Below are 56,469 nucleotides of genomic sequence, written 5' to 3' on the forward strand. Positions count from 1 at the left end.
CGACACTAGAGCAGCTTGCGCAGCTTGAGCAGGTCGAACGGGTTGGCCTTGATGCGCATCTGACCGGCGGCGACCGCGCGGGTGACGTCGAGGTCGCCGCGGACCAGGGCGAGGAAGTCGTCACTCTTGAGGCTGAGCGCGATCTTCGCCTTGGGGTCGTCGCCGTCGGCGATGTCGATCAGCTGACCGTTGTGCAGGCGGCCGTGGAACGCCGCGTCGAGATCGGTCAGCCGGCACGCCACGGTGCGCTCGAGGTCGAGCCGGCTCTGCGCATCGGCATTGCCCGCCAGCCTCGCGGCCAGTTCGTGCATCGCGTCCCGGCACTCGTCGACGGTGGCCAAACCGCTCTCCCCTCGCGCCACGTGATCTCCCGGCACGGTACCGCACAAGGCCGACATCGGCGCCCGGTAGCGTGGACCCGGAGCCGATCGGGCGTGTTCGACGCCCGCGAGCGGGCCCGGACCGTTGGGGAGAGGACGCAGACGATGCAGGACGCGTGGCGGGCATACCTGGAGCTGGCCCTGGGCGCGACGGAGACGTCGCGGAAGAAGGCCGAGAAGGTCGCCCGCAAGCTCGTCGGCAAGGGCGGCGCGACGGCGGCACAGCTCACCGCGATCGCCGAGGAGATGGTCACCACCAGCGCCGCCAACCGCGAGGCGCTCGTGAAGCTGATCCGGTTCGAGGTCGACAAGGCGCTCGGCCGGGTGGGGCTGGCCACCGCCGACGAGGTCGCCGAGCTCAACACCCGGGTGCGTGACCTCGAGGTCGAGCTGCGCACCGAGAAGGCCCGCGCAGACGCCGCCGAGGCGGTCGCCGTGCCGCCGGCCAAGAGCGCACCCGCCAAGAAGGCCGCGACGAAGGCCGCGCCCGCCGAGAAGGCCGCGCCGGCCAAGAAGGCCGCGACGAAGGCCACGGCCGCGACCACGGCGACGCCGGACCCGACCACGGCCACGCCGGCCAAGAAGACCGTCGCCAAGAAGACCGCCGTCAAGAAGACCGCGCCACCGTCCGCCGCGTCGATCGCCGACGACCTCGACAGCCCCGCCCCGGTCGCCAAGAAGACCGCCCCGCGTAAGACGGCCAAGAAGGCGCCCGCGAAGAAGGCGGGTGGCACGTCGTGACGGCACCCGTCCCGAACCCCGGCATGTTCGCCCGCCCGGCGCCCCCATCCGCGCCGCCCGTCGAGCTGACGCCGCCCGCCGACGGCCTCTCGGGTCACCCGGCCGTCGACGCGGCGATCCGCTCGATGACCAACGCGGCCGAGCTGTCCCCGGCCGACCAGATCGCCGAGTACGAGGCGGCCTACCGCACCCTGCGGGAGACGCTCGCCACCATCGACCAGGCCTGAGCCACCGCGGCACATGGCTCGTCGAAACCGACTCGACACCGAGCTGGTCCGCCGCGGGCTGGCCCGGTCCCGGGAGCAGGCCGCCGAGCTGGTGGACGCCGGCCGGGTCAAGGTCCGTGGCGTGATCGCCCGCAAGGCCGCCGCCATGGTGGACCCGGCCGACCCGGTGCTGGTCACCGGCGACGACCCGACCTGGGTCTCCCGGGGTGCGCACAAGCTGCTCGGCGCCCTCGCCGGCTTTGGCCCGCGAGGGCTGACCGTCACCGGCCGGCGCTGCCTCGACGCGGGCGCGTCCACCGGCGGCTTCACGGAGGTGCTGCTGCGTTCCGGCGCGGCCGAGGTGGTCGCGGTCGACGTCGGCTACGGCCAGCTCGCCTGGTCACTGCGGAACGACCCCCGGGTACGCGTCTTCGAGCGCACCAACGTCCGTACCCTCGAACCCGACCTGATCGGTGGCCCGGTCGCCCTGACCGTCGCGGACCTGTCGTTCATCTCGTTGCGGCTCGTGCTGCCGGCCCTGGCCGCCTGCACCGAACCCGATGGCGACCTCGCGCTGATGGTGAAACCGCAGTTCGAGGTCGGCAAGGAGCGGGTAGGACAGGGCGGTGTGGTCCGTGAGCCGGAGTTGCGTGTCGAGGCGGTGCTCGACGTCGCCGCGGCCGGCGCGGACCTGGGTCTCGGGGTGGCCGGCGTCGTCGCCAGCCCGCTGCCGGGCCCGAGCGGCAATGTGGAATTCTTCGTGTGGTTCCGGCGCGACGCACCGCCTGTCGATCCCGACGCGGTGCGCGCGACCGTCGCCGCCGGCCCGGCGGCAGTCCGCGAGGAGGCGGTCTAGGCATGAGCCGCGTGGCGTTGCTCGTCACCCATACGGGGCGGCGGCGCAGCACCGAGCACGCCCGTACCGTCGCGACCGACCTGATCCGGGCCGGTTTCGAGGTGCGGGTGGTCGCCGACGAGGCCGATGACCTCGAGGTGCCCGGCGTGGTGCCGCGCAGCGACCTGGACGCCGCCGACGGCGCCGAGATCGTGTTCGCGCTCGGCGGTGACGGGACGTTCCTGCGCGCCGCGGAGCTTGCCCGGCCGGCGAAGGCGCCGCTGCTCGGCATCAACCTCGGCAAGGTCGGCTTCCTGGCGGAGGCCGAGATCGACGACCTGGACCAGGCGGTCCGGGACGTGGTCAACCGCGACTACACGGTGGACGAGCGGTTGACCCTGGACGTGCGGGCGGAGCTGACGCCGGGCGGCCAGGTGGTCGAGTCGTGGGCGCTCAACGAGGTGAGTGTCGAGAAGGGACAGCGCGCCGGGATGCTGGAGCTGCTCGTCGACGTCGACGGGCGGCCGCTGTCGCGCTACGGCTGCGACGGCGTGGTCTGCGCGACCCCGACCGGCTCCACGGCGTACGCGTTCTCCGCGGGTGGTCCCGTGGTCTGGCCCGAGGTCGAGGCGCTGCTGCTGGTCCCGATCAGCGCGCACGCGCTGTTCAGCAAGCCGTTGGTGACCGCGCCGACGTCGACGTTCGCCATCACGGTCGACCCGTTCACCACGTTCGCGGTGCTCTGCGCCGACGGCCGCCGCGTCTACGAGCTGCCGCCCGGCGCCCAGGTGACGGTGCAGCGCGGCTCGCTGCCGGTGCGGATCGTCCGGCTGCGCCCCCGTCCGTTCACCGACCGCCTGGTGGCCAAGTTCGGCCTGCCGGTCGACGGCTGGCGCGGCGGCCGGATCTAGGGCCTAGGCGAGCGCGTCGGGCGGGATCGACGGCCAGGTCGCCGAGGAGTTGCGCAGGAAGTAGTCCTCGCCCGGGTCCCAGGTGTGGCCGGTCGCCCGGCGGTGGTAGACGTAGCCGAGCGGATGGGTGCGGTAGATCGTGCCGCCCGCGCGGACCAGCCGCTGGATCAGGCCGAGGTCCACCGACCGGGGCACCGGGCGCCAGCCGCCGACCGCCTCGATGTCGCCCTTGGCGAGCAGCATCGTGCCGCCGGAGACCATCTCGCCGAACGCCTCGGGCGTGCCGGACCGGCGCCGCAGGACCGTGCCGCGGTCCTCGAGGAAGACCAGCTCGCTGCCCTTGCCGACCAGCGTCGCGCCCGAGTAGTGCCGGGCCAGCACCAGGTCCCAGACATGCTCCGGGCCGTAGGTGTCGTCGTCGTCCACCTTGGTCACCAGGGCGCCGGACGCCCGCTCCGTCGCCAGCCCGAGGGCCGTGCCGAAGCTGACCTCGCCAGGCACCTCGACGATCCGGTGCGGCCGCCCGGCCAGTGCCGTCGCCAGGTCCGCGGGCGCGGGCACGCCGTGCAGGCAGACCACGATCTCCAGATTCGGGTACGTCTGCCCGGCGAGCATCGCCAGCACCGGCCCGAGCAACTCGGGGCGGCGGGTCGCCAGGATCGCGCTGACCGCCGGCGGTGAGCCGGCCGCGAGTCCCGTCGCGTGCGCGCGCAGCGCCGCCCGGCGCTGCCGGACGCTACGGGCCTCGACCGCCAGCGGGTCGGCCGCCGGCGGTGGCGCGTCGAGCACCTCCAGCAGGTCGGGTGCCAAGGCCGCCCGGGTGGCGGGCGCCAGCGCGGACGCGTCGACCAGCACGCCGGTCGCGCAGAGCGCGGCCACGGCGGCGGGCCCGGCGTGCCGGCCCACGGTCGCCGCGGCGGCATCCCGCAGCCGGGCCAGCGACGCCGCGTCGAAGGTGGGGGAGTCGAGCACGAGCCGGGGCGCGTCCGGGCCGTACGCGCACGGCCGCCGCCCGCGCGGGTTGATCCGGGTGGCGTCGAACCGGGCCGGCCCCGGCGTGGGCGGGGCGGTGGGCCACGGTGTCGTCGGTGCGAGGGCGGTCAGGGCGCTGCGGATCGCGTCGCCCAGCGGCACGGGGCGGGCGTAGCGCAGCGAGACGACCGCCGAGCCGCGCCGCAGGTGCGGGCGGGCGACCCGGTGGCGGACCAGGTGCGGGGCCGGGGCCACCGGGACCGACCAGGGGGTGTGCCGCCAGTACGCGACCACGACCCGGACCCGGCGGGCCGGCTCGGCCGCGAAGGGGCCGCTCGCCACGTCGCGGAGATGGTCGGTGGAGCCGGCGACGACGAGCGCGCTGTCGCCCACCCGGACGACCCGGGTGCCGACCGCACCGGCGAGCCGTTCGGGCGCGCTGGTGCGCAGGCCGGCGGGGATCAACCGGTGACCCGCTCCAGGGACGGCGCGGCCGGCGCCGGGGCGACGACGGGAGCCGGCGCCGAGCGGGCCGAGAGGCGCTTGCGCACGTTCCAGGCGGCCATCAGGCCCTCGTAGAGGTTGTAGGCGCCGGCGGCGACCAGCCGCTGCTTGACGCCCTCGTTGCCGCCGGGCACGGGTGCCCCGGCGGCCGGCTGATGACGGTGGTACTGCGCGCTCACACGGAGAAAATACGCGCGTCGGCGGCCGCGCGCGATGCGTTCCTCGTGACCGAGGACCTGGAGGCAGTGCCAGATCATCCGGCGGAACATCGCGGCGCGGACGGCGGCGTACCGGGTGGGATCGGCGTTCATGAACGCGAACACCCGGTCCCACTGGAGGAAGACGTCGAAGTGCCGGTCGTCGACCGTACGGGTGATCTGCCGGGGACGCTGGCGGTAGGCGTAGCAGTCGCGGTCGAGCAGCACGATCTTCTCGGCGGCGAGCAGGGCGGGCAGGACGAAGGCGACGTCCTCGTACCAGCCGGCCGGGAAATCGACCGGCAGGAACGACCGGCGGAAGATCTTGGTGCAGGCCAGCCAGAGGTGCTCGACCAGGCGCGGTGCCTCGGCCAGGGTGACCGGGCGGTCCGTCGGCGTGCCGGTCTCCACGCCCGGCAGGTGCGGCTCCACCGAGCCGTCGGCGTAGACCCGCCCGTACCCGAGGACCAGCACGTCGGGATCGAAGGCGCGGAGCCGGTCGACGGCGGCCGCGACGCTGCCGGCCGGCAGCCAGTCGTCGCCGTCGACGAACCAGACGAACTCGCCGGTCGCGGCGGCCACGCCGGCGTTGCGGGCGGCACCCAGGCCGGCGTTGCGGGGCAGCGTGACCACCCGGACGCGGTCGTCGCGGGCCGCGTAGCCGGCCAGGATCGCGGCGCACCCGTCGTCGGAGGCGTCGTCGACGGCCACCACCTCGATGTCACCCGGCTGCGCGAGCACGGAGTCGAGGCAGTCGGCCAGGTAGGCCTCGACCCGGTAGACGGGGACGACCACGCTGATCAGCGGCATGACCACAGAGCGTCCGGAACCCGCCGGGCAGGATCGTGAGCGCCGGACGAACGGCGGGTGACGAAACGGCTGCCAAACGGTTTACCGGCAAAGCGTGCTACCACTTTCGGCGACAACGGGGCGCGGCTGGTCAACTGTCGGACCCCGCTACTACTGTCGTGTCCTGTGCTGGATGAGTTGCGGATTACCGGCCTCGGGGTCATCGAGGACACGACGCTGCCGCTCGCCCGCGGCATGAACGTCATCACCGGCGAGACCGGTGCGGGCAAGACCATGGTGGTCACGGGCCTGGGCCTGCTGTTCGGCGGGCGGGCCGACGCCGGCCGGGTGCGGGCCGACCCGGGGCGCGCGATGGTCGAGGGCCGGCTGCGGCTCGCCGGTGCCGTCGCCACCACCGTCCACACCCGGGTCGCCGACGCCGGTGCCGAGCCCGACGACGACGGGTCCCTGCTGCTCAGCCGGACGGTCACCGCCGAGGGGCGGTCCCGGGCCCACGTCGGCGGCCGGTCCATGCCGGTCTCCACGCTCTCTGAGATCGGCGAGCAGGTGGTCGCCGTGCACGGCCAGTCCGACCAGCTCCGATTGCTGCGCCCGGCCGAGCAGCGCGCCGCGCTCGACCGGTTCGCCGGCGCCGAGCACGAGAAGCTGCTGGGCGAGATGCGCGAGACGTTCGGCCGGTGGCGGGCGGTCGCCGACGACCTCGCCGACCGGCGGCGCAACGCGCGTGAGCGCAACCAGGAGGCCGACCTGCTCCGGCTCGGTCTCGACGAGATCACCCGGGTCGATCCCCAGCCGGGCGAGGACGACGACCTCAAGGCCGAGGCCCAGCGCCTCGAGCACGCCGAGGGGCTGCGGGTCGCGGCGATCGCCGCCTACCAGGCCGTGGCCGGTGACGGCGCCGACGAGGCACCCCACGCCGTCGGGCTGCTCGGCTCGGCCAAGCGCTCGCTCGAGGGCCAGGCCGGCGTCGACGCCAAGCTGGGCGACCTCGCCGCGCGCCTCGACGAGGCCGCCACCCTGATCGGCGACGTGACCGCCGAGCTCTCCTCCTATCTCGACAGCCTCGACGCCGACCCGGCCCGGCTGGAGACGATCTACGGGCGCCGGGCCGACCTGCGCGCGCTCACCCGCAAATACGCCGACGACGTCGACGGTGTCATCGCCTGGGCCGACCGGGCCCGCGGCCGGCTCGGCGAGCTGGACACCTCCGACGACCTGCTCGACGAGCTCGACCGCGAGCGCCAGCGGCTCGAGGACGAGGTCAACGCGCTCGCCCTCCGGGTCACCGCGGCCCGCAAGGAGGCCGCCGGCCGGTTCTCCGAGCAGGTCAGCGTCGAGCTGGCCGGGCTCGCGATGCCGCACTCCCGGGTCGAGGTGGCGGTGGTCCCGGCCGCGGCCACGAGCGCCGAGGGCGCCGACGACGTCGAGCTACGGCTGCTCGCCCACCCCGGCGCACCCGCCCTGCCCCTGCAGAAGGGCGCCTCGGGCGGTGAGCTGTCCCGGGTGATGCTCGCGATCGAGGTGGTCTTCGCCGGCGCGGGCGGCCCGCCGACCCTGGTCTTCGACGAGGTCGACGCGGGCGTCGGCGGCCGGGCGGCGGTCGAGATCGGCCGACGGCTGGCCCGGCTGGCCCGCACCCACCAGGTGCTGGTGGTGACCCACCTGCCCCAGGTGGCCGCGTTCGCCGACCGGCACCTCGTGGTCGCCAAGGACACCGGGGGCGCGGTGACCACCAGCGGCGTCCGCGTCGTCGAGGACACCGAGCGTGCCCGGGAGCTGGCCCGCATGCTCGCGGGTTTGCCCGACTCGGATCTGGGTATCGCGCACGCGGAAGAGTTGCTCGCGGTAGCGGCCCGGGAACGACGCAACTAGACCCAGGTGTCGCACGCCGTGGGTGGGCGGAGACGACCGAAGTAGGGCAGGGTGTGACGGGGGCCACCGCCGCCGGTGGCGCCCGCATGGTTCGCTGAGAGGCGGCGCGCACCGGCCAGATATCCGCGTGCCACAGCAAGCACCCCTGCTCAGGCATGTCGCGACCGCAATTCGTTCGCCGGACATGCCAGGATGGTCACGATGCGTCTACCCACCTTGCGCCGGACCCGGAGCGCCGAACCGGGCACAATCACCGGCACCGCGCGCCTCGACCGCCGGACCAAGCGCCTGGTCGGCCGGTTGCGGCCGGGCGATGTCGCCGTCATCGATCACGTCGACCTCGACCGGGTGGCCGCCGACTCGCTCGTGGCGGTCGGCGTCACCGCGGTGCTCAACGCCAAGCCCTCGATCTCCGGCCGCTACCCCAACCTGGGGCCGGAGGTGCTGGTCAAGGCCGGCATCCCGCTCGTCGACGACCTGGGGGAGAGCGTCTTCCAGCAGCTCCGCGAGGGCGACCAGGTCCGGATCGACGGCAACACCGTGTTCGTCGGCGGCGAGCCGATCGCGCACGGCACCCGCCAGGACACCGAGACGGTCGTGAAGGCGATGGCGGACGCCCGCGAGGGCCTCTCCGTCCAGCTCGAGGCCTTCGCCGCCAACACCATGGAATACCTCAAGCAGGAGCGCGACCTCCTGCTCGACGGGGTCGGGGTCCCCGAGATCGAGACCAGCATCGCCGGGCGTCATTGCCTGATCGTGGTGCGGGGCTACGAATACAAGGACGACCTCGACGTGCTCCGGCCTTACATCCGGGAGTTCAAGCCGGTCCTGATCGGTGTCGACGGCGGTGCCGACGCGCTGGTCGAGGCGGGCTACACGCCCGACATGATCATCGGCGACATGGACTCCGTCACCGACGACGTGCTGCGCTGCGGCGCCGAGGTGATCGTGCACGCCTACCCCGACGGGCGCGCGCCGGGCCTGGCCCGGGTGCACCAGCTCGGGCTCTCCGCGCTGACCTTCCCGGCCGCCGCGACCAGCGAAGACGTCGCGATGCTGCTGGCCGACGAGAAGGGCGCCACGCTCATCGTGGCGGTCGGCACGCACAACAACCTCGTCGAGTTCCTCGACAAGGGCCGCGGCGGGATGGCGTCCACGTTCCTCACCCGTCTCAAGGTCGGTGGCAAGGTGGTCGACGCCAAGGGCGTCAGCCGCCTCTACCGGCAGAGCATCTCGGGCTCCTCGCTGCTGTTACTGGTGCTCAGCGCCGTTTCCGCCATGGCTTCCGCGGTCGCCGTCTCCACCGTGGGCAAGGCCTACCTCGGGGTGCTTTCCGAGTGGTGGAACAATTTGGTCTTCCAACTGGGACAGCTCTTCAGCTAACGGCGGGGCGTTCCCCACCGAAATCAGAAGGCAAACAGCGTGATCAATTTCCGGTACCACGTGGTGTCACTCACCGCGGTGTTCCTGGCCCTCGCCATCGGGCTGGTGGTCGGCACCGCGGCGCTCAACGGCCCGGTCGCCGACTCGCTCAACCAGCGTGTCTCCGAGCTGAAAAAGGACAACACCCAGCTACGGGACTCGGTCTCCAGCCTTCAGGAAGAGGTCAAGCGCGAGGAGGACTTCGCCGCCGAGATGGCGCAGGTGGTCCTCCCGGGCCGGCTGACGGGCCGCAAGGTGCTGATGGTGACCCTGCCGAGCGGCCGCGACCAGGCCGACCAGATCCGCACGATGCTGACCACGGCCGGGGCGACGATCACCGGCCGCATCGAGATGCAGGACTCGTTCTTCCTCCCGGCCAACTCCCAGGAGTTGCTCTACCTGGCCGCGTCGGCAGCGCAGCCGTCGATCCCGGTGACCGGGCTGCCGAGCAACAGCGACGGCGTGGAGACGGCGAGCGCCCTGCTGGCCAGCGGCGTCCTCGACCGCACCCAGGGCACCCCGCCCGCCGCCACCGACCTGACCGCGCTGCTGACCGCGTACGAGAAGGCGAAATACATCAGCTACCCGGACGCCGGCAAGGACAAGGTGACCGAGCCCGCCCAGGCCGTGGTGATCGTCAGCGGCCTGCCCTACGTCGACAAGGACTCGGCGCAGAAGGACCAGGCGGTCGTGACCATGGTCAGCCAGTTCGACAAGCAGGGCTCGGTGGTCGTGGCCGGCAACGGCGCGAGCGACGGCAACGTGGTCGCGGCGATCCGCGGCGACGGCGCGCTGGTCAAGTCGATCAGCACGATCGACAACGCCAACACCACCCAGGGCCAGGTCGTCACCGCGCTGGCCACGGCCGAGATGGTCAACGACAACAAGGCCGGGCAGTACGGCCTCGGCGCCGGAGCCGCCTCGATGATGCCGCAGCAGCCGCAGTGAGCCTCCGGTCCCTGGCCCTCTCCACGGCGGGCGCGCTGGCCGCCCGGGCCACGCTGCGGGCGCTGCGCGGCGTGTCGCACCTCGACCGCACCAACTTCCGCGGCCACACGGTCTCCCTGGCCGCCGGCCCGGCCCTCGCGATCGGCGCCGCCACCAGCGCGGCGGCCGGCGCGGGCAGCCTGCCCCGGGCCGGCGCGGCGCTGGTCGCCGGTCTCGGCTCCGGCGCGGTCGGCTTCTACGACGACGTGGTCGGCGGACGCCCCGAGCACAAGGCCAAGGGCTTCACGGGCCACCTCGGCGCACTCCGCGAGGGCCGGGTGACCAGCGGCCTGATCAAGATCGCCGGGGTCGGCGCGGCCGCCCTGGCCGCCAGCGCCCTGCTCGCCGCCGACGGTCCGCGCCGTGGCCGCCTCGGCACGGTCGTCGACGTCGCTCTCGGTGCTGGGGTGATCGCCGGCACCGCCAACCTGTTCAACCTGCTCGACCTGCGTCCCGGGCGGGCGATCAAGGCCGGCACGATCGTCGCGGCGCCGTTGGCGTCCGGTCCGGTCGGTGGTCTGGTCGCCGGTCCGGTCGGTGCCGCGGCCGGCATCCTCCCCGACGACCTCGGCGAGCGCGTCATGCTCGGCGACGCCGGCGCCAACGCCCTCGGCGCGCTGCTCGGGGTAGGCCTGGCCGCCCGCAGCGGCCGGGTCGGGCGGGCCGTGCTGCTCGCCGGCCTGGCCGGGCTCACCGCGGCCAGCGAACGGGTCAGCTTCACCCAGGTCATCCAGCGGACACCGGGGCTGCGCGAGATCGACGCCCTCGGACGGCGCCCCTGACGACGTGAGCGTGTCCACCCCTCCCGGCACCGCCGTCCCCCCTCCGGTGCCCGGCCCGCGTGTCGCGCGGGCCGCGGGCCTGATCGGCGGGCTGACCGTGCTGAGCCGGCTCGCCGGCTTCGGGCGCACCGCCGTGCTCGGCTGGCTGGTCGGCTCGACGCTGCTCGGCTCCGCGTACGTCACCGCGAACACCGTCCCCAACATCATCTTCGAGATCGTCGCCGGCGGTGCCCTGGCGGCGTTGGTCGTGCCCCTGCTGGCCGGCGCGGTGACGGCCGGCGACCGGCGCTCCGAGGCGACCACGGTCGCGGCCCTGCTGACCTGGACGCTGACGGCGCTCGTGCCGCTGGCGGTGGTCGTGGGCCTGCTGGCCGGCCCGATCATCGACGGCCTCGCCGGCGACCTCTCCGCTCCGGCCCGCGACGCCGGCGTGCTCATGCTGCGGGTCTTCGCGCCGCAGCTACCGCTCTACGGCATCGGCATCGTGCTCACCGGCGTGCTCCAGTCACACCGCCGGTTCGCCTGGCCGGTCATCGCGCCGCTGCTGTCCAGCGTGGTGGTCGCCGCGACCTACGGCCTGTTCGCCGCCGTCGAGGGCGTCCGGGCCGACGTGCCCGGGGTCGGCGTCGCGGGCCAGCTCATCCTCGCGGTCGGCACCACGCTCGGGGTCGTGGTGCTCTCGCTCTGCCTGGTCGTCCCGGTCCGCGGTCTGGGCCTGCGGCTGCGCCCGACGTGGCGGTTCCCGGCCGGGTCGGGCCGGTCCGCGCTGCACCTGGCGGGCGCCGGCGTGGTCACCGTCGGCCTCCAGCAGGTCGCCGTCCTGATCACGCTCCGGCTGGCCAACGACGGTCCACAGGGCACCGCGGTGGTGTTCACCGTGGCCCAGGCCGTCTACCTGCTGCCCTGGGCCATCCTGGCCGTGCCCGTCGCGACGGCCGTCTACCCGGCGCTGGCCGCCGCGCACAGCACCGGCGACCACCCGGGCTACCGGGACCGGCTCGCCCCGGCGGCGCGCGGCGTGCTGCTGCTGAGCTGCCTCGGTGCCGCCGCGCTGTTCGCGGTCGCCGAACCGGTCGCCGGCTTCTTCGCGCTGGCCGGCCTCGGCGGTGCGGTCGCCGGCTTCGCGCCGGGCCTGATCGGGTACGGCCTGTTCGCCATCCTGACCCGCGCCCTCTACGCCCGCGGCCTGCCCAGGCCCGCCGCGGCCGCCACCGCGGCCGGCTGGGCCGTCGTCTCTGTCGCCGCCGTGGCGCTCGCGGCGGGCTTCGCCACCGAACGCCGGTTGGTCGCCCTGACGCTGGCCAACTCGATCGGCATGCTGGTCCTCGGCGCCCTGCTGGTGCTGGTCGTGCACCGCCGGGCCGGCACCGCCGCGCTGGCCGGCTTCGGCCGGGCGCTGCTGGTCGGCCTGACCGCCGGTGCCGCCGCGGCCGCCGCCGGGTGGGCGGTGGCCGACACGCTCAGCGGCGGCAGCGTCGCGAGCAAGCCGAACGCGCTCTGGCACGGTGTCGTCGCGGGCATCGTGGTCGCGATGGTCTTCGTCGCCGTCGCGTACCCCCTGGACCGCCACGACGTGCGCCCCGCCGTGGCCGCGATCCGCCGTCGCCTGCGCCGCGCGACCGGTTGACGCGCCACCCGAATGGGCATGCACATGCGCATCACCGAGAATGAACCGCGGGCCGCGTACGAATGACCGAAGCGTGACAGCGATTCGGCCGGACCCGCTTTATCGGCACCGCCGGTGGCCGAGGTCCCGATAGCATCGCCGCACGACCCGGGACGGCTTGCCGCGCGGGACGCACGGGGGAGGGGAGTGGGGGCGTGACCGACGCCGAGCACGCGCACCGCTGGACGGGTGCCGTCTGCCTGGTGCTGGCCTCCAGCACCGGCGGGGTCGGTCAGCACGTGACCTCGCTCGTCCGCGGGCTGAGCGCCGCCGGCGCGACGGTCACCGTCGCCGGCCCGGCCGCCACCGAGGCCCAGTTCCAGTTCACGGCGGCCGGCGCTGCCCGGTTCGTGCCGGTCGAGATCCCGGCCAGCCCGACGCTCAACGACCGCCGGGCGATCGGCGCCCTGCGCGCCGCCTTGAGCGAGGACGTCGACGTGGTGCACGCCCACGGTCTGCGCGCCGGGCTGGTCGCCGTGCTGGCCAAGCCGCGCCAGCCCGTCGTCGTCACCTGGCACAACGCGGTGCTGGCCCGCCGGCTGCGCGGCTACGCGTCCCGGCTCGCCGAGCGCATGGTGGCCCGCAACGCCGACATCTGCCTGGGCGCCTCCGAGGACCTGGTCGCCCGCGCCCGGGCCCTGGGCGCCCGCGACGCCCGGCTCGCCCCGGTGGCCGCGCCCGAGTTGCCCGAGCCCCGGCGGGGCCGGGCCGCCGTCCGGGCCGAGTTCGGCCTGCACCGCGACCAGGCCGTGGTGCTCTCGGTCGGTCGCCTGCACCCGCAGAAGCGCTACGACGTGCTGGTCGAGGCGGCCGCGACCTGGCGCGACATCCGGCCCGTGCCGGCCGTGCTGGTCGCCGGCTCCGGGCCCGCCTACCTGCCGCTGGCGGCGCTGATCTCCACCGCGCACGCGCCGGTCACCCTGCTGGGGCACCGCGGCGACGTCGCCGACCTGCTCGAGGCCGCCGACGTGGCGGTCGTCACCAGCGACTGGGAGGCCCGGCAGCTGTTCGCGCAGGAGGCGCTGCGGGCAGGCGTCCCGCTGGTCGCCACCGCCGTCGGCGGCCTGCCCGACCTGGTCGGGGACGCGGCGGTGCTGGTCCCACCGGGTAACGTCGCGGCCGTGGCGGAAGCGGTCCGGGAGATGCTGGGCGACGAGGCGAAGCGCGCCGAATACCGGGCGCGCGGGTTGCAGCGCGCCAAGACCTGGCCGACCGAGGAGGCCACGGTCACCCAGCTCGACCGCATCTACGCGGAGCTCGCGCCGACATGATCCGCCGGCTCACCCCGTACCTCCTCGTGGTCCTGTCCCTGGCCGGCGGTCTGGCCGCGCTGTCGATGCGGCCGGCGACCGCGGAGACGAAGCGCTCCGCCGACTACGTGGTCGTGGTGGGCATCCCCGGGCTGCGCTGGGAGGACGTCACCCAGAACGGCACACCCCACCTGTGGCGGCTGGCCGAGCACGGCTCGATCGGCTCGCTCTCGGTGCGCTCGGCGCTCAAGCCGACCTGCCCCGTCGACGGGTGGCTGACGCTCGGCGCCGGCAACTTCGCGGGCTGGCGGCGGACGACCCCGGTCACCGGGCCCTGCCCGCCGCTGAGCGTCGACATCGAACGCCCCGACGGCATCGGCGCGTTCCTGCCCGACCTCGACCGCCAGGCCGTCCAATACAACCAACAGTCGCAGACCTGGGGCGCGGTGCCGGGCGCGCTGCCGCAGTCGGTGCGCTGCACGTCCGCGATCGGGCCGGGTGCGGCGGTGGCGGCCGCCCGACCGTACGGGCGGGTCGACAACTACGAGCCCGAGCTGCCCGCCAACCCCGAGCCGCTGCTCGGCCGCTGCACGCTCAGCATGGTCGACCTCGGCTCCGTCAGCGGCGACGACGAGGCCGTCCGCCGCACGGCTGCCGCCCGCGCCGACGCGGTGCTGGCCCGGGTGCTCGCCGCCCGCCCGAAGAACTCGCTGGTGCTGGTCGCGGGGCTCGCCGACACCGATCAGGCGAGCCGGCTGCACGTGGCGATCGCCGACGGGCCCGGCTGGGACGGCGGCTGGCTGACCTCGCCCGGCACCGGGCGGGACGGCTACGTCCAGCTCGTCGACCTCGCGCCGACGGCGCTCACCGCGCTCAACCGGCCCCGCCCGGAGCGGCTGTTCGTCGGCCAGCCGGCGACGTCGGTGCCGGGCAGGCCGGAGAAGCTGCCCGAGGCGGTGGTCTTCCCGGCCGACGCCGACCGGGAGGCCGGCGCGCAGCAGAACGTGGCGACCTGGTTCTTCGGCATCCTCGCCCTGGTGCAACTGGGGCTCGCGATCACGGTGGTGCCGCTGTTGCGCGGGGCACGCCGGCACGTCGGCGACGACAAGGCGGTCCGCAGGCCGATCAGCGGCGTCGTGGAGGTCCTGCTGGTCGCGTCGGCCCTGGCGATCCCCGCCGCGCTCGTCGCCGATCTGGTGCCCTGGTGGCGGGGCGGCCACCCCGGCTGGCTGTTCGCCGCCGTCCTCGTCTTCGTGCTGGCCGCCTCGACGGCCGTGGTCCGGCTCGCGCCCGCCTGGCGGCAGACCCTCGGGCCGCTGGCCATGGTGGTCGGCGCGGCGGCCGTCGTCGTCGGCCTCGACCTGTGCACCGGCGCGCGGCTGCAGCTCAACGGCGTGGCCGGCTACTCGGTCCTGGAAGGCAACCGGTACTCGGGCGTCGGCACCGTCGGCCTGGGCGTTTTCATCGCCGGCGTCCTGTTCGGCGCCGGCGCGCTGGCCCAGCGGTTCGCCCGCTCGTGGCGCCCGTTCGTCGTGGTCGTCGCCGGCGGCATCGGCGTCTTCCTCGTCGGCAGCCCCTACCTGGGCGCCGACCCGATCGGCGCGGTGGCGCTGACCGCGGGTGTGTGCATCGCCACGGCGCTGAGCACCGGGGGGTGGCTCACCCTCGGCCGGCTGGCGGCCGCGTCGGTGGCCGGCGTCGCCGTGACCGCGGTGTTCGCCTGGATCGAGACGCGCCGGCCGGCCGCCGAGCGCGGCAGCCTGGGCCGGTTCGTGTCCGCGCTGGGCGACGGCACCGGCGGCACCACGCTGCAGCGGACCAGCAAGGCGAGCATGGACGCGCTGGTCAACAGCCCGCTGACGCTGCTGGCCGTGGTCGGGGCGGTGCTGCTCTGGGTCGTGCTGCTGCGGCACTGGGGCGGCCTGCGCCGGGCGTACGGGCTGTATCCGTCGGTGCGGGCCGGTGCGATCGGGATCGGCGTCGCGGTGCTGCTCGGCGGGCTGCTGGGCGGCACGGGGCTCGAGTTGGCCGGCGCGGCCGCGGCCGTCGCGATGCCGATGGCGGCGTTGACCGCGCTGCGGGTGCTCGACCACGCGAGCGACTTCACCCGGCCGGCTGAACCCGAGGCGGCCGAGGGGGCGCTCACCAGGGGTGTCGGCGCGGGGTGACCGCACAGACGTGTTACCGTGGAATCCCGTGGATCGCATGATCGCGACCTTGACAAACGACCACGGGAGCAGGCCTTGGCCCCTTCAGGACGGCTGACCAAGCACATCTTCGTCACCGGGGGTGTCGCCTCCTCACTCGGGAAGGGCCTCACCGCCTCCAGCCTCGGCAATCTGCTGAGCGCGCGCGGCCTCCGGGTCGTGATGCAGAAGCTGGACCCCTATCTCAACGTCGACCCCGGCACGATGAACCCGTTCCAGCACGGTGAGGTGTTCGTCACCGAGGACGGGGCCGAGACCGACCTCGACGTCGGCCACTACGAGCGGTTCCTCGACCGCGACCTGTCGGGCAAGGCGAACGTCACCACCGGCCAGGTCTACTCCGACGTGATCGCCAAGGAGCGGCGCGGCGAATACCTCGGCGACACCGTCCAGGTGATCCCGCACATCACCAACGAGATCAAGGCCCGGATCCGGGCGATGGGCGACCCCGACGAGGAGGGCCGCACCCCGGACGTGGTGATCACCGAGGTCGGCGGCACGGTCGGCGACATCGAGTCGCTGCCCTTCCTGGAGGCGATCCGCCAGGTCCGCCACGAGGTCGGCCGGGACAACTGCTTCTACCTGCACGTCTCGCTGGTGCCCTACCTGGCGCCGTCGGGCGAGCTCAAGACGAAGCCGACCCAACACTCGGTCGCGGCGCTGCGCAACATCGGTATCCAGCCCGACGCGCTGGTCTGCCGCTCCGACCGGGAGATCCCCGAGAAGCTCAAGCACAAGCTGTCGCTCTACTGCGACGTCGACCGCGAGGCCGTCATCGCCGCGCCGGACGCGCCGAGCATCTACGACATCCCCAAGGTGCTGCACCGCGAGGGTCTCGACGCGTACGTCGTGCGCCGCCTGGGCCTGTCGTTCCGTGACGTCGACTGGACCGCCTGGGACGACCTGCTGGAGCGGGTGCACCACCCGCGGCACACGGTGACCGTGGCCCTGGTCGGCAAATACGTGGACCTGCCCGACGCCTACCTCTCGGTGAGCGAGGCGATCCGGGCAGCCGGCTTCCACCACACGGCCCGCGTGCAGATCCGCTGGGTACGCAGCGACGACTGCGTGACCCCGCAGGGCGCGGCGGCCGCGCTGGCCGGTGTCGACGGCATCGTGATCCCGGGCGGCTTCGGCGTCCGCGGCATCGAAGGCAAGGTCGGCGCGGCGCACTTCGCCCGCGAGAACGGCATCCCGACCCTCGGCCTCTGCCTCGGGCTGCAGTGCATGACCATCGACGTCGCCCGCAACATGTCCGGCCTGGCCGACGCCAACTCGCTGGAGTTCGACGCCACCGCGGGCCACCCCGTGATCGCGACGATGGCCGACCAGGAGCAGATCGTCGCCGGGAAGGGCGACATGGGCGGCACGATGCGGCTCGGCGCCTACCCGGCCAAGCTCACCCCGGGCTCGCTGGTCGCCGAGGCGTACGGCACGACCGAGGTCTCCGAGCGGCACCGCCACCGGTACGAGGTCAACAACGCCTACCGGGACGCGCTGACCAAGGCCGGCCTGCAGATCAGCGGCACGTCGCCGGACGGCCGGCTCGTCGAGTTCGTCGAGCTCGACCGGGACCTGCACCCGTTCTTCGTGGCGACCCAGGCGCACCCCGAGCTGAAGAGCCGGCCGACCCGGCCACACCCGCTGTTCGCCGCGTTCGTGAAGGCCGCGGTCAACTACTCGCTGGCCGACCAGCTCCCGGTCGACCAGCTCACCGCCGAGCCCGAGCTGGCCGGCAACGGGCGGGCCGGCGCGAGCGCCGCCTCGTGACCGGGGCGCACGCCTACGCGGTGCTGGACCGGGTCGAGCGGTTCTCCGGCCGGGTGTTCAGCGTGGTCACCGACCGGGTCACCATGCCCGGCGGTGGCCAGGCCGACCGCGACTACGTGCGACACGTGGGCGCGGTCGGCGTGGTCCCGCTCCGCGACGACGGCAGCGTGCTGCTGGTCCGGCAGTACCGGCACCCGATCGGCAAGGTGCTCTGGGAGCTGCCGGCGGGCCTGGTCGACGTGGCCGGCGAGCCGCCGGCCGACACCGCCGCCCGCGAGCTGCGCGAGGAGGCCGACCTGCGCTGCGAGCGGCTCGACCTGCTGGTCGACCTGCACACCTCGCCGGGCTTCTCGGACGAGCTGATCCGGCTGTTCCTCGCCCGCGGGCTGTCGGCGGTGCCGGACGCGGAGCGCTTCGAGCGCTCCGACGAGGAGGCGGAGATCACCGTCGAGTGGGTCCCGCTGGACACGGCGGTGGCCATGGCGCTGCGCGGCGAGATCACCAACGCGGCCGCGGTGGCCGGCGTCCTCGCCGCGGCCCGCGTCCGCGACGAGGACTGGCGCCCACTGCGCGCCGCCGGGACGCCCCTGGTCCGCTAGTTGGTTCGTCAACGACGCCGCAGCGTCGCGTCCAGCAGGGCCGGTCGGGCGTCGTTCTTCTCGTGCGGCGCCAGGTCGACGCCCGGCGCGACGATCGCGTCGATCGCGTCGAGGACGTCGCCGGTCAGCACGGTGTCGGCGGCGGCCAGGTGCGACGCCAGGTGGTCCCGGGTGCGGGGGCCGATGATCGCGCTGGTCACGCCGGGATGCGCGGTGACGAACCCGAGCGCGAGCTGGATCATCGTCAGGCCGGCGTCGGCGGCGAGCTTGGCGAGCCGGTCGACCGCGTCGAGCCGGGTCTGGTTGGCAGGAGTGGTGGTGTCGAAGCGGGCCGGCATGAACGTCGAGCGGTTGGTGGCGATCTCCCGGCCCGACCGGATCGCGCCGGAGAGCCAGCCCGAGGCGAGCGGGCTCCAGGCCAGCACGCCGAGGCCGTACTCCTGGGCCACCGGCAGCACGTCGGCCTCGATCCCGCGCTGGAGGATCGAGTAGCTCGGCTGTTCGGTGACGTAGCGGCCGAGGTGGTGCGCGTCCGCCGCCCACCGCGCCTGCACGATCCGGTACGCCGGGTAGGTCGACGTGCCGAAGTAACGGATCTTGCCGGCCCGGCGCAGGTCGGTCAGCGCCGCCAGCGTCTCCTCGTCGCCGGTGTCCGGGTCCCAGCGGTGCACCTGGAACAGGTCGACGTGGTCGACGCCGAGCCGGCGCAGGCTGTCGTCGAGGGCGGTGACCAGCCAGCGGCGCGAGCCGCCACGGTGGTTGCGCTCGTCACCCATCGGCAGGCTCGCCTTCGTCGCCAGCACGAGGTCGTCACGCCGGCCGGCGATCGCCGCGCCGACGAGCTCCTCCGACTCGCCCGCGCCGTACGCGTCGGCGGTGTCGACGAGGTTGATCCCGCCCTCCAGCGCGGCGTCGACGATCGCGGTCGCCTCCGCCTGGGTGGTGCGGCCGATGGCGCCGAAGTTCATCGCTCCGAGCGCGAGGGAGCTGACCCGCACGCCTGTGCGGCCCAGGACGCGGTACTGCATGGTGGTCCTCCGGTCTGGCATCATAAAAGCGGAACGTTGCTCCGTTAAAGATACGGAACGTTGTTCCGCTTGCCATCGGGGAGGAGCGACTGTGTCGGAGCGCACGAAGCGGGCCGACGCCCGGCGCAACCGGGAGACCCTGCTCGACGCCGCCGCGGCCGTGTTCGTGACGTCGGGCGTGGACGCGCCGGTGCGCGACATCGCCGCCCGGGCGGGCGTCGGCGTAGGCACCATCTACCGGCATTTCCCGGCCCGGGCCGACCTGATCATCGCGGTCTACCGGCACCAGGTCGACGCGTGCGCCGCCGCCGGCCCGGACCTGCTGGCCGCCGCCGCGACCCCGTACACCGCCCTCGCGCGGTGGATCGACCTGTTCGTCGACTTCCTCGTCACCAAGCACGGGCTCGCCGGCGCGCTGGGCTCCGACGACACGGGCCTGGCCGCGCTGCACGCGTACTTCCTGGACCGGTTGGTACCCGTGTGCGCCGAGTTGCTCGACGCGGCGGGCGCGGCGGGCGAGATCCGCACCGATCTCGACGCGTACGCGTTCCTGCGCGGCGTCGGCAACCTCTGCATCGGCGCCGGCAACGATCCCCGCTACGACCCCCGCCGGCTCGTCGGGGTCCTCGTCGCGGGCCTGCGCCACGTGCCCTGACCGGAGCCGCCGGGCGATACTGAAATCGCGTCTGTGGCGTGCGGATGCGGCCCCGTGACCCGGGCGTCCTAGACTCGCCGCCGACGCTGACGACCCAGTCAACGGTGACCGGGCGCAGGCGGGAGAGAAGGTGTCAATGTGAAGGTCGGAATTCCACGCGAGGTGAAGAACCACGAGTACCGCGTGGCGATCACACCGGCGGGCGTCCACGAGTTCGCCCGCGCGGGTCACGAGGTCTTCGTCGAGTCCGGTGCCGGTCTCGGCTCGTCCATCACCGACGAGGAGTTCGCGGCCGCCGGCGCCACGATCCTGCCGGGGCCCGACGAGGTCTGGAACACCGCCGACCTGGTGCTCAAGGTCAAGGAGCCGATCGCCGAGGAACACCACCGGATGCGCGAAGGCCAGGTGCTCTTCACCTACCTGCACCTCGCCGCGTCCAAGGAGTGCACCGACGCGCTGATCGAGCGCAAGGTCACCGGCATCGCGTACGAGACCGTCGAGACCGCCGACCACGCCCTCCCGCTGCTCGCCCCGATGTCGGAGGTGGCCGGCCGGCTCGCCCCGCAGGTCGGCGCGTACACCCTGATGCGCCAGGGCGGCGGCCGCGGCATCCTGATGGGCGGCGTCTCCGGCGTGTACGCGGCCAAGGTCGTCGTGATCGGCGCCGGCGTCTCCGGCATGAACGCGGCCGCGATAGCGCTCGGCATGCAGGCCGAGGTGCTGCTGCTCGACCGCAACATCAACAAGCTCCGCCAGGCCGACGCGATCTACCAGGGCCACCTGCAGACCGTCGCGTCCAACGCGTACGAGGTCGAGCGGGCGGTGCTCGACGCCGACATGGTGATCGGCGCGGTGCTGGTGCCCGGCGCCAAGGCCCCGACGCTGATCTCCAACGAGCTGGTCAGCCGGATGAAGCCGGGCAGCGTGCTCGTCGACATCTCGATCGACCAGGGCGGCTGCTTCGAGGACTCGCGCCCGACCACGCACGCGGACCCGACCTACAAGGTCCACGAGTCGATGTTCTACTGCGTGGCCAACATGCCCGGCGCCGTCCCGCACACCAGCACGTACGCGCTGACCAACGTCACGCTGCCGTACGCGCTGGAGCTGGCCAACCGCGGCTGGCGTGACGCGCTGCGCCGCGACCCGGCGCTCGCGCTGGGCCTGAACACCTTCGACGGCCAGGTCACCTACGGCCCGGTCGCGGAGGCGCACGGCATGAAGCACCTCCCGCTGGCCGAGGCCCTGGCCTGACCTCGCCGACCGCGACGTCCGCCGCCGGCGACGGTCCCGAACCGTCGCCGGCGCTGCGGCGCGCGGTCCGTGGTTATCTCGATCACCTGACCGTCGAGCGGGGCCTGTCCGGCAACACGCTCGCGTCCTACCGTCGTGATCTCGATCGCTACCTGGTCACGCTGGCGGCGCGCGGAGTCGGCGATCTGGCCGCCGCCACGCCGGCCGAGATCGCGGGGCATGTCGCCGCGCTGCGCACCGGCGACGCGGACCACCCGGCGCTGTCGGCGGCGTCCGCGGCCAGGGCCACCTCGGCGGTGCGCGGGCTGCACCGGTTCGCGGTCCGCGAGGGACTGGTGGCCGACGACGCCAGCCGTGACGTGAAGCCGCCGAGCCTGCCCCGCCGGCTGCCCAAGGCGCTCGAGGTCGACGAGGTGCTGCGGCTGCTCGAGTCGGTGCGCGGCGACGGGCCGCTGGAGTTGCGGGACCGAGCGCTGCTGGAGTTCCTCTACGGCACCGGGGCCCGGATCTCCGAGGCCGTCGGCGCGGCGGTCGACGACCTCGACCTGACCGGCGGGTCGGTGACCCTGCACGGCAAGGGCGGGCGGACGCGGATCGTGCCGGTGGGCGGCTACGCCCGCGCGGCGCTGGACGCCTACCTGGTGCGGGCCCGGCCGGCGCTGGCGGCGCGGGGGCCGGCGGTGTTCCTCAACGCCCGTGGTGGGCCGCTGTCGCGGCAGAGCGCGTGGGCGATCCTGCGGAAGGCCGCGGGCGCCGCGGGGCTGCCGGTCGAGGGCACGCGGGCCGTCTCGCCGCACACGTTGCGGCACTCGTACGCGACCCATCTGCTCGACGGCGGGGCCGACGTACGGGTGGTCCAGGAACTCCTCGGGCACGCGTCCGTGACCACGACGCAGGTATACACGTTGGTCACGGTGGAACGCCTGCGCGAGGTCTACGCCACCGCTCATCCACGGGCACATAGCTGACACGCGCGTCTTGGCGTGTCGACACGCCGATATGGTGCACCCGGGGTCGGTGGGACGTGGCGTACAGTCGGGACTCCGGCGCGGGACGTTCGTCGGGAGGGGGTAGGCAGGGACATGGCTGGCAACGGTGACCGTGCCGAGGCATGGACCTCGCAGCTCCGCGAGCAGCAGTCCGCCCTTGACCTCGGCGCCGAGCTCGGCCCGGCCGATCCGGCCGCCTACACGATGCGCAAGCCGATCCCCGAGCCGATGCCGCAGGACCGGCACGGCCCGGCGCGGATCATCGCCCTGGCCAACCAGAAGGGCGGCGTGGGCAAGACCACGTCGACCATCAACCTGGGCGCGGCGCTCGCCGAATACGGCCGTCGTGTGCTGCTGGTCGATTTCGACCCCCAGGGCGCGCTCTCGGTCGGCCTCGGCGTCAACCCGCACAACCTCGACCTGTCCGTCTACAACCTGCTCATGCAGGACGACGTCCACGCCGAGGACGTGCTGATCAAGACCGACGTCGCCGGGCTGCACCTGCTGCCCGCCAACATCGACCTGTCGGCCGCCGAGATCCAGCTCGTCAACGAGGTCGCCCGCGAGATGGCGCTGGCCCGGGTGCTGCGGTCGGTGCGCAAGGAATACGACTACATCCTGATCGACTGCCAGCCGTCGCTCGGCCTGCTGGCGATCAACGCGCTCACGGTGGCGCACGGCGTGCTGATCCCGCTGGAGTGCGAGTTCTTCAGCCTTCGGGGTGTCGCGCTGCTGCTCGACACCATCGACAAGGTGCGCGAGCGGCTCAACTTCGACCTCGAGCTCGAGGGCATCCTGGCGACCATGTACGACAGCCGCACCACCCACTGCCGCCAGGTGCTCCAGCGGGTGGTCGAGGCGTTCGGCGACAAGGTCTACCAGACCGTGATCACCAAGACGGTGAAGTTCCCCGAGTCGACGGTGGCCGGCGCGCCGATCACCACGCTCGATCCGGCCTCGTCCGGCGCCCGCAACTACCGTCAGCTCGCCCGAGAGGTCATCGCCGCGCAAGCCGAGCGTTGATCTGTTGATTCCCACCGGCGGGGCTGCCGGTGCTGACGGTGTTTGAGGTGTGGGCGTGAACGTCGCCGTTCCGGCGGTGGACTACGGTCGAACGGTGAGTGAACCCGGTGCGGCCGAATCGTCACCCCTTGTCGGGGGCGATCCGGCATCCGTCGTCGTCGAGGGGTCCGTGCCCGTCGACGCCCTGACGACCGACGAGGCGCCCACGACCGGCTTCACCGTGCGGCTCGCCAACTTCACCGGGCCGTTCGACCTGTTGCTGCAGCTCATCGGCAAGCACAAGCTCGACGTCACCGAGGTGGCGCTGAGCACGGTCACCGACGAGTTCATCGCCTACATCCGGGCGATGGGCGACGACTGGCCGCTCGACGAGGCCAGCGAGTTCCTCGTGGTGGCGGCGACGCTGCTCGACCTCAAGGCGGCCCGGCTGCTGCCCGCCGCCGCGGTCGAGAACGAGGAGGACCTGGCCCTGCTCGAGGCCCGCGACCTGCTGTTCGCCCGGCTCCTGCAATACAAGGCGTTCAAAGAGGCGGCCGCGCACATCCAGGTGCTCGAGCAGGAGGGCGCCCGGCGCTGGCCGCGGGCGGTCACCATGGAGGCGCGGTACGCGGACGCGCTGCCCGAACTCGTCCTCGGCATCGGCCCGGCCCGGCTGCTGAAGCTCGCGATCAAGGCGATGTCGCCCAAGCCGACCCTGGCCCAGATGGTGTCGATCGCGCACATCCACGACGTCAAGGTCAGCGTGCGCGAGCACGCGATCGTCCTGCGCGACCGGATCCGCCTCTCCGGCACGGCGACGTTCCAGGTGCTGACCATCGACTGCCAGAGCACGCTCGAGGTGGTCGCCCGGTTCCTGGCGCTGTTGGAGCTCTACCGCGAGAACCTGATCGGCTTCGAGCAGGTGCAGGCGCTGGGGGAGCTGACCGTCCGCTGGATCGGCGGGGACGCGGTGGGCGAGATCAAGGTCGACGAGTACGCGGGAACCCCGGAGAAGCCGGCCGAAGAGGGCAAGGAGCAGGAAGAGTGAGCGATCGCGGCGGCACCGACCCGGGCCGCGAGTCGTCCCTGGCAGAGCAGGCAGCGTCGTGGGTGCCCCCGTGGGAACGCCCCCGCCCGGAAGCGGCACCGGCCGAGCCCGAGGAGCAGGATCTCGACGCGGCGGCCGAGGTGGCCGAGGCGCCGCCGGACGCCGTCCTGGTCGATCTCGCGGAGGAGGCCGACCCGGGTGCGGAGGACGCCGCCCCGGACGACGGTGCCGCCGCGCCCCCGCCCGATCAACCGGATGACGAACCCCCGCTGGCTGTCATCGACGACGACGAGCTGCGCGGCGCTCTGGAGGCGATCCTGCTCGTCGTCGACGAGCCCGTCCAGGAGATCGTGCTCGCGCAGATCCTGGAACAGCCGACCGAGCGCGTGGCGGCGGCGCTGGAGACGATCTCGGCCGGCTACACCGCGGCCGGGCACGGGTTCGAGCTGCGCCGGATCGCCGGCGGGTGGCGGCTCTACACCCATCCGCGGTACGCGGACTACGTCGAGCGGTTCGTCCTCGACGGGCAGTCGGTGCGGCTCACCCAGGCGGCGCTGGAGACCCTCGCGGTGATCGCCTACAAGCAGCCGGTGACCCGTTCCAGGATCTCCGCGATCCGGGGCGTCAACTGCGACGGCGTGGTGCGCACACTCACCTCGCGCGGCCTCATCCAGGAGGCCGGCACGGAGCCCGAGACGGGCGCGTACCTTTACCGGACGACGGCGCTGTTCCTGGAGAAGCTCGGGCTCGACTCGGTCGACCAGCTTCCGGACCTCGCGCCGTTCCTTCCTGACGACGTCGACGAGGTGGCAGATGGCGAACGCTGAGCGGGAGCGCCTGCAGAAGGTGCTGGCCAGCGCCGGTGTGGGGTCCCGCCGGGCCTGTGAGGACCTGATCTTCCGGGGCCGGGTCATGGTCGACGGCAAGGTCGCCCAGCTCGGCGACAAGGTCGACCCGGTCAGGGCCGAGATCTACGTCGACGGGCAGCGGGTGGTGGCCGACCAGAACCTGGTCTACCTCGCGTTCAACAAGCCCCGCGGCGTGGTCTCGACCATGGCCGACGAGAAGGGCCGGACCGCGCTCGCCGAGTTCCTCGACCGGGTGGACCAGCGGGTCTACCACGTCGGGCGGCTCGACACCGACAGCGAGGGCCTGCTGCTGCTGACCAACGACGGCACGCTCGCGCACAAGCTGATGCATCCCTCGTTCGGGGTGCCGAAGACCTACGTGCTGGAGATCCCGGGGCCGCTGCCGCGGGCGGTCGGCCGCCAGTTGCTGTCCGGCGTCGAGCTCGAGGACGGCCCGGCCAAGGTCGACAAGTTCCGGCTCGTCGACGCGTTCGCCCGGTCCGCCCAGATCGAGATCGTGATCCACGAGGGGCGCAACCGGATCGTCCGGCGGATGATGGACGCCGTCGGGCACCCGGTCAACCGGCTCGTCCGCACCGCCATCGGCCCGATCCGGCTCGGCGACCTCAAGCCGGGCCGCACCCGGCGGCTCACGAACGCCGAGGTCGCGGCTCTGTTCAAGGCCGTCGAAGACTGATTCCGCCGACCAGGCAGAATGGGTGCTGACGGCGCGAGGAGGAACGGTGGCAGACGAGTTGGCGAACGGTCGGTGCGTGGTGGCCGTGGACGGACCGTCGGGTTCCGGCAAATCCACCGTTTCCCGGCGATTGGCGTCCGCGCTGAACGCGCGGTACCTCGACACCGGGGCCATGTACCGGGCGGTGACCTGGGCGGTGCTGCGCTACGGCGTGGATCTCACCGACGTCGAGGGCATCGCCAAGGTCGCGGGTGAGCTCGACCTGGTGATCGGCACCGACCCGGTGGCGCCGCACGTGCGGGCCGACGGGGTCGACGTCGACGTCGACATCCGCGGTCCCGAGGTGACCGCCGCGGTGTCCGCGGTGGCGGCGGTGCCCGCGGTGCGCAAGCTCCTGGTCGACCGGCAGCGTGAGTTGATCGACGAGGCCGGCCGGATCGTGGTCGAGGGCCGCGACATCGGCGCGGTCGTGGCGCCCGACGCCGACCTCAAGGTCTACCTGACCGCGTCCGCGGACGCCCGGGCCCGGCGCCGGTCGCTGGAGACCACCGCGTCCGTCGACGACACCCACGCCGACCTGCTGCGCCGCGACACGCTCGACTCGACCCGCGCGACCGACCCGCTGCAGCAGGCCGCCGACGCGGTCGAGCTCGACACCACCGCGATGGGCATCGACGAGGTCGTCGCCCGGCTGCGCGCCATGGTGACGGCATGATCCCCGAGATGTCCGCCGTGGACGTCGAGGACACCGGTCCCGTCCCCGTGGTCGCCGTCGTCGGTCGTCCCAACGTCGGCAAGTCCACGCTGGTCAACCGGATCATCGGCCGCCGCCAGGCCGTCGTCGAGGACACCCCGGGCGTGACCCGCGACCGGGTGCCCTACGACGCGCAGTGGAACGGCCGGCAGTTCACGGTCGTCGACACCGGCGGCTGGGAGCCCGACGCCCGCGACCGGGCGAAGGCGATCGCGATGCAGGCCGAGATCGCCGTGCAGACCGCCGACGTCGTGCTGTTCGTGGTCGACGCGACGGTCGGCTCGACCGACGTCGACGAGGCCGCGGTCAAGATGCTGCGCCGCAGCAACAAGCCGGTGATCCTGGTCGCCAACAAGGCCGACAACAGCCGGATCGAGCTGGAGGCCGTCTCGCTCTGGTCGCTCGGCCTCGGCGAGCCCCACGTGGTCTCCGCCCTGCACGGCCGGGGCTCCGGCGACCTGCTCGACCTGATCCTCGACGCGATGCCGGAGCCGGCGCCGCGGGTCGACGAGGACGGCCCGCGCGGCCCGCGCCGGGTGGCCCTGGTCGGCCGGCCCAACGTCGGCAAGTCCTCGCTGCTCAACAAGCTGGCCAAGGAGGAGCGCGCGGTCGTCGACTCGGTCGCGGGCACCACCGTCGACCCCGTCGACTCGCTGGTCGGCATCGGCGGCGAGACCTGGCAGCTCGTCGACACGGCCGGCCTGCGCAAGCGGGTCAGCCACGCGAGCGGCACCGAATACTACGCGTCGCTGCGCACGGCGGGCGCGATCGAGGCCGCCGAGGTGGCGGTCGTGCTGCTCGACGCGGCCGAGCCGATCAGCGAGCAGGACCAGCGGATCCTGACGATGGTGGTCGAGGCCGGCCGGGCCCTGGTCATCGCGTTCAACAAGTGGGACCTCGTCGACGACGACCGCCGCTACCAGCTCGAGAAGGAGATCGACCGCGAGCTCAAACGGATCCCGTGGGCGATCCGGGTCAACATCTCCGCGAAGACCGGCCGCGCCGTCGACAAGCTCGCCCCGGCGCTGCGCCGCGCGCTCGAGTCCTGGGAGACCCGGGTGCCGACCGGCCAGCTCAACCAGTGGCTGGCGGCGCTCGTGCAGGAGACCCCGCACCCGGTCCGCGGTGGGCGGGCCCCGCGGGTGCTCTTCGCCACCCAGGCCGGCACCCGGCCGCCGCGCTTCGTGCTGTTCACCACGGGCCCGCTCGACGCCGGTTACCTGCGCTTCGTCGAGCGCAAGCTGCGCGAGGAGTTCGGCTTCGCGGGCAGCCCGGTCGAGGTGACCGTCAAGCCGCGCAAGAAGGCCGGCCCGGGCGGTCGGGGCAAGGCGCACGGGTGACATGATCACCCGATGGGTTACCACGTAGAGGTCGAGCGCACCGACGACGGGGGATACGTCGCCCGCAACGGGCGCGGCGCCGAGATCCGCTTCGGCACCGCGGACGGCGCCGACTTCACCCCCGTCGAGTTGCTGCTGGCGGCGCTCGGCGGCTGCAACATCGTCACCGTCGAGCCGCTGACCGCGCAGCGCGGGCACCGGCTGGCCAAGCTGGCGGCGGTGCTCGATGCGGAGAAGGTGAAGCCCAACCGGCTGGGCGCGATCACCATGACCTACGACGTGGCCCTACCGCCGGACGACGCCGAGGCCGAACCCGTGTTCCGGGCGGTCGCGGAGCGGGTGCACGAGCGGCACTGCACGGTCAGCACCGCGCTGCGCGAGCAGACGACGGTCGACGTCGAGATTCCGGAAACGCTGACCCCGTAAAGGTTCGCAACGGTAGTTTCCGGACATGCCGGCCCTGACACCCCGAGAGGTGCGGCTGGCGGTCACGGAGAGCACCGTCCTGGGCCTGTCCTGCCTGCTGACCTTCTGGTTGGTCAGCGACGTGCTGACCCGCGTCTACGTCGACAGCCGCGACAGCGACCTGCTCGGCGGCATGTGGGCGACGCTCGCGACGATCTTCGTCAGCCGGGCCTCGTTCCGGGAGAGCCTCGCGGCGGGCCTCTCCCGGATGTCCGCGACCGGGATCAGCTTCGTGATCTGCCTCGTCTACCTGGTCTTCCTCGGCTTCAACCTCTGGGCGTACGCCCTGCTCATCGGCATCTCCGCGGCGGCCGCGCTGCTGCTGGGCCGACCGGGCGACGCGACCACGGCCGCGATCACCACGGCCGTGGTGCTGGTGGTGGCCGAGATCAGCCCGTTGGACCCGTGGCAGCAGCCGATCCTGCGCCTGATCGACACGCTGGTCGGCGTGATCGTGGGCGTCGGCACGGCCTGGCTCTCCCTCAGATTCGTCCACCCGCATATCCGCTAGTGCGAGATCACATTTCGTGATGGTTCGCTTCGCGGCATTCTGGAGTGGTCCAGCACGCTCCGACGGGGGGAGAAGCGGTGTTGGAAGGGTTGCTCGTGGTCGTCACGCTGGGCGCGACGGTCATCGTGGGCACCACCATCGGCCGCCGGTACAGTGTCGCCCCGCCCGTACTCCTGATCATCATGGGTGGCCTGCTGGCCCTCATCCCTCAGCTCTCCGACATCCGCCTGCCCGCGGCGGCGGTTCTGGTGATCTTCCTGCCGGGCATCCTCTACTGGGAGAGCCTCAACACCAGCCTGCGCGAGATCCGGGCGAACATCCGGGTCATCCTGTTGTCCGCGATCGGACTGGTCATCGTAACCATGGTCGTCCTGTCGTACTCGCTGCAGGCGATCGGGGTGGCCGCCGCCGCGGCCTGGATCCTCGGCGCCGTGCTCGCCCCGACGGACGCCGCGGCCGTGGCGGGGCTGGCCAAGCGGATGCCCCGGCGCAACCTCACCACCCTGCGCGCCGAGAGCCTGATCAACGACGGCACCGCGCTCGTGCTCTTCGCGATCGCGGTCGGCATGCTCAACGGCGCCTCGCCGAGCCTTTTGTCGATCACCGGCGACCTGATCTGGTCGACGGTCGGCGGGGTGATCGCCGGCCTGGCCACCGGCGGCGTCTTCATCTGGATCAGGCGGCGCATGAACGACCCGCTCCGCGAGGGTGGGTTGTCGGTGCTGACGCCGTTCGCCGCGTTCTTCGTGGGAGACCTGATCCGCGCCAGCGGGGTCGTCGCGGTCGTGGTGGTCGGGCTCGTCTTCTCGTACGCGGGGCCACGGGTCATCCGCGCCCAGTCCCGGGTGCAGGCGTTCGCCTTCTGGAACATCGCCACCTTCGTCGTCAACGGCAGCCTCTTCGTCCTCGTCGGCCTGCAGATCCCGGCGGCCGCCAAGCGGATCGACAACGACCAGATGGGCCGGGCGGTCGGCATCGCCTTCGCCGCCGCGGCCGTCGTGATCCTGACCCGGCTGCTCTGGATCCACGCCATGGCGGGCCTGATCCGCCTCTTCGACCGCCGGGCGATCCAGCGGACCCGGCGCCTCAACTGGAAGGTACGCACGGCGTACGGCTGGGCCGGCTTCCGCGGCGCGGTCTCGCTGGCCGCCGCCCTGGCCGTCCCGTCGGTGCTGGCCGACGGCTCCGCGTACCCGGACCGCGACCTGATCGTCTTCGTGACCTCGGTCGTGATCCTCACGACCATCCTGGTGCAGGGCCTGACGCTGCCGATGGTGGTCCGCTGGGCGGGGCTGGCCAGCGACCGGGCCCGGATCGACGAGGCCCGGCACGCCCGGGTACGCGCCGCGGAGGCCGGCCTGGCGGCGCTGCCGGCGGTGGCCCGCTCGCTGAACGCGCCGGCGTACATGACCGACCGCGTCCGGGCCGACTACGAGGCCGCGGCGGAGGAGGCTCGCCGCGGCGACGGGCATTCCGAGCTGACCAGCGCCGAGCAGCTCGAGCGCCGGCTGCGGCTCGGGGTGCTGGAGCACGAACGGCTCGCGGTGACCGCGATGCGCGACCGCCGCGAGATCGACGACATCGTCATGCGCGAACTGCAGGCGTCGCTCGACGTGACCGAGCTGGCCCTGCTGGGCGCGCCGCGCGGTGACGCGTAACGGAAGGGAAGTGGGATCGATGACGTCAGTCCTGGCCGACCGCATCGGCGGAACGGTCTACGAGCGCGGTGACGACGGCTTCGCCGCCGCCGCGGCCGGCTTCAACCTCGCCTTCGCGCACGAACCCGACCTGGTGGCGGTCGCGACGTCCGTCACCGACGTCGTGGAGGCGGTGCGCTTCGCCCGTACGGCCGGCCTGCGGGTGGTCGTGCAGAGCACCGGGCACGGCGCCGAGACGCCGATCGAGTCGGGGCTGCTGCTCGACACGAGCCGGCTCGACACGGTGCGCGTCGACCCGGAGACGCGGACCGCGACGATCGGCGCCGGCGTGCGCTGGAACGCGGTGGTCGCGGCCGCGAGCGCGTACGGGCTGACCCCCGTCACCGGGTCGTCGCCGATGGTCGGGGCCGTCGGCTACCTGCTCGGCGGCGGCGTCGGGCCGCTGGCCCGCAGCCACGGCTTCAGCTCCGACTACGCCACGGGGTTCACCGTCGTGACCGGCGCGGGTGAGGTCGTCGAGGCCAACGCCGAACAGAACCCGGACCTGTTCTGGGCGCTGCGGGGCGGCAAGTTCGGACTCGGCGTGGTGGTCGAGATGCGCGTCCGGCTCGTCGCGCTGACGTCCGTCTATGGTGGATCGTTCTTCGTGGACACTCCGCACATCGAGCGGATGGTCCGGTTCTGGACCGACTGGACCGACGGGGCCAGCGACCTGGTGACGACCAGCATCCAGGCCGCGGCCTTCCCGCCGCTGCCGCAGGTGCCGGAGCCGTTGCGGGGCAAGCGGTTGCTGAGTGTGCGGTTCGCGTACCCGGGTGACGCGCCGGAGGGCGAGCGGCTCGTGGCGCCGCTGCGTGGGGCGGCGCCGGTCTATCTCGACATGCTGGGGGAGCTGCCGACGACGCAGCTCGGCACGATCCACAACGACCCGCCGGACCCGATGCCGGCCTACGTGCACGGCACGATGCTCGACCGGGCCGACCAGGGGCTGGCGACCGCGTTCCTGGAGACGGTCGGGCCGGACGCCGTCGACTCGCCGTTCATGGTGGGCGAGATGCGGCACCTCGGCGCCGCCACCCGGCGGGACGTGCCGGGCGGCTCCGCGGTGGGCGGTCGCGGCTCGGACTACGTCGCGGCCATGGTCTGCGCCCAGCCCGAGCTGTTCGCGACCGCGGCGCCGGCCGCCGCGGAGCGCTGGGACGGCCTGGCCGCGCCGTGGATCTCCGACGTCAACAACCCGAACGTGCTCGCGCAGCCGATCACGACGGCCCGCGTCGACGCCTGCTGGCCCGACGACATCCGGGCGCGGCTCGAACAGGTCCGGGACCGGTACGACCCCGACGGGCTCACCCTCGGGTGGTGGCAGCCGGTCTCCGGAGGTGGTGCGCGGTGAAGGCCGTCGTGTTCCACGGCGTGGGCGACATCCGCCTCGACAACGTGCCGGAGCCCAAGCTGGAGACCTCGACCGACGCGATCGTACGGGTCACGCGGGCGGCGATCTGCGGCACCGACCTGCACTTCGTGCGCGGCACCGTGCCGGGCATGCGACCGGGGACGATCCTCGGGCACGAGGGTGTCGGCGTCGTCGAGGAGGTCGGCCGGGGCGTGCGCAACCACCGGCCCGGCGAGCGGGTGGTGCTCTCGGCCGTGCTCGGGTGCGGTTCGTGCGGCTACTGTCGCGCCGGCCGGTTCGCGCAGTGCGACGAGATCAACCCCGCGGGGCGGCGCTCGGGTACGGCGTCGTACGGGTCGCCGGCGGCGACGGGGTCGTTCGACGGGACCCAGGCCGAGTACGTGCGGGTGCCGTGTGCGCACACCAACATGTTCACGCTGCCCGACGCGGTCTCCGACGACGACGCGATCGTGCTGTCGGACATCTACCCGACGGGCTGGTTCGGTGCGGTGATCGCCGAGGTCTCCGACGGCGACGTGGTGTCCGTGTTCGGCTGCGGGCCGGTCGGGCAACTCGCGGTGCTGTCGGCGTTCCAGCGCGGTGCCAACCGGGTGATCGCGATCGACCACCATCCGGACCGGCTGGAGCGGGCCCGGGATCTCGGCGCGGAGGTCATCGACTTCGACGCGGAGGACCCGGTGGAGGCGCTGCTGGAGCTCACGCTCGGCACCGGGCCCGACCGGGCGATCGACGCGGTGGGTGTCGACGCGGAGAGCGCCCGGGCCGGGCCGGCCGCCGCCGACGCGCGGGCGCACGACGCGGAGCACCGCGACGAGGTGCGGACGATCGCGCCGGTGACGAACGAGCACGATGGACAGTGGCGGCCGGGCGACGCGCCCGCGCAGGCGACAGAATGGGCGGTCGAGAGCCTGGCCAAGGCCGGGACGCTCGGGATCGTCGGCGTCTATCCGGCGACGGACCGCTACTTCCCGATCGGTACGGCGATGAACCGGAACCTGACAGTCAACATGGGGAACGGGAACCATCCGCGCTACATCCCGCGGCTGTTGTCCATGGTGGAGCGGTCGCCGGTCTCCGTGGTGACCAGGCACGAGCCGCTGACCGACGTGCTGACCGGGTACCGGGAGTTCGACCGGCGCAGCCCGGGCTGGCTCAAGGTGGCGGTGACGCCGGCCGCCTGAGTTTTGACGCGCCGCCGCCCGTGGCGCGGGGCCACGGGCGGCGGGTGTGGGGCGGTGGGGTGCTAGCTCGCGGGGTCGGCGTTCGCGTTTTCGTTGGCCTTGGCCTTGGCCTTGGTCGTCTTGGCCTTGGCGGCCTTGGTGGTGCTGCCCTTGGCCTTCTTCGCCGGCTTCTCGGCCGCCTGGTCGCGGGCCGTCTCGTCGCTGGTCGGCATCCAGCTGATGGTGGACTGGTCCTGGGGTTCCGCCGCAGGTTCCTGCTGGGCGGTGGCGTCCGCGCTCCAGGGCTCGGCGTCCATCGGGGCGGGCCCTGCGTCGGCGGAGCCGTCGAGCGGCGCGACCACGACGGGCTCGGCCGGAGCGGGCTCGTGGACGGGCTTGGCGGGCTTGCGCGCCGGCCGCGCGGGCGCGGCGGTGACGGGCTCGGCGTGGACCACGGGAGCGTCCTGGTAGGACTGCTGCGGCTCGTTCCAGTCGGTCTCGTCGTGCTGCGGCGGCTCGCTCCACTCGGTCCCGTCGTGCTGCGGCTCCTGGTAGGAGTGGTCCTCCTGGTGTTGCTCCTGCTCCAGCAGCCCATGCTCGGCGAGCGCGGCCTGGTAACCCTCGGCGTAGCCGGCGTCATAGCCCTCGCCGTAACCGTGCGCGTAGGGATCAGGCGCAGCCACCTCCTCCTCGACGGGCGCACAGTCATCCTGCGCCTGGAAGGAGTCGACCGGCGGCGCCCCACCGGCGGTGGTGCCCTCCCCGGCCCAGACCTGCCCCTCGGGCACCGAGGTCTCATCGCCGGCCCAGACACTGTCGTCCGGCTGACCGGACCAGCCGTCGGCTGCCGCGTCGGTGGCGGCGTCGGGGCCGACCGGCGCCGGGGTCGGGGTGACACCGGGGATCACGACGTCCTGCTCGGGAAGCGACGGGGCACCGAGCGGAATCGGGTGCCCGGCAACGCCACCCGAAACGGCGGCGGGGTCGGGAGCGGCTTGCGCACCGGCGGAGGGGTCGGCCGCGACGGGGCCGGTGCCCGGGACCGCGCTCGAGGAGGGGTCGACACCCGCGACACCGCCGGCGGTGGGGTTGATGCCCGTGGCCGCGCCGGTGGATGGGTCGGCGCCCGCGAGACCGCCGGGTGCCGGGTTGGTGCCGGCGACCGAACCGGCACCGGGGTCAGCAGCCGCGGCCGCACCGGTCGAGGGGTCAACAGCGGCGGGGCCGCCGGTGGCGGGGTCGGTGGCCGCGACCGCGCCACTCGAGGGGTCGGTGACCGCGAGGCCGCCTTCCGCCGCGCCGGCGGAGGGGTTGACACCTGCGGCCGTCCCCGCTGCGAGGTCGGTGACGGCAGGGCCGCCGGTCGGGGCGTTGGTGCCCGCGGCCGCTCCTGCGGCGGGGTCGGTGACGGTGGCACCGGCGGTCGGGGCGTTGGCGCCTGCGGCCGCTCCTGCGCCGGGGTCGGTGACGGTGGCACCGGCGGTAGGGGCATTGGCGCCTGCGGCCGCTCCCGCGGCGGGGTCGGTGACGGTGAGACCGCCGGTCGCGGCGTCGGTCCCCGCGGCCGTTCCCGCTGCGGGGTCGGTGACCGTGAGGGCGTCGGTGGTGGGGTCGGTGGCCGCGGCCGCGCCGGTCGACGGGTCGGCGGCGGCCAGGCCGCCGGTCGACGGGTCCGGCGCCGTGGCCGCCTCCGGCAGCACGCCCGGGACCACGGCCTCAGCCGGCGGGGCCGGGAGCAGGCCCGTCACCGGGTCGGGCGTGGCGGTCGGCGTGGGGACGACCGCCAGCCCGCCCGGCTCGGCCGCGCCGCCGCCCGTGCCGCCGGCCGCGCCCGGCAGCGGGGTGCCGGGGTCGGTCGGCTCGGGGACGGGGCCCTGGTCGGGCAGGTCAAGCGGGGGCAGCATCTGCGGGACGTTCGGGTCCGGGGTCCCGGTCTCCGCCGGCGCCACCAGCATCGTGCCCGACGGCGCCGCGGTCGGTGCCGGTGCGACGGCCGCCGGCTGTGACGGTGGCGCGACCGCAGCGGCCCCCGCCGACGGCTGCACACCACTGGGCGCCGGCGCGGCCGTCGGCCCGGCGGCCGCGCCCGGCGCCGCCGGGGCCGCGGAGGCCGCGGGTGTCTGCGCGGCCAGCGGGTCGACCGGCGCGGGCGTCGCGACGCCCGGCCCCGGCGACGGCGTGACCTGCGGCGCGCCCAGTCCGGCCGCCCCGGTGGCCGCGGGCGCGGCCGGGTCGGGCGTGGCGGTCGGCTGCGGCGCCGCCGGGTCGGGCGTGGCGGTCGGCTGGGGCGCGACCTGCGGCGAGACCTGGTCCGCGGCCGACGGTGGACCGGCCACCAGCGGCGGCGTCGGCAGGTCGGTCGGCGCCGGGTCGACGAAGACCTCGCCGTCCGCCGGCGGTGCGGCCCACGGGTCGGCCGACGACCCGGTGGTCGCGCACATGTCCGTACCTGTGCCGCTTATGTCGGACTGCACCCGCGCGAACGCGGGTACCTGGGCGAGCAGGCCCATCGCGCTCATCACTGCCACGGCGCCCAGCCGCGCACGCTTCTTCATCCCTGATCCCCCGTACATCAAAGAATTCGGCCGTCACTCCGGCACCGACCCGGACACGCGGCGCGACCACGCCCGTACGGCCGATGTTGCCGGAAGCAGGGCGCAAAAGATGAGAATCCGGAGAATCGGCCTCACATTCCCCAGAAGCCCCGGAAGGTCACAGGACGAGCAGGCCGTGGCTGTCCGCGCCGCGGCGCAGCGCCGCCACCACCTCGGCCAACCGCGGGCGAGGCGGCGGGCGGCGCTTGCCCAACCGCCGCAGCGCCTGCGTCGCGTGGCTCGTCGCCAGCGGCAGGTGCGGATAGTGCCGCAGCGCCACGTCGTCGACGATGCCCTCGCGGCGGCCGAACCAGGCCAGCGCACGCCACTGGGCCTGCCCGACGTACGCGGTGCAGGTGGACCCCGGCGGCGCCGGCAGCACCCGGACCCGCTCGAACCGGCGGCTGCCGGCCAGCCACCACTCGGCGCCGGCGACGGCGGGACGGGCCGCGGACTCGCACCAGTACGGCACGATCCCGTGGCAGAGCGTCAGCCACGGATCGAGCAGACCGTCGGACTCGATCGCGCACGCCTCGGCGCCCTTGCCGGCCGCGTACCAGTCGCGGTGCAGGTCGGCGACGCTGCCGCTGAGCGCGGCCGGCCGGCGGTAGACCACCCGGTGCAGGTCGGGTCGCAGGCGGCGCAGGTGCTGCTCGAACGCGGGCTCGCCGCCGACCTCGGCGTATTGCGCCGGCAGGTCGAGATCGGGATCGGTCCACAGTAGGCAGCCGATGTGGTAGAGCGTGTGCCGGAACGCCGAGTGGTCGGCGCTGTAGTCGTCCGGCCGCCAGCCGCTGACCGGGCTGCCGACCTGGAACGTGTGGCCGGGCCCCACCTTCGTCACCGGCCAGGTGCGCGCGTCGCGGACCACCATGGCCGCGCCGCCGTCGACCCGGCCGGCGAGGAAGTCCCGGTACGCGGCCGGCACCCGGCGCCAGCGCACGTGGAAGGTGAGGGTCGTTGCACACAGCCGGCCCTGGCGCACAGGGTCGTGCACCTGTCGCACGGTCACGTCCGGGTTGGCGGCCAGCACCGCGCGCGCCACGTCCCGTCCGGCGGCCTGCGCGTCCCGCCAGTCACCCCCGGCGCCGCCCGGCCAGGCCACCGTCAGCGTGAAGCCGCTGGGCAGCCAGGGTGCGCGCAGCGCCGCCGCGAGATGCACGGCGCCGCCGTGCGGCGAGCCGAACAGCACGGCCGGGTACGCGTCGGCAGGGTACCGCCCGCAGATCCACGCCGCGACGACCTCGGCGTCGACCCGGCCGGCGTCAGCGGCGTCGACGGCCTCGGCCCGCACGTCGCGGTCGACCACCTCGGGCCGCGCCATGCCGACGATGTGCGGGTTGCGACCCCGCACCGGCACCCAGCCCAGGGACGCGCAGTCCCGCTCGTCGACCGCCAGCGTCGCCACCTCGAGCAGCCGCCGTTCCAGGCTTTCCGGGCTCATCACCCGCTGCGCCGGCAGCGGACCGGCCGTGATGGCGACGCCATCGACCATCGTGCACCCCCTTCACCCGGCGCCCGCGTGCCCGCTGCGCGGCGACCGAAACACCGGAGGTCACGGCCAAGGTTTGCCGGCTGCTCAACCGCTGGTCGCTCGTACATCGGCGGATGGGCATCTCCGCACCGGAGCCTGCCGGTCATGAGCCTGCTCTGCGTCGCGCACCGCGCCGGCAACTCGCTGACCGGCCTGGGCGCCGCCCTCGCGGCCGGGGTCGACCTGGTGGAGGCCGACGTGCACCTGTACCGCGGTGTGCTGGAGGTCCGGCACCGCAAGGCGATCGGCCCGCACCTCTACTGGGAGCAGTGGCTGGAGATCGACCGCCGGCGCGACCTGGTCGTGCCGACGCTGCCCGAGGTGCTCGCCGTGGCGAACGGCGACCCGCGCCTCATGCTCGACCTGAAGGGTCCGTCACTCGCCGTCGCGCCGCGGGTCGCGCAGGCGCTGGGCGCGTACGCGCGGGGTGTGCCGATGGCGGTGTGCACCAAGCAGTGGGCGATGCTCGACGCGTTCGCCGGCCAGCCGCACGTGCGCCGCATCCTGTCCGCCGGCGACCCGGTGCAGTTGGCCCGCCTGCGCGCCCGCCTGCGCCGCGGCCGGGTGGACGGCGTGTCGATCCGGCTGCGGCTGCTGACCGAGGCGGTGGTCGACGAGTTGCGCCGGGCCACCGACCTCGTGCTGGCGTGGCCGGTGGACACGCCGGCGGCGCTGGCGCACGCGCGCCGCGTCGGGGTGACCGGCGTGATCAGCAAGAGCCTGCCGATGCTGGCGGGCCTGCGCACCGGCCCCGCCCTCGGGTTGGCCGCCTGACGTCAACGGCGAGCGGGCCAGCCCCCAGGCGCCCGCGAGCAGCAGCAGCGCCGCGCCGGCGAGCGCGGCCCGCGGCGTGAACCCGTGCGGCAGCGCGGCGTGGAAGGCCACGATGCTGAGCAGGTAGCTCGCCACCGGGTTGGTCACCGAGCCCGCGGTGACGGCGGCGGCCAGCGAACCCGAGGCGAACGCCTGCTGGCCGAGCAGCAGGGCGCCGAGAATCGCGCCGACCAGGGCGTATGCGGGCCAGTCGGTCAACGCCGCGCCGATGCCGTGCTCGTCCACCGTCTCGGCGCACACCTTGAGCAGGACGGCGCCGAGCGCCGAGCAGAGCGCGCCGCCGACGGCGAGCAGCGTCGCGTACCCGAAGCGGTCCTTGCGCCGGGCCGCGATCGCGACCAGCAGGCCCGCCGCGGCGGCGGTGGCGAGCGTCCCGACCAGGACGCGGGACGGGTCGGAGTGGCCGTGCGCCGGGACCGCGCCGCGGACCGTGAGGAAGAGCGTCAGCGCGCCGACGATGGCGCAGGCCGCGAGCCAGTCGGTCGCCCGCGGCCAGGTCCGCGTCCGCCGGGCGCCCAGCGGCAGCGCGAACAGGAGTTGCGTGGCGAGCAGCGGCTGCACCAGGGCGACCGAGCCGAGATGCAGCGCGGCGCCCTGCACACCGGCACCGAGCGCGCTGGCCACCTGGCCGCCGACCCAGGTCGGCGAGCGGACGAGCCGGTGCGCGACGCGCAGCAGCGGGAACGCGCCACCCTGGCGCGCCTCGGACCGCGCCACGCGCTGGGCACCGTGTTGCTGCAGCGCCGCCGCCACGGACAGGAGGACGGCGGCCGACAGGCCGAGCAGCACGACGAGAAGCATCCGCACCTCCCGCCGCGAACGATCTCACAGCACCCCCGCGCCGTCGTCGGGCCTGCGCGATCGGTCATCCGAAGTTCATCTGCGGTGACGTCCCTCCGCTGGTCGGCGCTTGTCATCGGGAGATGCCGGAGCGCCGGAAGGATCGTTCGTTGTACGGGTCACACGGGGTTGTCAGGTCGGCGGGTCTGGTCGCGGCGGGTGCGGTGCTGGCCGCGCTCGCGGGCTGCGGTGGCGGGGACGGGGCGACCGCCGCGCAGTGGGTGCCGGCGCCACCGTCGGCCGTGCCGCCGTCGCCGACCGCGCCCGCCCGGGTCGCCAAGCTCACCTCGGCCTGCAAGCTGCTCAGCGCCGAGGCGGTGATGAAGGTCCTCGGGCCGACGTCGAAGACGAAGCTCAAGGCGCGCGAGCTGCCGGTCGACAAGTCGGACGGCTCGGTCGCGTACGCGTGCTCGTACGGCAAGGACGGGCAGGAGCCGTTCGCGCTCAACGTGTCGACCAGGCCCGACCGCGCCGACGGCGCGCAGGAGGCGATCGACGCCATCGCCGACGCGTACGACGGCTCCACCCCGGTGGAGGGGGTCGGCGCTGCCGGTGTCGGCTACGTCACCGACGGCGGGTTCCGGCTGGTGGCGATCGCCGTGCCGTACGAGACCGATCTGCGCCTGGTCGTGTTCGGCGGCCCCAAGCTCGTGCCGCAGGCCAAGCTCGTCGAGGTCGCCGAGCAGGTGGTGGCGAAGATCTAGTCGACGGGGTCCGCGTACGAGCCGTGCAGGCCCGTGGCCTCGTCGCCCTGGGGATCGAAGACGACCAGGCCGTGCTTCTCGGCGAGTCGCAGCACCAGGTCGACCGCGTCGTCGCCAAGGGGGGTGTGGGCGATCGACATCGAGACGTGGTCGACGCCGACGGCCAGCGGGCGGCTGATCCAGGGCGACTCGTCGTCACCCGGCAGGTCGGGGAACGTCGCCAGCAGGTCGCCGTAGAAGGCGGCGATCGGCGGGGTCGGCGCCACCCCCGGGCTCGACCGCCCGGCGCGCTGGTCGGCCATCGCCCGGACGTCGTCGAGCGACGCTTCTGTCCCGGCCGCGAGTACCACTAGGTCGAAGCTCACCCCTACATGATCCACGACGGCGGCGAGCGCCTTGTCACGCCCACTGTGGATCGGTGAGTTGACGCAGCTGACCTGCGGCGACGCTGCCCACCGCGGCGGTGTAGGTGATCAGGAGCTGGGCCGCGCCCTCGTGCCGGAGGATCTGGCACTGCAGCTCGGCCGTGCCGAAGCGCGGGTTGACCAGCGTCTTCGTGCCACCGCGGCAGAGGGCCACCTTCTGCTCCCGCCACATCCGCTCGAACTCGGGGCTGCGGTCGCGCAACAGGCCGATCAGCCGGTCGGCGACGGCGGAGCCGGTCTCGACGGAGCGGGCCCGCAGGTCCGCGACGCGGGCCCGGCCCTCCTCCTCGCACTCCTCCGGCGGGTGCATCCAGCGCCCGGCCGGGTCGGTGAACCACCGGTACGTGCTGTAGCGCGCGTCGCCGGTGTAGCCGGAGTGGTCGCCGAGCAGCGCGACCGCCGCCGGGTTCTGCAGGAGCGTCTCGCCGTCGGTCGTCATCACCTGGGCCGGCGTGCCGCCGAGGCTCTCGACGAGCTGCCGCAGCGGCGCGGCCACCTCCGTCGCGGGCTCGGTCTGCACCCGGCGCACGCACGCGCGGTCGGCGACCCGGTAGAGGTAGTCCTGCTCGTCCTGGGTGAGCTGGAGCGCGCGGGACAGCGACTCCAGGATCTGGGCGGAGGGCGGGCCGATCCGCCCCTGCTCGAGGCGGCGGTAGTAGTCGGGCGACATGGCCGCCAGCTCCGCGACGTCCTCGCGGCGCAGCCCGCGGGTGCGCTGGCGGGAGCGGGTGATGTCCGGCACGAGCTGCGCGCGGCGAGAGCGCAGGAAATGCCCCAGTTCGTCCGTGCTCACGCCCTCCATTGTCGCCCCGCAACCGTCGGCCGAGGGGTGTCGAGTTGCCACCGCCACATTGGGGGTCAGGTCTTGCCCTGGCTCGCGCGCGGGCTCACGACCAGCATCGACGGCGCGGGGGCGTTGTCCGGGAGCCGTCGCGCCTGTGCTGAACCGGATGACCAGGGGGAAAACAGACATGACATTCGAGACCACGTCGGCTCACGGGGAAGGTCGCGACGCGGCGTCGTTGCGCGGCCTGGCCGGCGGGGGAGTGTTTCTGCCCGGGGACGAGGGGTACGACCGGGCCCGCACGACCTGGGCGCTCGGCGTCGACCTGCGGCCGGCGGCCGTCGCGTTTCCGCGCACCGCGGCCGAGGTGTCGGCCGTCGTCCGGGCGGCCGCGGTCGCCGGGCTGCGGGTGGCGCCGCTGGGCACCGGGCACAACGCGCATCCGCTCGACGACCTGGGCTCCACGGTGCTGCTGCGGATGAACGAGCTGACCGGGCTCGAGGTCGACGCTGACCGGCGGCGGATCCGGGCCGGCGCCGGCGAGGTCTGGCTGCCGGTCGTGGAGGCGGCGGGCGCGCACGGCCTCGCCGCGATGCACGGTTCGTCGCCGGACACCGGCGTGGTCGGCTATACCCTCAACGGCGGCCTGAGCTGGTACGCCCGCTCGTTGGGCCTGGCCGTGAACAGCGTCACCGCCGTCGAGATCGTCACCGGGTCCGGCGAACTGACCAGAGTGGACGCCGACCACGAGCCCGACCTGTTCTGGGCGCTGCGCGGGGGCAACGCCGCCAACTTCGGTGTGGTCACGGCGCTGGAGTTCACCGCGTACCCGATCGAGACCGCGTACGCCGGCATGCTCGTCTTCGACGTGACGCACGCGCACCGGGTGCTGGAGCGCTGGGTGGACTGGTCGTCGACGGCACCGGACGCGGTGACCACCGCCTACCGCCACCTGAGCTTCCCGCCGATCCCGGAGGTCCCGGAGCTGTTCCGCGGTCGCTCCCTGGCCGTGGTCGACGGCGCCGTCGTGGCGGACGACGCCGAGGCCGAACGGATCATCGCACCGTTGCGGGAGCTCGGCCCCGAGGTCGACACGTTCGCCCGGGTGCCCGCCGCGACGCTGCCGCGGCTGCACATGGACCCGGAGCAGCCGACGCCCGGTGGCGGACGGTCCGTCTCGCTCGGCGCCCTGCCGGCCGCGGCGGTGGACCGGTTCGTGGAGGTCGCCGGCCCCGACTGCGGGCTGGCCGTGGTCGAGCTCCGCCAGCTCGGCGGCGCGCTGGCCCGGCGGCCCGAGGGTGCCGGCGCCGTGGGCGCGCTGGAAGGCTCGTTCGGGCTGCTGGCCGCCGGCCTGACGCTGCCGGAGACGGCCGAGGCGACGATCGCGAGCGCCGAGCGGGTCGTCGACGCCATGGCGCCGTGGGCGCACGGCCTCGAGTACCTCAACTACCACGAGGTGCGGATCGACCCGGCCCGGGCGTACGACGCGGCGACGCTCACGAAGCTGCGCCAGATCCACAAGGACGTCGACCCGACCGGCCAGTTCGTGGCCAACCACCCGCTGGGCTGACGTGCGGGACCCCGCGCCGCGACGGTGCGGCGCGGGGCCCCTGTCTCCTCACAGGATCGGCTTGCCGCCGGTGACCGGGATGACGGCGCCGGAGATGTAGCTGGCCTCGTCGGAGGCGAGCAGCACGAACGGCGGCGCGACCTCCTTGGGCTGGCCGGGCCGGCCGAGCGGCGTGTTCTTCCCGAACTCCTCGACCTGCTCGGGCGGCATCGTCGACGGGATCAGCGGTGTCCAGATCGGACCCGGCGCCACCGCGTTGACCCGGATGCCGCGGTCGCCGAGCAGTTGCGCCAGGCCGGCGGTGAAGTTGGCGATCGCGCCCTTCGTCGTCGCGTACGGCAGCAGGGTCGGCTTCGGTGTGTCGTAGTTGATCGAACTGGTGTTGATGATCGACGCACCCGCGCCGAGGTGCGGCAGCGCGGCCTTGACCACCCGGAACATCGCGGTGATGTTGACGTCGAAGGTGTGCTGCCACTCCTCGTCGGTGACCTCCTCGACGGTCTCGTGGGTCATCTGGAAGGCCGCGTTGTTGACGAGCACGTCGATGCCGCCGAACTCGGCGACGGCCACGTCGACGACCCGCCGGCACTGGGCGGGGTCGGCCAGGTCACCGGGCACGAGCACCGCCCGGCGCCCGGCCTCCTCGACCAGCTTCGCGGTGTCGCGCGCGTCCTCGTCCTCGTTGAGATAGGCGATCAGCACGTCGGCACCCTCGCGGGCGAACGCGATCGCGACGGCCCGGCCGATGCCGCTGTCGCCACCGGTGACCACCGCCCGCTTGCCCTCGAGCCGGCCGCTGCCGCGGTAGCTGTCCTCGCCGTGGTCCGGCTTCTCGCGCATGGCGCCGAGCCGGCCGGGCGGCTGCTGCTGGATTTCCATCGTGGTCGTCCCGTCTCAGAAGAAGCGGCGCCGGCGGCGGCCGGAGCCGAGCAGGTCGGCGACCTGGCGCATGCCCTTGGTGACGCCGCTCGGGCCGCGGCGGGCCTCGACGACCTGGCTGATCTTGCGGATGCCGGCGGCGGCCAGCGGCAGGGCGACCGCGACCACTGCCCAGCGCCGCACCACTGTGGCGAGCATCAGGTTTCCTCCCTCGATGAGCGGATACCTGGCGAATACCCAGCCGGCGGGCGATTACGCGCGCATCTTCCGCGCCCTCGGGGGTACTGGCCAGGCATGAAGGTCGTCGTGGTGGGTGCGTCCGGCAATGTGGGCTCGGCGGTGCTGCGCCGGCTGGCGCGGGAGCCCGAGGTGACGGAGATCGTCGGTGTCGTCCGCCGCGTTCCCGAGGCGGCCGCCGGCGCGCCGTACTCCGATGTGGACTGGTGGTGCGTCGACGTCGCCGGGCCAGGCGCGACCGGGGCGCTCGCCGAGGCGGCCAAGGGCGCCGCCGTGCTGATCCACCTGGCGTGGCAGATCCAACCGAGCCACGACCAGAAACGGCTCCGGCGTACGAACGTGCAGGGCGCGGCGAACGCGGTGATGGCGGCAATGCGGGCCGGCGTGCCCGCGCTGGTGGTCGCCTCCTCGGTGGGCGCGTACGCGCCGGGTCCGAAGGACTACGAGGTCGGCGAGTCGTGGCCGGTGACCGGGGTGCGCTGGTCGACCTACAGCCGCGACAAGGCGCACGTGGAGGCCATGCTGGACGAGGTGGAGCGCCGCTATCCGGCGCTGCGGGTCGTGCGGATGCGGCCGGGCCTGACCTTCCAGCGCCCGGCGGCGTCCGAGATCTCCCGGCTGTTCGTCGGCCCGCTCGCGCCGCTCGGGCTGCTGCGCTTCGGCCGCCTGCCGGTGCTGCCCGGCGGGCCGCGGCTGCGGGTGCAGGGCGTGCACGCCGACGACGTCGCCGACGCGTACGTCCGGGCGGCGCTGTCCGACGTGAAGGGTGCGTTCAACCTCGCCGCCGGCCCGGTGCTGGACGGGCCCACGCTCGCGAAGCGCTACCACGGCCGGGTGGTCCCGGTGCCCGTGCCGCTGCTGCGGGCGGCCGCCGGCCTGACCTGGCACGCCCGGCTGCAGCCCGTCGAGCCCGGCTGGATCGACCTGGCGACGCGCGTGCCGCTGCTGTCGTCGGCCCGCGCGGCGGCCGAGCTGGGCTGGCAACCCAAGATCGACGCGCTGGCGGCCATCGACGAGCTGTTGCGCGGGATGGCCGAGCGCGCGGGGGCGCCGACCGAGCCGCTGCGGCCGGAGCCGCCGGCGCCCGCCCGGCTGGCCGGGATGGTCGTGCGCCCGCCGGGGCACGGTGACCCGTACTGACCGGTTTGACCCATGCGGCGCCGGGTACCCGCTTCGGTATGAAGGCCCTCGTGATCAACTGCACGCTCAAGCCGAGCCCGGCGCCCTCCAACACCGAGGCACTGGCCGACGTCGTCGTCGCCGAGCTCCGGAAGTCCGATGTGGATGTCGAGGTCGTCCGGGCGGTCGACCACGACATCCGCCCCGGCGTCGAGGACGACATGGGCGACGGCGACGAGTGGCCCGCGATCCGGGCCAAGGTGCTCGACTCCGAGATCCTGGTCATCGCGACGCCCACCTGGGTCGGCAAGCCGTCGTCGGTGGCGCAGCGGGTGATCGAGCGGATGGACGCGCTGATCAGCCAGACCGACGACGAGGGCCGCCCGGTCGCCTACAACCGCGTGGCCGGCGTGGTCAACACGGGCAACGAGGACGGCGCGCACCACGTGATCACCGAGATCTGCGGCGCGCTGGTCGACATCGGCTACACGATCCCGGCACAGGCCTGGACCTACTGGCACCTTGGCCCCGGCGCGGGCCCGAACTACCTCGACGACCAGCGCGGCCACGACTGGTCCGACAAGACCGGCCGCGCGATGGCCGCCAACCTGGTCACCGTCGCCCGCGCCCTGGCGGCGAACCCGCTGGGCCCGCCGCCGAGCTGACGTAGCGTCGATGGGTGGGGTTCCAGAGCCGACTGGTCAACCCGGTCGTGCGGCTGGCCTGGGCGTTGCGGCTGCCGATCCCGGGCGACGCGCTCCTGGAGACGACCGGCCGGCGGTCCGGGAAGCGGCGGCGCACCCCGGTCTGCGACGGCCTGGCCGGCGACGTCTTCTGGCTGGTCTCCCAGCGGGGCCGGGACGCCGACTGGGTGCGTGACCTGACGGCCGAACCGCGGGTGCGGGTCAGGGTGAGCGGCGGCCGCTGGCGCGCCGGCACCGCCCACGTGGTCGCCGGCGACGACCCGGCCGCCCGTCGCCAAAGCATCGGGACCACCCTGGCGCGCCGCCTCTGCCTGGCGACCGCCGCGCTGTCGGACGCCGACCCGGTGACGGTCCGGATCGACCTGGACCCCTGACCCCCCCGGGCGGAATGGCGTCGCGCGGTGGCCGCCGGTTAGCCTCTCCTAACTTGTCGCGGTTGGGGGGCGGATGGCGGAGGCCACGGACGGTGCGAGCCGCCGGTTGATCAGGGGGATGTTCCGGCGCCAGCGCCGCCTCGTCGCGCTGACGGCCGGGTTCTGGTCGATGCACCAGCTCTGCGAGGCGCTCGTACCCGTCGCCATCGGTCTCGTCGTGGACCAGGCCGTCGGGACCGGCTCCACGACCGCGATGGCCTGGTCGCTGCTGGGCATCTTCGGCCTGTTCACCGCGCTCACCATGGGCTGGCGCACCGGGCTCTGGTTCGGCACCCGGGCCGAGCTCGAGGAGGCGCACGAGCTGCGGATGCGGGTCGTCCGCCGGGTCGTCACCGGGCGCGGCATCCGCACCGACCGGCAGACCGGCGAGCTGCTCTCGATCGCCACGTCCGACACCGCGGGCGCCGCCGAGCTGCTCGAGCTCGGCAGCCGGGTCTTCTCCGCGTCGATCGGCCTGGTCGTCTCGACCGTCGTGCTGGTGCGCATCGACTGGTCGCTCGGCATCGGGCTGATGATCGGCGTACCCATCCTCGTGCTCGCCCTCAACGCGCTCGGCCCGCTGGTCGAGCGGCACACCTCGGCGCAGCAGGAGGCGCTCGGTCAGGCCGCCGGGACCGCCTCGGACCTGCTCACCGGGCTGCGGCCGCTGCGCGGGTTCGGCGGTGTCGAGGAGGCCGCCCGCCGCTACCGGTCGGCCAGCCGCACCTCGCTGAAGGCCAACGTCGGCGCGATCAAGGCCGGCGCCGCGTTCGTCAGCGTCTCCACCTTCACCACCGGCCTGCTGATCGCGGTCGTGGCCGCGCTGGCCGGCTGGTTCGCGCTGCGGGACCGCATCACGATTGGCGAGTTGATCACCATCGTCGGGCTCGCCGCGTTCCTCACCGACCCGGTGCTCAACCTCGCGCACTGCGTCTTCCGGCTCGCGACCGCGCGGGCCGGCGCCGCCCGGGTCGCCGAGGTGCTCGAGGCGCCCGAGCGGGCCGGCGCCGGCGGCACGACCGCCGCGGCCGGGCCCCTCGCGCTCGACGACGTCCACACCGCCGGCCTCGACGGTGTCAGCCTGGTCGCCGGGCCGGGGGAGCTGGTCGGCGTCGCCACCTCCGACATCGCCGCCGCGGACGCCGTCACCGAGCTGCTCGCCGGCACCCGCCGGCCCGACCGGGGCGCGGTGACGCTGGGCGGGACGCCCCTGCCCGAGCTGGACGTGGCCGCGCTGCGCCGGGCGCTGCTCGTCGAGCCGCACGCGGTCGACCTGTTCGGCGACACCCTGCGCGACGCCCTGCGCACCGACGACCGCCAGGAGGACGCCGCGCTGACCCGGGCGCTGACGGCCGCCTCGGCGACCGAGCTGAGCGACGGCGGCCTCGACCACGAGCTGCTCGACCACGGCGCCAACCTCTCCGGCGGCCAGCGGCAGCGGGTGGCGGTGGCCCGGGCGCTGCTCGCCGACCGCCCGGTGATGGTCTTCCGCGACCCGACGACGGCCGTCGACGCGGTCACCGAGCACGCGATCGCCGAGGGCATCCGGGAGCACCGCGACGGGCGGGCGACCGTCCTCGTCACGACGAGCGCGCCGCTGCTCGACCGGTGCGACCGCGTGGTCTTCGTCGACGCCGGCCGGGTCGCCGGCACGGGACGCCACCGGGACCTCCTGGCCGTCCCCGCGTACGCGGACGTGGTGCTGCGATGACCGCGATCCTGCCCGTCGCGACGGGCCGCGCCACCGCCCGCGCGTTCGGCCGCAAGCTGCGCCGGTACCCGCTGCTGGGGCTGCTCGCCGTGCTCGCCTCCGTCGCCGCCAGCGTCTTCGCGGTGCTCGTGCCGATCCTGCTCGGCCGCATCGTCGACCTGGTGGCCGCCCGCGGCAGCACCGGCGAGCTGCTCGGCATCGCCGCCTGGACCCTGGTCGCGGGCCTGGCCGCCGCCCTGCTCACCGGCGCAGCCCGCTGGCTCGTCGCCGAGTGGGGTGCCCGGGCCAGCGCCGACCTGCGCGAGGAGGTGCTCGACCACGCCCTGCGGATGGACTCGGCCCGGCTCGAGGCCGCCGGCGCGGGCGACGTGGCCTCCCGGGTCACCGACGACGTCGAGCGCGTCACCGACGCGACCCAGCTCGCCGCGGACGTCTTCGGCGCCCTGGTCACCGTGGCCATCACCTTCGCCGGCTTCGCGACCCTGGACTGGCGGATCGCGGTTGCCTTCCTCGTCGTCTTCCCGGTCTACGCGGTGAGCCTGCGCCGCTTCCTCCCGCAGGCCGAGCGGCGCTACGCCGTCGAGCGGCGGGCCGTCGCGGTGCAGACGCGCAGCCTGCTGTCGACGTTCACCGGCGCGCGCACGGTCCACGCGTACGGGATGGAGGACCGGCAGAGTGCCCGCGTCGAGCAGGCCTCGCGCGGCGCCGTCGACGCACGGCTCGACGCGACCCGCGGTTTCCTCTGGTTCTCCAACGTCATGAACTACGCGGAGGCGCTGGGCCTGAGCGCGGTGCTGTTCAGCGGCTTCCTGCTGGTGCGGGCCGACGCCAGCACCGTCGGCGAGGTGACCGCAGCGGCGCTGCTCTTCCACCGCCTGTTCGGCCCGCTCGGCATGCTGCTGTTCAGCTTCAACGACGTGCAGTCCGCCGGCGCCGCGCTGGCCCGGCTGGTCGGCGTGGCCGACCTGGAGCTGCCGGCGCGGGCGGGCGTCGGGCGGTTCGACGTGCGGCCCGGCGTGGCGGTCGTCGCGACCGGGATCCGGCACCACTACCTGGACGGGCCGACCGTGCTGCACGACGTGTCGGTGGAGATCCCGGCCGGGCGGTCGCTGGCCGTCGTGGGGTCGAGCGGAGCGGGCAAGACGACGCTGGCCGCCATCCTCGGCGGCGTCTTCCCGTCGACCGGCGGCGAGGTGCGGCTCGGCGGGCGGCCGATCGCGGACCTGGCGCCGGACGAGCTGCGTCGCCTCGTCGGCGTGGTCACCCAGGAGGTGCACGTCTTCGCGGGGACGCTCGCCGACGACCTGCGGCTGGCCGTACCCGACGCGTCCGACACCGACCTGCAGGCCGCGCTGAAGCTGGCCGGGGCCGACGAGTGGGTGGCGGCGCTGCCCGATGGCCTGGCGACCCGGATCGGCGACGGCGAGCACCCGCTCTCGGCGAGCCAGGCGCAGCAGCTCGCGCTGGCCCGGATCGCGCTGGTCGACCCGCCGGTGGTCATCCTCGACGAGGCGAGCGCGGAGGCGGGCAGCGCCGGCGCCCGCCAGCTCGACCAGGCGAGCGCGGCCCTGATCCAGGACCGCACGGCGATCGTGGTCGCGCACCGCCTGACCCAGGCCCAGACCTGCGACCGGATCGCCGTGATGGCACACGGCCGCATCGTCGAGATCGGCACGCCGGCGGAGCTGATCGCCGCCGGCGGCGCGTACGCCGAGCTGTGGGCGGCCTGGCACCGCTGACGTGCTAAGCCGGCACGATCATCGGTGTGCCCGCGACCGGGTCCGGGACGATCAGGCAGCTCAGGCCGAAGACCTTCTCGACCAGGGCGGCCGTGACCACCTCGGTGGGTGCGCCCTCGGCCACGATCTGGCCCGCCGACATCGCGATCAGGTGGTCGCAGAACCGGCACGCCAGGTTGAGGTCGTGCAGCACGACCACGATGGTCTTGCCGGACTCCTCGTTCAGCTCGCGCAGCAGCCGCAGCAGCTCGACCTGGTGGTTGATGTCGAGGAACGTGGTCGGCTCGTCGAGCAGCAGCAGGTCGGTGTCCTGCGCCAGCGCCATCGCGACCCAGACCCGCTGGCGCTGCCCGCCGGAGAGCGAGCGGATCGGCCGGTCGATCAGGTCGGCGGTGCCGGTGGCGGCCATCGCCCGCGTGACCGCGTCGTGGTCGCGGTCGGTCCACCGGCGGAACCAGCCCTGGTGCGGATAGCGGCCGCGGGAGACCAGGTCGGCGACCGTGATGCCGTCGGGCGCCACCGGCGACTGCGGCAACAGGCCGAGAACCTTGGCCACGTCGAGCGTACGGAGGTCCGCCAGCGCCGTGTCGTCGAGGAAGACGGCGCCGGCCCGGGGCGCCAGCAGCCGCGCCAGGCCACGCAGCAATGTGGACTTCCCACAGGCGTTCGCACCCACGATCGCGGTGACCCGGCCGTCAGGGATGACGACGTCCAGGTTCCGCACGACGTCGCGGTCGTCGTACCCGAGGGACAGCTCCTGCGTACGCAATCGGCTCATCCGCCTGCTCCTTGCCTGTTGGTGGTGGCCAGCAGCCACAGCAGATAGGGCGCGCCGACCGCGCCGGTCACCACGCCGGTGGGCAGTGGGGTCGGCATCAGGTGCACCGCGACGAGGTCGGCGGCCAGCAGCAGTGCGGCACCGACGAGGGCCGACGCGACGATGCCGCCGGTGGCCGGGCCGAGGAGCCGGTTGGCGATCGGCCCCGCGACGAGGGCGACGAAGACGATCGGGCCCGACGCCGACACCGCCACGGCGACCAGCACCAGGCCGACGCCGAGCAGGGCGGCGCGGCTCAGCTCCGCCCGCGTGCCGAGGGTGCGGGCGGAGTCGTCGCCCAGCTCCAGGGCCCGCAGCGGGCGCTGCAGCAGCATCGCGATCGGCAGCAGCACGACCAGCGCGCCGAAGAGCAGGCGCAACTCGGTGTCGCTGGCCTGGCCGACGGAGCCGGTCAGCCAGTGCATCGCCTGCCGGGCCTCGAAGAGCTGCGCCCGGGAGAGGACGAAGCCGACCAGGCCGTCGAAGAACGCCGCGATGCCGATGCCGATCAGGATGAACCGGTAGCCGGACACGCCGTCGCGCCAGGCCAGCACGTACATCAGGGTGGCGGCGAGCAGGGCGCCGCCGAGCGCGAGCCCGCTGACGACGAGGCCGCCGGCCTGCAGCACCACGATGCCGACGACCGCGGCCAGGCCGGCGCCGGAGGTGATGCCGACGAAGTCGGGGGAGGCCAGCGGGTTGCGCAGGATCTGCTGGAAGATCGTGCCGGAGGCGCCGAGGGCGAGCCCGACGCCGAGCGCGGACGCGGCGGTCGGCAGGCGCAGGTCGCGCACGACGAAGTCGACGCCCGGGCTGTCGCTCAGGTGCAGCATCGAGGCGACGACATCGAGCGCGCCGATCCGGAAGCTGCCGATCATCATGGTGACGACCAGCAGGGCGAACACCAGGATCGCCAGGCCGACCAGCACGGCGGTGGTGCGGGCCTCGCGGCGGCGGCGGTTGGCCTTCAGGGCAGCGCTGGTGTCCACTGTAGACGCGGTGAGGGTCGACACTCAGACCTCCGACAGCCGGGCGTAGCGCACGATCGCGACGAACGCGGGCGCGCAGACCACGCCTAGCACGACGCCGACCTGCACCTCGTCGGGCGCGCCGGCCACCCGACCGAGCACGTCGGCGAGCAGCAGCACGATCGGGGCGAGGAGCATCGAGTAGGGCAGGATCCAGCGGTAGTCCGGGCCGCAGATGAACCGGGCGATGTGCGGCACGACGAGCCCGACGAAGACGATCGGCCCGCAGGCGGCGGTGGCGGCACCGGCCAGCACCGCGACGACGGCGAAGGCGGCGATCCGGGTGCGGCCGACGTGCTGGCCGAGCCCGCGGGCCATGTCCTCGCCGAGCGCGAGGCCGTTGAGCGCCCGGCCGAAACCGAGCGCGGCGACCAGGCCGACCAGCAGGAACGGGGCCACGCCGGTGAGGATCGGCGCGTACCGGCCCGCCAGCGAGCCGACCGTCCAGAACCGGAGCTCGTTGAGCGCGTCCACATTGGTCATCACGATGCCGGAGGTGACCGAGGTGAGACCCGCGGTCACGGCCGCGCCGGCCAGCGCGAGCTTGACGGGGGTGGCGCCCTCGCGGCCGAGCGAGGCGATGGCGTACACGAGGATCAGGGCCGCGATCGCGCCGGCGAAGGCGAACCAGACGTAGACGCCGACGCCGCGCAGGCCGAGCACGGTGATCGCGAAGACGACGAAGGCGGCGGCGCCCGAGTTGATGCCCATGATGCCCGCGTCGGCGAGCGGGTTGCGGGTCACGCCCTGCAGGATCGCGCCGGCGACGCCGAGCGCGGCGCCGACCAGGATGCCCAGCAGCGTGCGGGGCACCCGCAGCTCCAGCGTGATCGTGCTGCCGATCGACCCGTCGTCGTCGAAGCTCCGCAGGGCGTGCAGAACCTCGGACAGGTCGATGTCGCGGGACCCCTGCGTCACGCTCAGGAACGCGACTAAGGCGAGGACGCCGCAGAGCGCGGCCAGCCCCGGCCCGAGGGCCGAGGCTCGCCGCGCGCCTCTGGTCGCCGGTCGGCTAGCTACCGACATTCGGATCCGCGGCCTTGACCGCCTCGGTCAGCTTGTCGAGCTCGGTCGCGAAGTCACCGTAGGTGTGCAGCCAGAACGCCGGCCACGCGACCGTGGCGCCGGCCTTCGCCGCCTTGATCTTGAACCAGGTCGGCTGCTTCTTGCCCCACTCGTCGTTCGCGGTCGGGGTGAACGAGCGTCCGTCCCAGAGGATCAGGTCCGGCTGGTACTTGTCGGCGTTCTCCCAGGAGAGGTTCTCCCAGTACGGGAAGCCCGGGTCGGGGCTGCCCGGCGCGAGCACGTCCAGGCCGAAGCTCTTGAGGTCGAGCAGCTCCGGCGCGTATTCCGGGTTGGCGACGTAGAGCTTGTCGTCGGCGGGCGACATGGCCGCGACGGACAGCCCCGGCTTGGCCGCGACGGCCTCCTTGAACTTCGCGACCGACTCCTCGAAGCGCTTCTTGTTGGCCGCGATCTCCGGGCTGTCCACCTTGGCGCCGAGGCTCTTGGCGAGCTGCTCGTAGCCGTCGGCCAGCTCGACGATGGACTTGCCCTGCGAGACGCCCGTGACGGGCGCGAGCTCGGCGAGCTTCTTGCTCTTCTCGTCGACGCCCTCTTCCATGCCGCTGTGGGCCTTTTCCGCCGGCCACCAGTCACCGACGATCAGGTCCGGCGCCAGCGAGGCGGCCTTCTCCACATCGATCTTGCCCCATTCCTCGCCCAGGATCGTGATCCCGGTGAGGTCCAGGTTTTTCAGGTTGGGGTCGGTCTTGACCGGTTCGTCGGAGTAGATGCCGACCGGCTTGATGCCGAACGACATCAGGGCCGCCGCCTCGCCGGCGTGCGCGATGATCCGCGTCGGTGCCTTGTCGGCCTTGACCGTCTGGCCGTTGCCGCCGGTGAACGACCAGGGCCCAGCCGCGGCGGCGGGGGCCTCACCGCCGCTATCGGTGTTGCTGCCACAACCCGCGAGTGCGGCGCCGAGCACCACAACCGCGAGGATCGGACGCCACGCGCGCATGAAGTCTTCCGTTCTCGTGATCCGCGCCAGCTCCAACGGCCGGACGGTTAGGGTAGGCTAACCATCGCTCGGCCCGTTGGCTAGTCGGGGCCCCCAGATTGAGCAGGGCTGATCCGTTTATCCGGCCGTTGTCCGGGAAGTCGTGGCGCGAGAGCCGGAGTCTCCGCGGGGGAGTGCCGATGGCAGCGACGTCGATGGCGATCGACGCTTCGCCGGAGCGGGTCTTCGCGGTGCTGGCCGACGGTTGGAGCTACGCGAGCTGGGTGGTGGGCGCGTCCCACATCCGCGCGGTGACACCGGAATGGCCGGCCGTCGGCGCCACCCTCCACCACCAGATCGGCCCGTGGCCCCTGCACGTCAAGGACGAGTCGGTGGTGTCCGAGGTCGTCCCCGACCGCCTGCTCGAACTCCATGCCCGCGCGTGGCCGCTGGGCGAGGCGACGATCCGCCTGGACCTGGAGCCGCTCGACAAGGCGACGTGGGTGACGCTGTCGTACGACCTGATCGCGGGGCCGGGTCGCCTCGTCCCGTCCCAGCTCAGGTCGGCCCTGCTCCGCCCGCGCAGCGCCGAGATGCTGAGCCGCCTGAGCGACATCGCCCAACGCCGCACCACCCCGGCCTGATCCGACCACTGTGGGCCAGGCGGGTAGAGTCGCGCGCCATGAGGGGCCGGACCCGGCTGGCGGCCGCGGCCGCGGCGGCCGGATTTCTGGCGGTGGCGTTCGGCATCCGCCTGGCGAGCGGCGCCGGCGTCCTGGACAGCACGGGCGCGCTCGCCCAGCGCTCGGGAACGGCGCTGTACGCGTCCATGGTCTACGCGGGCGTCTTCGTCCTGCGCCCGGCGACGCGGCCGCCGGCAGCGGCTGCGGCGGCGATCGCCTTCTGCTGGCTTGTCGAGCTGCTGCAGCTCACCGGCTGGCCGGCCGCCCTCTCCGCGCGCAGCCTGATCGCCCGCCTGGTCCTGGGCGTCCAGTTCGACGCGGCGGACCTGCTCTGGTACGCCGTGGGCGTGCTGCCACTGGCCCTGCTCCACCACGCCCTGAGGCGGACGGATCCGTAGCGCGGCGGACCGACGAGTCGCCCGGTTGGGGGAGCCCGGGCGACCCGTCGGCCTGGGCGGGCCCGCCCGGTCTCAGGCGTAGTGGTCCCGGACCTTGTTGGCGTGACCCTCGGAGAGCGTGTCGCCGACCAGCGGCATGAAGTGCGGGGCGCTGGTGATGGTCGACCGCTCGTAGCGCACCCGGATGCCGTTCGGGTCGATGTCGGCGTCCTTCAGGTCGACCAGGTGCATCGAGCGCCGCAACCGTCCACTGACGACCGCCGCCACGCCCCAGGGCATGTCGAGCTCGGTCGGGTAGCGGTAGATCGCACGGATCTTGCCCGCCGGGCGGTTGTCGCGGTCGCGCAGGTCGCGCCCGATCATGGGTTCCGCGGCTACGGTCATCGGAGCCTCCCGGGGAGGGGAACGGACACCCGTCAGCCTCGCGGAAGTGCCGAGGGCTCCGCATCGGTGGCGACACCCATCCCGGGCGTACGCGTCAGCAGGCGCAGGCGCACCTCCGTGCCCCCGGCGGGGCTTGCGCCCAGTGCCAGGTCCGCGCCGGCCAGCAGGGCACGCTCGCGCATCCCGCGGATGCCCGCACCCTCGGGGGCGCCGCGCAGGCCGCGGCCGTCGTCGCGGACCAGCAGCTCGACGCCGCCCGGGGCCCGCCGCAGGGTCAACGTCACCGCCTCCGCCCGGGCGTGCCGGGCGACGTTGGTCAGGCCCTCCTGGGCGACCCGGTAGAGCACCAGCTCCGCCGACGGCTCCAGCGCCGGCAGGTCGGGCCCGATCTTCGCGCGCACGCTCAGCCCGCGCGTCGAGAACTCCGTCGCCAGCGACCGCAGCGCGGCGGTCAGGCCCAGCTCGTGCAGCACCCCGGGGCGCAGCCGGCGGGCGATGCGGCGGATCTCGTCGAGGCTGTTGCGGGTCGTCTCCTGCACCTCGTGCAGCTCCGCGCGGACCTCCTCGGGCGCGTGGTCACCGACGCGTTTCAGCTCGAGCAGCACCGCGGTCAGGCTCTGGCCGACCTCGTCGTGCAACTCCTGGGCGATCCGGCGGCGCTCGTCCTCCTGCGCGGTCAGGGCCCGGCCGGCGCTGGTGGCCCGCTCTGTCTCCAGCCGCTCCAGCATCGTGTTGAACGCGCGCACCAGCGTGGCGATGCCCGAGCTGTCGGTCTCCGCGAGCCGCCGCCCCGGGCGCAGCAGGTCGACCGCGGCCATCGTGCGGGTCAGCCGGGACAGCGGCGCGAGCCCGACCCGCAGCAGTATGGCGTTCGTCACCAGCGTCGCCGCGAGGCCGACGAAGACCACCGCGACCTCGGCCGTCTTCGCCGGCGTCGAGACGGTGGCCGGGGTGAACAGCAGCAGTGCGGTCGCCACGGACAGCACCGCCGCGTTCAGCACGAAGATCCGCCAGAACAGGGACACACCACGAGCTTCCGGGTACGGAGGCCCCGCGCCAACCTCGCGGGACAGATAAATGGGTGTTGACACCCATGGCAGCCGGTCCCGGTATCACGTTTCCTGGGAGCGGTGAGCGTCGAAACGATCTTGATATTCGTCCTCGCCGCGGTGGCGGTGGTGGTGGCGGTCCGGTGGATAGCCGAGCGCACGGGCCTGCCCGCCGCGGCGCTGCTGCCGCTGATCGGCATCGCGTACGCGCTGCTGCCCGGGCCGAACCTCGACCTGGACCCCGAGATCATCCTGACGTTCGTGATCCCCCCGCTGCTCTACAGCGCGGCCCTGGACTCCTCGCTGCTCGCCATCCGGCGCAACATGCGGATCGTGGTCAGCCTCTCCGTCGTGCTCGTGCTGGCCACCGCGCTGGTGATCGGGGTCGGGTTCCACTGGTTCGTGGCCGGCGCGACGCTCGCCGCCGGCATCGCGGTCGGTGCCGCGATCGCCCCGCCCGACCCGGTCGCCGCGCTCGGCGTCGGTCGCAAGGTCGGCCTGCCGCCCCGACTGCTCACGATCATCCAGGGTGAGGGCCTGCTCAACGACGCGACCGCGCTGACCATCCTGAGCGTGGCCGTGGCCGCCGCGGTCGGCGACGGGTTCTCCTGGGGCTCGGCGGTCGGCCAGTTCGCCTTCGCCGCCGTGGGCGGCGTGCTGGTCGGTGTCGCCGTCGCCTGGGTGGTGCGGTTGCTGCGGCGGCTGCGCGACGACCCGCTCAGCGCGAACGCGATCTCGCTGGCCACGCCGTTCGCCGCGTACCTGCTGGCCGAGGAGATCCACGTCTCCGGCGTCCTCGCGGTCGTGATCGCCGGTCTGATCATCGGCCACCACGCGCCGGGCGGTTCCGGGGCGAGCCGGCTGCAGACGACGGCGGTCTGGCGGCTCGTCGACTTCCTCCTCGAGGGCTTCGTGTTCCTGCTGATCGGCCAGCAGCTGCCGCGGGTCGTCCGGAACCTCGAGCAGTACGAGCTCTCGACGATCGTGATCGCCGTGGCCATCAGCGTCGGCGTGGTGCTGCTGCTGCGCCCGCTGTGGCTCCTGCTGACCCAGTCGCTGCCCCGCTCGCTGCACACGCGGCTGATCC

The 56,469-nt window shown here is 73.8% G+C and carries 54 protein-coding genes (1 of these 54 only partly in view); 37 read left to right on the top strand and 17 right to left on the bottom strand.

Features of this window, described 5'->3' with window-relative positions; all coding sequences use genetic code 11:
- Window positions 1-5: 5 nt before the first annotated feature.
- Window positions 6-341 carry an SCP2 sterol-binding domain-containing protein gene (locus Asi02nite_RS25320; RefSeq protein ID WP_203716412.1) on the bottom strand — a complete coding sequence of 112 codons (336 nt, stop codon included), beginning with the start codon at window positions 339-341 and terminating at the stop codon, window positions 6-8.
- A gap of 144 nt (window positions 342-485) precedes the next feature.
- On the opposite strand from Asi02nite_RS25320, the gene Asi02nite_RS25325 reads away from it, so the two are divergent.
- Genes Asi02nite_RS25325 through Asi02nite_RS25340 form a run of 4 tightly spaced genes read left to right on the top strand, consistent with a single transcriptional unit; the run spans window position 486 to window position 3,073 of the window.
- Complete coding sequence (locus tag Asi02nite_RS25325) at window positions 486-1,121, top strand: phasin family protein (RefSeq protein ID WP_203716413.1); 636 nt, start codon at window positions 486-488, stop codon at window positions 1,119-1,121.
- Between the two features lie 23 nt (window positions 1,122-1,144).
- On the top strand, window positions 1,145-1,348 hold the full coding sequence (locus Asi02nite_RS25330) for a hypothetical protein (protein WP_373312326.1): 204 nt from the start codon (window positions 1,145-1,147) through the stop codon (window positions 1,346-1,348).
- 13 nt (window positions 1,349-1,361) lie between these two features.
- Complete coding sequence (locus Asi02nite_RS25335) at window positions 1,362-2,183, top strand: TlyA family RNA methyltransferase (RefSeq protein ID WP_203716415.1); 822 nt, start codon at window positions 1,362-1,364, stop codon at window positions 2,181-2,183.
- Window positions 2,184-2,185: 2 nt separating this feature from the next.
- Complete coding sequence (locus tag Asi02nite_RS25340; RefSeq protein ID WP_203716416.1) at window positions 2,186-3,073, top strand: NAD kinase; 888 nt, start codon at window positions 2,186-2,188, stop codon at window positions 3,071-3,073.
- A gap of 3 nt (window positions 3,074-3,076) precedes the next feature.
- Here Asi02nite_RS25340 and Asi02nite_RS25345 read toward each other — a convergent pair whose 3' ends face one another.
- Complete coding sequence (locus Asi02nite_RS25345) at window positions 3,077-4,510, bottom strand: glycosyltransferase family 2 protein (RefSeq protein WP_203716417.1); 1,434 nt, start codon at window positions 4,508-4,510, stop codon at window positions 3,077-3,079.
- Window positions 4,507-5,556: a glycosyltransferase family 2 protein gene (locus Asi02nite_RS25350; protein WP_203716418.1), complete on the bottom strand. Its 1,050-nt coding sequence runs from the start codon at window positions 5,554-5,556 to the stop codon at window positions 4,507-4,509. Before Asi02nite_RS25350 ends, Asi02nite_RS25345 begins: the two co-directional genes overlap by 4 nt.
- Before the next feature lie 165 nt (window positions 5,557-5,721).
- On the opposite strand from Asi02nite_RS25350, the gene recN reads away from it, so the two are divergent.
- The 9 genes from recN (at window position 5,722) to Asi02nite_RS25395 (ending at window position 18,111) form a co-directional block, all read left to right on the top strand.
- Window positions 5,722-7,428, top strand: a complete 1,707-nt coding sequence (gene recN / locus Asi02nite_RS25355) for a DNA repair protein RecN (RefSeq protein ID WP_203716419.1) — start codon at window positions 5,722-5,724, stop codon at window positions 7,426-7,428.
- A 201-nt stretch (window positions 7,429-7,629) separates the two neighbouring features.
- On the top strand, window positions 7,630-8,811 hold the full coding sequence (gene steA, locus Asi02nite_RS25360) for a putative cytokinetic ring protein SteA (RefSeq protein WP_203716420.1): 1,182 nt from the start codon (window positions 7,630-7,632) through the stop codon (window positions 8,809-8,811).
- A gap of 39 nt (window positions 8,812-8,850) precedes the next feature.
- Window positions 8,851-9,798: a copper transporter gene (locus tag Asi02nite_RS25365; protein ID WP_203716421.1), complete on the top strand. Its 948-nt coding sequence runs from the start codon at window positions 8,851-8,853 to the stop codon at window positions 9,796-9,798.
- The gene (locus Asi02nite_RS25370) at window positions 9,795-10,619 is read left to right on the top strand and encodes a hypothetical protein (RefSeq protein WP_203716422.1); all 825 of its coding nucleotides are present in this window, start codon (window positions 9,795-9,797) and stop codon (window positions 10,617-10,619) included. The genes Asi02nite_RS25365 and Asi02nite_RS25370 overlap by 4 nt, the downstream gene beginning before the upstream one ends.
- 10 nt (window positions 10,620-10,629) lie before the next feature.
- Entirely contained in the window at window positions 10,630-12,246 is a 1,617-nt protein-coding gene (murJ, locus tag Asi02nite_RS25375) for a murein biosynthesis integral membrane protein MurJ (protein ID WP_239127066.1), read from the top strand.
- Window positions 12,247-12,440: 194 nt separating this feature from the next.
- Window positions 12,441-13,556, top strand: coding sequence for a glycosyltransferase family 4 protein (locus tag Asi02nite_RS25380; protein ID WP_203716423.1), 1,116 nt, complete (start codon window positions 12,441-12,443; stop codon window positions 13,554-13,556).
- The gene (locus Asi02nite_RS25385) at window positions 13,553-15,703 is read left to right on the top strand and encodes a hypothetical protein (protein ID WP_203716424.1); all 2,151 of its coding nucleotides are present in this window, start codon (window positions 13,553-13,555) and stop codon (window positions 15,701-15,703) included. Before Asi02nite_RS25380 ends, Asi02nite_RS25385 begins: the two co-directional genes overlap by 4 nt.
- Window positions 15,704-15,778: 75 nt before the next feature.
- Window positions 15,779-17,512 (top strand): CTP synthase, encoded by a 1,734-nt coding sequence (pyrG, locus tag Asi02nite_RS25390; RefSeq protein WP_203716425.1) that lies wholly within the window; start codon window positions 15,779-15,781, stop codon window positions 17,510-17,512.
- Entirely contained in the window at window positions 17,509-18,111 is a 603-nt protein-coding gene (locus Asi02nite_RS25395; RefSeq protein WP_239127070.1) for an NUDIX domain-containing protein, read from the top strand. Before pyrG ends, Asi02nite_RS25395 begins: the two co-directional genes overlap by 4 nt.
- An 8-nt stretch (window positions 18,112-18,119) precedes the next feature.
- Here Asi02nite_RS25395 and Asi02nite_RS25400 read toward each other — a convergent pair whose 3' ends face one another.
- Window positions 18,120-19,139, bottom strand: coding sequence for an aldo/keto reductase (locus tag Asi02nite_RS25400; protein WP_203716426.1), 1,020 nt, complete (start codon window positions 19,137-19,139; stop codon window positions 18,120-18,122).
- Window positions 19,140-19,230: 91 nt separating this feature from the next.
- On the opposite strand from Asi02nite_RS25400, the gene Asi02nite_RS25405 reads away from it, so the two are divergent.
- The 14 genes from Asi02nite_RS25405 to Asi02nite_RS25470 all read left to right on the top strand — a co-directional run bounded on the left by Asi02nite_RS25405 (window position 19,231) and on the right by Asi02nite_RS25470 (window position 32,955).
- Complete coding sequence (locus tag Asi02nite_RS25405) at window positions 19,231-19,794, top strand: TetR/AcrR family transcriptional regulator (RefSeq protein WP_239127072.1); 564 nt, start codon at window positions 19,231-19,233, stop codon at window positions 19,792-19,794.
- Between the two features lie 138 nt (window positions 19,795-19,932).
- Complete coding sequence (gene ald / locus Asi02nite_RS25410) at window positions 19,933-21,048, top strand: alanine dehydrogenase (RefSeq protein WP_203716428.1); 1,116 nt, start codon at window positions 19,933-19,935, stop codon at window positions 21,046-21,048.
- The gene (locus Asi02nite_RS25415) at window positions 21,045-22,016 is read left to right on the top strand and encodes a site-specific tyrosine recombinase XerD (RefSeq protein ID WP_203716474.1); all 972 of its coding nucleotides are present in this window, start codon (window positions 21,045-21,047) and stop codon (window positions 22,014-22,016) included. The genes ald and Asi02nite_RS25415 overlap by 4 nt, the downstream gene beginning before the upstream one ends.
- A gap of 114 nt (window positions 22,017-22,130) precedes the next feature.
- Window positions 22,131-23,060 (top strand): ParA family protein, encoded by a 930-nt coding sequence (locus tag Asi02nite_RS25420; protein ID WP_203716429.1) that lies wholly within the window; start codon window positions 22,131-22,133, stop codon window positions 23,058-23,060.
- A gap of 94 nt (window positions 23,061-23,154) precedes the next feature.
- Entirely contained in the window at window positions 23,155-24,087 is a 933-nt protein-coding gene (locus Asi02nite_RS25425; RefSeq protein WP_203716430.1) for a segregation and condensation protein A, read from the top strand.
- Window positions 24,084-24,914 (top strand): SMC-Scp complex subunit ScpB, encoded by an 831-nt coding sequence (scpB, locus tag Asi02nite_RS25430; protein ID WP_203716431.1) that lies wholly within the window; start codon window positions 24,084-24,086, stop codon window positions 24,912-24,914. The genes Asi02nite_RS25425 and scpB overlap by 4 nt, the downstream gene beginning before the upstream one ends.
- Window positions 24,901-25,632, top strand: a complete 732-nt coding sequence (locus tag Asi02nite_RS25435) for a pseudouridine synthase (protein WP_203716432.1) — start codon at window positions 24,901-24,903, stop codon at window positions 25,630-25,632. Before scpB ends, Asi02nite_RS25435 begins: the two co-directional genes overlap by 14 nt.
- 46 nt (window positions 25,633-25,678) lie before the next feature.
- The gene (gene cmk / locus Asi02nite_RS25440; RefSeq protein ID WP_203716433.1) at window positions 25,679-26,347 is read left to right on the top strand and encodes a (d)CMP kinase; all 669 of its coding nucleotides are present in this window, start codon (window positions 25,679-25,681) and stop codon (window positions 26,345-26,347) included.
- A gap of 8 nt (window positions 26,348-26,355) precedes the next feature.
- Entirely contained in the window at window positions 26,356-27,726 is a 1,371-nt protein-coding gene (der, locus tag Asi02nite_RS25445) for a ribosome biogenesis GTPase Der (protein WP_239127074.1), read from the top strand.
- 12 nt (window positions 27,727-27,738) lie between these two features.
- Window positions 27,739-28,152: an OsmC family protein gene (locus tag Asi02nite_RS25450; protein WP_203716435.1), complete on the top strand. Its 414-nt coding sequence runs from the start codon at window positions 27,739-27,741 to the stop codon at window positions 28,150-28,152.
- Between the two features lie 25 nt (window positions 28,153-28,177).
- Window positions 28,178-28,702, top strand: coding sequence for an FUSC family protein (locus tag Asi02nite_RS25455; protein ID WP_203716436.1), 525 nt, complete (start codon window positions 28,178-28,180; stop codon window positions 28,700-28,702).
- A 77-nt stretch (window positions 28,703-28,779) separates the two neighbouring features.
- Entirely contained in the window at window positions 28,780-30,360 is a 1,581-nt protein-coding gene (locus Asi02nite_RS25460; RefSeq protein ID WP_239127075.1) for a Na+/H+ antiporter, read from the top strand.
- A 19-nt stretch (window positions 30,361-30,379) separates the two neighbouring features.
- A complete protein-coding gene (locus Asi02nite_RS25465) occupies window positions 30,380-31,753 on the top strand; it encodes an FAD-binding oxidoreductase (protein WP_203716437.1) in 1,374 nt (457 codons plus the stop codon).
- A complete protein-coding gene (locus Asi02nite_RS25470) occupies window positions 31,750-32,955 on the top strand; it encodes an alcohol dehydrogenase catalytic domain-containing protein (RefSeq protein WP_203716438.1) in 1,206 nt (401 codons plus the stop codon). The genes Asi02nite_RS25465 and Asi02nite_RS25470 overlap by 4 nt, the downstream gene beginning before the upstream one ends.
- Before the next feature lie 62 nt (window positions 32,956-33,017).
- On the opposite strand, the gene Asi02nite_RS25475 is transcribed toward Asi02nite_RS25470, so the two are convergent.
- The 3 genes from Asi02nite_RS25475 to Asi02nite_RS25485 all read right to left on the bottom strand — a co-directional run bounded on the left by Asi02nite_RS25475 (window position 33,018) and on the right by Asi02nite_RS25485 (window position 38,697).
- A complete protein-coding gene (locus tag Asi02nite_RS25475; protein WP_203716439.1) occupies window positions 33,018-35,489 on the bottom strand; it encodes a hypothetical protein in 2,472 nt (823 codons plus the stop codon).
- Between the two features lie 157 nt (window positions 35,490-35,646).
- Window positions 35,647-37,023 carry a hypothetical protein gene (locus Asi02nite_RS25480; RefSeq protein WP_203716440.1) on the bottom strand — a complete coding sequence of 459 codons (1,377 nt, stop codon included), beginning with the start codon at window positions 37,021-37,023 and terminating at the stop codon, window positions 35,647-35,649.
- Between the two features lie 414 nt (window positions 37,024-37,437).
- Window positions 37,438-38,697 (bottom strand): DMT family transporter, encoded by a 1,260-nt coding sequence (locus Asi02nite_RS25485; RefSeq protein ID WP_203716441.1) that lies wholly within the window; start codon window positions 38,695-38,697, stop codon window positions 37,438-37,440.
- A gap of 149 nt (window positions 38,698-38,846) precedes the next feature.
- Here Asi02nite_RS25485 and Asi02nite_RS25490 point away from each other — a divergent pair, with 149 nt between their 5' ends.
- Window positions 38,847-39,440 (top strand): hypothetical protein, encoded by a 594-nt coding sequence (locus Asi02nite_RS25490; protein WP_203716442.1) that lies wholly within the window; start codon window positions 38,847-38,849, stop codon window positions 39,438-39,440.
- Here Asi02nite_RS25490 and Asi02nite_RS25495 read toward each other — a convergent pair.
- Window positions 39,437-39,805, bottom strand: a complete 369-nt coding sequence (locus Asi02nite_RS25495; protein ID WP_239127076.1) for a hypothetical protein — start codon at window positions 39,803-39,805, stop codon at window positions 39,437-39,439. The two genes, Asi02nite_RS25490 and Asi02nite_RS25495, sit on opposite strands and share 4 nt — an antisense overlap.
- 34 nt (window positions 39,806-39,839) lie before the next feature.
- Window positions 39,840-40,658 carry a helix-turn-helix transcriptional regulator gene (locus Asi02nite_RS25500; protein WP_203716443.1) on the bottom strand — a complete coding sequence of 273 codons (819 nt, stop codon included), beginning with the start codon at window positions 40,656-40,658 and terminating at the stop codon, window positions 39,840-39,842.
- A 178-nt stretch (window positions 40,659-40,836) separates the two neighbouring features.
- Between Asi02nite_RS25500 and Asi02nite_RS25505 the strand changes: the two genes are divergently transcribed.
- Window positions 40,837-42,219, top strand: coding sequence for an FAD-binding oxidoreductase (locus tag Asi02nite_RS25505; RefSeq protein ID WP_203716444.1), 1,383 nt, complete (start codon window positions 40,837-40,839; stop codon window positions 42,217-42,219).
- Between the two features lie 48 nt (window positions 42,220-42,267).
- Here the strand turns inward: Asi02nite_RS25505 and Asi02nite_RS25510 are convergent, their stop codons facing one another.
- Window positions 42,268-43,098 carry a glucose 1-dehydrogenase gene (locus tag Asi02nite_RS25510; protein ID WP_203716445.1) on the bottom strand — a complete coding sequence of 277 codons (831 nt, stop codon included), beginning with the start codon at window positions 43,096-43,098 and terminating at the stop codon, window positions 42,268-42,270.
- A gap of 15 nt (window positions 43,099-43,113) precedes the next feature.
- Window positions 43,114-43,296, bottom strand: a complete 183-nt coding sequence (locus tag Asi02nite_RS25515; RefSeq protein ID WP_203716446.1) for a hypothetical protein — start codon at window positions 43,294-43,296, stop codon at window positions 43,114-43,116.
- A gap of 96 nt (window positions 43,297-43,392) precedes the next feature.
- On the opposite strand from Asi02nite_RS25515, the gene Asi02nite_RS25520 reads away from it, so the two are divergent.
- The 5 genes from Asi02nite_RS25520 (at window position 43,393) to Asi02nite_RS25540 (ending at window position 49,021) form a co-directional block, all read left to right on the top strand.
- Complete coding sequence (locus Asi02nite_RS25520; RefSeq protein ID WP_203716447.1) at window positions 43,393-44,475, top strand: NAD-dependent epimerase/dehydratase family protein; 1,083 nt, start codon at window positions 43,393-43,395, stop codon at window positions 44,473-44,475.
- A 38-nt stretch (window positions 44,476-44,513) separates the two neighbouring features.
- Complete coding sequence (locus Asi02nite_RS25525; RefSeq protein ID WP_203716448.1) at window positions 44,514-45,119, top strand: flavodoxin family protein; 606 nt, start codon at window positions 44,514-44,516, stop codon at window positions 45,117-45,119.
- A gap of 14 nt (window positions 45,120-45,133) precedes the next feature.
- Window positions 45,134-45,532: a nitroreductase/quinone reductase family protein gene (locus Asi02nite_RS25530; RefSeq protein WP_203716449.1), complete on the top strand. Its 399-nt coding sequence runs from the start codon at window positions 45,134-45,136 to the stop codon at window positions 45,530-45,532.
- A 73-nt stretch (window positions 45,533-45,605) separates the two neighbouring features.
- Window positions 45,606-47,282 (top strand): ABC transporter ATP-binding protein, encoded by a 1,677-nt coding sequence (locus Asi02nite_RS25535; RefSeq protein ID WP_203716450.1) that lies wholly within the window; start codon window positions 45,606-45,608, stop codon window positions 47,280-47,282.
- Window positions 47,279-49,021 (top strand): ABC transporter ATP-binding protein, encoded by a 1,743-nt coding sequence (locus Asi02nite_RS25540; protein WP_203716451.1) that lies wholly within the window; start codon window positions 47,279-47,281, stop codon window positions 49,019-49,021. The genes Asi02nite_RS25535 and Asi02nite_RS25540 overlap by 4 nt, the downstream gene beginning before the upstream one ends.
- A 4-nt stretch (window positions 49,022-49,025) precedes the next feature.
- On the opposite strand, the gene Asi02nite_RS25545 is transcribed toward Asi02nite_RS25540, so the two are convergent.
- Genes Asi02nite_RS25545 through Asi02nite_RS25560 form a run of 4 tightly spaced genes read right to left on the bottom strand, consistent with a single transcriptional unit; the run spans window position 49,026 to window position 52,889 of the window.
- Window positions 49,026-49,799 (bottom strand): ABC transporter ATP-binding protein, encoded by a 774-nt coding sequence (locus tag Asi02nite_RS25545; protein WP_203716452.1) that lies wholly within the window; start codon window positions 49,797-49,799, stop codon window positions 49,026-49,028.
- Complete coding sequence (locus tag Asi02nite_RS25550) at window positions 49,796-50,851, bottom strand: FecCD family ABC transporter permease (protein ID WP_239127079.1); 1,056 nt, start codon at window positions 50,849-50,851, stop codon at window positions 49,796-49,798. The genes Asi02nite_RS25545 and Asi02nite_RS25550 overlap by 4 nt, the downstream gene beginning before the upstream one ends.
- On the bottom strand, window positions 50,852-51,892 hold the full coding sequence (locus Asi02nite_RS25555; protein ID WP_203716453.1) for a FecCD family ABC transporter permease: 1,041 nt from the start codon (window positions 51,890-51,892) through the stop codon (window positions 50,852-50,854).
- Complete coding sequence (locus tag Asi02nite_RS25560; RefSeq protein WP_203716454.1) at window positions 51,879-52,889, bottom strand: ABC transporter substrate-binding protein; 1,011 nt, start codon at window positions 52,887-52,889, stop codon at window positions 51,879-51,881. The genes Asi02nite_RS25555 and Asi02nite_RS25560 overlap by 14 nt, the downstream gene beginning before the upstream one ends.
- A gap of 179 nt (window positions 52,890-53,068) precedes the next feature.
- On the opposite strand from Asi02nite_RS25560, the gene Asi02nite_RS25565 reads away from it, so the two are divergent.
- Window positions 53,069-53,512 carry an SRPBCC family protein gene (locus Asi02nite_RS25565; RefSeq protein WP_203716455.1) on the top strand — a complete coding sequence of 148 codons (444 nt, stop codon included), beginning with the start codon at window positions 53,069-53,071 and terminating at the stop codon, window positions 53,510-53,512.
- A 38-nt stretch (window positions 53,513-53,550) separates the two neighbouring features.
- Complete coding sequence (locus Asi02nite_RS25570; RefSeq protein ID WP_203716456.1) at window positions 53,551-53,949, top strand: ribosomal maturation YjgA family protein; 399 nt, start codon at window positions 53,551-53,553, stop codon at window positions 53,947-53,949.
- A 72-nt stretch (window positions 53,950-54,021) separates the two neighbouring features.
- Here Asi02nite_RS25570 and Asi02nite_RS25575 read toward each other — a convergent pair whose 3' ends face one another.
- Together Asi02nite_RS25575 and Asi02nite_RS25580 are read right to left on the bottom strand one after the other, a co-directional pair.
- Window positions 54,022-54,333 (bottom strand): hypothetical protein, encoded by a 312-nt coding sequence (locus Asi02nite_RS25575; RefSeq protein WP_203716457.1) that lies wholly within the window; start codon window positions 54,331-54,333, stop codon window positions 54,022-54,024.
- Between the two features lie 32 nt (window positions 54,334-54,365).
- Entirely contained in the window at window positions 54,366-55,358 is a 993-nt protein-coding gene (locus Asi02nite_RS25580) for a sensor histidine kinase (protein ID WP_203716458.1), read from the bottom strand.
- Between the two features lie 105 nt (window positions 55,359-55,463).
- On the opposite strand from Asi02nite_RS25580, the gene Asi02nite_RS25585 reads away from it, so the two are divergent.
- Window positions 55,464-56,469: the 5' portion of a Na+/H+ antiporter gene (locus Asi02nite_RS25585; RefSeq protein ID WP_203716459.1), read on the top strand. The gene runs 629 nt beyond the window's last position; only the first 1,006 of its 1,635 coding nucleotides appear in the window; the start codon lies at window positions 55,464-55,466; the stop codon falls past the right edge of the window.

The organism is Asanoa siamensis (assembly GCF_016862555.1).
In the GTDB taxonomy this organism is placed as follows: domain Bacteria; phylum Actinomycetota; class Actinomycetes; order Mycobacteriales; family Micromonosporaceae; genus Asanoa; species Asanoa siamensis.

Excerpts from the sequence above, each read along its gene's own strand:
- Asi02nite_RS25325 (WP_203716413.1), top strand. The coding sequence starts at position 486 with ATGCAGGACGCGTGGCGGGCATACCTGGAGCTGGCCCTGGGCGCGACG.
- Asi02nite_RS25330 (WP_373312326.1), top strand. The coding sequence starts at position 1,145 with ATGTTCGCCCGCCCGGCGCCCCCATCCGCGCCGCCCGTCGAGCTGACG.
- Asi02nite_RS25335 (WP_203716415.1), top strand. The coding sequence starts at position 1,362 with ATGGCTCGTCGAAACCGACTCGACACCGAGCTGGTCCGCCGCGGGCTG.
- Asi02nite_RS25340 (WP_203716416.1), top strand. The coding sequence starts at position 2,186 with ATGAGCCGCGTGGCGTTGCTCGTCACCCATACGGGGCGGCGGCGCAGC.
- Asi02nite_RS25350 (WP_203716418.1), bottom strand. The coding sequence starts at position 5,556 with ATGCCGCTGATCAGCGTGGTCGTCCCCGTCTACCGGGTCGAGGCCTAC.
- steA (WP_203716420.1), top strand. The coding sequence starts at position 7,630 with ATGCGTCTACCCACCTTGCGCCGGACCCGGAGCGCCGAACCGGGCACA.
- Asi02nite_RS25385 (WP_203716424.1), top strand. The coding sequence starts at position 13,553 with ATGATCCGCCGGCTCACCCCGTACCTCCTCGTGGTCCTGTCCCTGGCC.
- Asi02nite_RS25400 (WP_203716426.1), bottom strand. The coding sequence starts at position 19,139 with ATGCAGTACCGCGTCCTGGGCCGCACAGGCGTGCGGGTCAGCTCCCTC.
- Asi02nite_RS25420 (WP_203716429.1), top strand. The coding sequence starts at position 22,131 with ATGGCTGGCAACGGTGACCGTGCCGAGGCATGGACCTCGCAGCTCCGC.
- Asi02nite_RS25435 (WP_203716432.1), top strand. The coding sequence starts at position 24,901 with ATGGCGAACGCTGAGCGGGAGCGCCTGCAGAAGGTGCTGGCCAGCGCC.
- der (WP_239127074.1), top strand. The coding sequence starts at position 26,356 with ATGTCCGCCGTGGACGTCGAGGACACCGGTCCCGTCCCCGTGGTCGCC.
- Asi02nite_RS25450 (WP_203716435.1), top strand. The coding sequence starts at position 27,739 with ATGGGTTACCACGTAGAGGTCGAGCGCACCGACGACGGGGGATACGTC.
- Asi02nite_RS25455 (WP_203716436.1), top strand. The coding sequence starts at position 28,178 with ATGCCGGCCCTGACACCCCGAGAGGTGCGGCTGGCGGTCACGGAGAGC.
- Asi02nite_RS25465 (WP_203716437.1), top strand. The coding sequence starts at position 30,380 with ATGACGTCAGTCCTGGCCGACCGCATCGGCGGAACGGTCTACGAGCGC.
- Asi02nite_RS25475 (WP_203716439.1), bottom strand. The coding sequence starts at position 35,489 with ATGAAGAAGCGTGCGCGGCTGGGCGCCGTGGCAGTGATGAGCGCGATG.
- Asi02nite_RS25480 (WP_203716440.1), bottom strand. The coding sequence starts at position 37,023 with ATGGTCGATGGCGTCGCCATCACGGCCGGTCCGCTGCCGGCGCAGCGG.
- Asi02nite_RS25485 (WP_203716441.1), bottom strand. The coding sequence starts at position 38,697 with ATGCTTCTCGTCGTGCTGCTCGGCCTGTCGGCCGCCGTCCTCCTGTCC.
- Asi02nite_RS25505 (WP_203716444.1), top strand. The coding sequence starts at position 40,837 with ATGACATTCGAGACCACGTCGGCTCACGGGGAAGGTCGCGACGCGGCG.
- Asi02nite_RS25510 (WP_203716445.1), bottom strand. The coding sequence starts at position 43,098 with ATGGAAATCCAGCAGCAGCCGCCCGGCCGGCTCGGCGCCATGCGCGAG.
- Asi02nite_RS25515 (WP_203716446.1), bottom strand. The coding sequence starts at position 43,296 with ATGCTCGCCACAGTGGTGCGGCGCTGGGCAGTGGTCGCGGTCGCCCTG.
- Asi02nite_RS25520 (WP_203716447.1), top strand. The coding sequence starts at position 43,393 with ATGAAGGTCGTCGTGGTGGGTGCGTCCGGCAATGTGGGCTCGGCGGTG.
- Asi02nite_RS25525 (WP_203716448.1), top strand. The coding sequence starts at position 44,514 with ATGAAGGCCCTCGTGATCAACTGCACGCTCAAGCCGAGCCCGGCGCCC.
- Asi02nite_RS25535 (WP_203716450.1), top strand. The coding sequence starts at position 45,606 with ATGGCGGAGGCCACGGACGGTGCGAGCCGCCGGTTGATCAGGGGGATG.
- Asi02nite_RS25540 (WP_203716451.1), top strand. The coding sequence starts at position 47,279 with ATGACCGCGATCCTGCCCGTCGCGACGGGCCGCGCCACCGCCCGCGCG.
- Asi02nite_RS25545 (WP_203716452.1), bottom strand. The coding sequence starts at position 49,799 with ATGAGCCGATTGCGTACGCAGGAGCTGTCCCTCGGGTACGACGACCGC.
- Asi02nite_RS25555 (WP_203716453.1), bottom strand. The coding sequence starts at position 51,892 with ATGTCGGTAGCTAGCCGACCGGCGACCAGAGGCGCGCGGCGAGCCTCG.
- Asi02nite_RS25560 (WP_203716454.1), bottom strand. The coding sequence starts at position 52,889 with ATGCGCGCGTGGCGTCCGATCCTCGCGGTTGTGGTGCTCGGCGCCGCA.
- Asi02nite_RS25565 (WP_203716455.1), top strand. The coding sequence starts at position 53,069 with ATGGCAGCGACGTCGATGGCGATCGACGCTTCGCCGGAGCGGGTCTTC.
- Asi02nite_RS25570 (WP_203716456.1), top strand. The coding sequence starts at position 53,551 with ATGAGGGGCCGGACCCGGCTGGCGGCCGCGGCCGCGGCGGCCGGATTT.
- Asi02nite_RS25575 (WP_203716457.1), bottom strand. The coding sequence starts at position 54,333 with ATGACCGTAGCCGCGGAACCCATGATCGGGCGCGACCTGCGCGACCGC.